Here is a 55,725-nt window from a genome sequence, read left to right on the forward strand (position 1 = left end):
ATCGCAGGTCTGGGCATCTGCCAAATGCCGATCTCGCTGGTGCGCCCGCACATCCAGTCGGGCAGGCTGCAGCTCGTCCTGGAAGAGTGCACGGCCTATTGCATCGAAATCTTCGCGCTCTGGCCGCGCACGCGCCACTTGCGCCCGAAGGTGCGCTACGTGGTGGACGAGTTGGTGCGGCTTTCCGCTGTCGGCACCTTCGACTAAAAGGTCACGCAATGCGCGCTGCCGCTACCATCGATACCTGTAATCAGGTCCGGCGGCTTGAGTCATTCACTGCGAAAGTTGACCCGAGAGCCAGGCGCAGCGAGGCAAGCGGGCTCTCAAATAAATCTAGCTCTGTCATCCCGCAGCGAACGCCATCCCGGCGTTCTGCGGCGCACGGGTTGAAGTGCTGCCTGCCTAGTGGGTCTGGGCATCCCAGAACCCCATGAGCTGCGTAATGGCAGCGTCCATCGCCTTGAAGCTCATGCCATCCCTGGCGAGTGTGGATAGCCCAAGCAGGAAGCTGTCGAACACGCATGTGAGTGCAGCGGGGTCGGCATCCGGCCCGAGTTCTCGGTTGGCGATGGCGCGTTCCACGCAGGCGCGGATGCCGGCGCGTGTGCGGGCACGCGAGCGCGTCAGTGGGGTGCAGAGCGCAGAGAGTTCCGGTGATGGTGCACTCATCACTCCCAACGTGACCATGCAGCCCTTTGGGTGGCCGCGCTCGCATTGCATCTTGGCTGAGCGGCGCAGTGCAAGCTCCACCGCCTGCTTTGGACCGAGCGAGGTGTCCCACAAGCAGTGGGTCACCTTCGCGTAGCTCGCCAGGTAGCGTTCCATGCATTCCTTGAAGAGTGCCTCCTTGGAGCCGAACGCTGCGTAGAAGCTGGGCGCGGTGATGCCGCCGCCAATCGCCGCCTTGAGTTGGCTCAACGAGGTGGATTCGTAGCCCTGTTCCCAGAACAGGTGAAGCGCTTGCTCAACCGCGGTGTCGCGGTCGAAGCTGCGTGGCCTTCCCATCTGTGCCATTGCACTCTCCGATACCTACATACAGACTAGTCGATACATATGTTGTTGACAATGTGGTCGCTTCGTAATATACATACCGAACGATACATATATGTTTCTTTCGATAGCAGGCATGGACAGGCTGTTCGGTAGATGGCCTGTTTCTTTTGGCTTATATATGTACTGATCGATACGGATCGGTGTGATCTGACCCGAAACTTATCTCAACCAAGGACAGCATGTGACCTCTCCAAACACATCAACGGCCAGTGCAATCCCCGCGCCGTTACCCATCGCCGCCCTGTTGGCGCTGGCGATGACCGGTTTCATCTGCATCGTGACCGAAACCCTTCCTGCAGGACTGTTGCCGCATATGTCCGCAGGCCTTGGCATTACTCCCGCCCTGGCTGGGCAAACGGTGACTGCTTATGCGTTGGGTTCGGTGGTGGCTGCAATCCCGCTGACCATTGCGACCCAGCAGTGGAGGCGACGTAACGTGCTGCTGCTCACCATTGTCGGCTTCCTGGTGTTCAACTCCATCACTGCACTCTCAACCAACTACAGCCTGACCTTGGTGGCGCGTTTGTTTGCTGGCGCAGCCGCAGGCCTGGCTTGGAGCCTGCTGGCCGGTTACGCCCGGCGCATGGTGCAGCCGGAACAGCAGGGCAGGGCCATGGCGATTGCGATGGTGGGCACACCGATTGCGCTCTCCCTGGGCGTGCCGCTGGGCACCTGGATGGGCGGCATGCTGGGCTGGCGGAGTGCGTTTGCCGCGATGTCGGCTCTGACAGTCGTTTTGATCGTCTGGGTGCTGGTGAAGGTGCCCGATTATCCCGGCCAATCGGCAGCGCAGCGTGTGCCGCTGCGCAAGGTGCTTGGCACTCCTGGCGTGCGTCCCGTGCTCGCCACCGTGATGGCGTGGATGTTGGCCCATAACATCCTCTACACCTATGTGGCGCCATTCGCCGCACACGCTGGGCTGGGCCATCGTGTGGACGTGCTGCTGTTGGTCTTCGGCGCAGCCGCACTGATTGGTATCGGCGTGGCAGCAAAGCTGGTGGAGCATCACCTGCGTCGCACCGTATTGATCTCGCTGGCGACGTTCTTCGCACTCTCTGTGGTGCTGGCGCTACTGCAGGACATGCAGCCCGTCGTTTACGTGTGTGTGGCAGTGTGGGGTCTGACGTTCGGTGGAGCCGCGACGCTGCTGCAGACTGCACTTGCCGATAGCGCAGGAGAAGGGGCCGATGTTGCGCTGTCGCTAAATGTCGTTGCCTGGAACAGTGTCATCGCCGGTGGTGGTGTGGTCGGCGGCGTGCTGCTGGACCAATGGGGCGCGCAGACCTTTCCGGCGGCCATGGCCTTGTTGCTGGCGGTTGGATTTTGCATTGCATGGCGCGCTCGAAGTCACGGGTTTGCTGCGGGCACACGCGCGCCAGTCGTCGGCCATTAGCCTGTTAGCCGTGGCAGTAAATGACGGGTCAGCGACATTGCCGACAGCAGGTTGTGGCCGAAGAATCAGCGAACATCTCCTCTGCGGCATCGCCATGGCTCCCCTTACGTTTCACCGCGTTATCCGTCGCGCTACCTGGGCCGCGTGCATGATCCTTGCCGGGTGTGCCGAGCCGGCGGCGCGGTCTGCACTGCCGGCGCGCGGCGCCCCGGATATCGCTGCAACGGCACAGGCGACGCTGCCGCCCTACCGTGCTCGCACGGCGCGCGCCCGCCCGGTGATTGCGGTGGTGGGAAACAATGCCGGCGTGGAAGTCAGCGACTTTCTGGTGCCGTTCGCGATTCTCTCGCGTGCCGGCACCATGGACGTCGTCGCTGTCACCCTCGATGAGGGGCCACTGGCAACTTTCACCGACCTTGGCAGCCCCGGCTTCAAGATCGCGACAGACACAACCGTGGCCCAGTTCGACGCCGCGCAGCCCGAAGGCGCCGACTACGTCATCGTGGCCGCTCAGGCTTCCGAACCGCGACTGCTTGCATGGTTGAAACAGCAATCTGCGCACGGCGCGACCATCGTCACCATCTGCAACGGGGCACTCATCGCCGCACAGATGGGCGTGTTCGATGGTCGCCGCGCCACCGCGCATTGGTCGACCAGTGCCAGCCGCGCCGAGACATTTCCCGCCATCCTCTGGACGCCGAATCGGCGTTATGTCGCGGATGTAACGTGGATCTCTACCGCGGGCGTGAGCGCCGCGATCCCGGCATCGATCGCGTTGGTTGAGGCCATCAGCGGGCATGCCAAGGCGCAGAAACTGGCATCGACGCTCGGTGCAAAGGATTGGTCGCCGAAGCACGACAGTGATGCCTTCCGTCCCCGCCTTGGCACAACCGCGTGGCCGCTGGCGCAGGTGCTGTATACCAACCGATGGCTGCACAGTGGCTAGCAGATCGATGTGCTGGGCGCACCCGGGATGGATGAGGCGACACTTGCGCTGACCGTGGATGCGTACTCCACCACGGGGAGAAGCCGCGCGTCCGTCGTCTCTACCACTGGCGCATCCTTTGTCACGCGGCATGGACTTGTCATCGTGCCCGATCGACAGCGCGAGCCGGGCAGCACGGTCCCACTCGTCGCCCCGGCCGACCCGATGCCGGTGCCAGCTTTGAATGGTGCGCTCGATGGCATCATGCAACGCTATGGTCGAGCAACTGCCAAGGGCGTTGCGCTGGCATTTGAATATCCCGACTATCCGCGCTGAATGCGCAAGGCCTCCATGTCCGACTCATCTCCTTCGCGTCACGTTGTGCTGCTTGCGCACGAAGACATGAATGTCCTTGACCTCACCGGGCCAGTGCAGGCACTGCACACCGCAAATCAATGCGCGCCCCTGGCTGGGGGCAGTTCGCGCTACCAGATCACCGTCGCGTCCGAGAGCGGTGGCCTGGTGACGACCAGCTCCGGTCTGCAGGTGATGTCGGTGGCGATTGCCTCGCTGGACGATGTCGCCATCGATACGCTGATGGCGCCAGGTGGTTGCCGCGGTGCGGTTTACGCCGTCTCGCCTGGATTGGTTGAGTGGGTGGCCGCGCGCGGCGCCAGCGTTCGCAGGCTCTGCTCGATCTGCACCGGTGCGTTTCTGCTTGCTGCCGCAGGGCACCTGGATGGTCGGCGTGCAGCGACGCATTGGGGTTGGGCCGACCGGCTCTCCAGCTTGCACCCCGGCGTACGTGTGGATGCAGACAAGATCTTCGTGCGCGATGGACATGTGTGGTCATCGGCCGGCGTCACGGCAGGCATCGACCTGACGCTTGCGCTGATCGAGGACGATCATGGCCACCGGCTTGCGATCGATGTGGCACGTCAGCTGGTGGTGTTCGTCAAGCGCTCGGGCGGGCAGTCGCAGTTCAGCGCACCGTTGTCGGCGCAGACCAGCGCGGGCGGCGATTTTGCGGAACTGCACGGTTGGATGGCCGCCAACCTGCATGAGGATCTGCGGGTGGAAACGCTTGCCGGCCGCATGAAGATGTCGCCGCGCACGTTCGCACGCGTCTACCGCAGCACATGCGGTGTCACCCCAGCCAAGGCGGTGGAAACGCTACGCGTGGAAGCGGCGCGCCGCCTGCTGGAATCCGGAAACGCGCCGATCAAGCGCATTGCGGCGCTGACCGGTTTATCGGACGAACAGACGCTGCGTCGCACCTTCCTGCGTGTCTTGGGCGTAGCCCCGGGCGACTACCGGGATCGCTTCCAGGGCACCGCAGCGGACGAGCGTTTCGCCATCGCCTGATGCATTCATCGTTGCGAGTACGCGATGCGAGAACGTCGGGAAGAGCCTCGGCCACGACGCTCCCAACGCACGGCTACTTCAAACAAAGCGGTAGGTTATTTGATGGTATCGGTCGCTTCGGTACGCGCAGGAGCCACTGACGGACGCGATTCGAAAAGCCTGGTTCCAATGCGCCGCAACAGCGTGTTACCGGGCAGCTCGATGACGCGATACATCAGCCATGCCAGCAAGAAAACCACCAAGGTGATCAGCGCGGCCATGGCCGGGGTATGCGCGTGGTCGCCCAGCAATTTCATGGCGACATAGATCACCGGAATGTTCAGCAGATATATTGAAAAGCTGAACTCGCCACACATCATGATGGGCCGGTGGCCGAACAGCAGCTTGCTCAGCGGTGTATCGAAGGAGAACATGAAAACGAAGATGCCCGAGAACAACGCACCTTCCAGATAGTTGTAGAACTCGCGCTTGCTGCCGAATTCCACCGGCAGGATGCGTGCGATGACCAGGCCGATAACGATCAGCGTCAGGCCTTGCAGCAACGCAAGCGTGCGCATGCCCTTGTCGGACCAGGCTTGATTGCGGAACAACCCGAACAGCACGCCCGAGAAGAAGTACTGCATCTTTGAGCCGACAAAGGTACCGGGCAGTTGGTCGCGGTAGGAGATCAGCAGAAAAATCGCGGTCAGCACGATTGCAAGCACGGAGGCGTTGCCTTGGTTTCTGAATTTCCACAGTGCGAACCACAGGCCCACGAAGACCGCGTAGAACTGCACCTCCGGCGGAATGCTCCACAGCGCGGACACGTTGCCGGAGAACAACAGGTGACGCAGCAGGTTCTGATGGGTGATCGCGTAGACGAACGATGGGTCGATCAGGTTGTAGATCAGATAGGAGCCGATCACGACAAACAGATAGGCCGGGGCGATCCGCGAAAAACGCGAGATGCCGTAGCGCACCACGGAGGCGTAGTCGAATTGCTTGTGGCCGTAGAGAAAGGCCATCAGGAACCCGCTCAGGGTGAAAAACACCATGACGCCCACTTCGCCCGGATACAGATGGCTACGCGAGAAGAATCCGTCTTCCGCGAGATGCGAATAGACCACCAGCAAAGCGGCCAGTCCGCGAATTCCGGTGAGCGCATCGATGCGCTGTGCGGAGCTCATCGATCGTTCCTGCTGATCGGGAGTTGCGGAAAACAGGGGTTTGCGTGGGGCATGGATGGTTTGTCTTTGGCGGCCGGGGGACCTTCCCGCGTGAGTGCGCCTATGTGACAAATTGGTTGCATTCAGCTGTTGGCGTTATGAATGCCGATTCAGTTGCGTGAAAGCAAAGTCGGTGGGGCGATCGGTCGCGCATTTCATCTCAGAGAGAACCGAAATTGTGTGGCAATATATGTTTCGTATATGATTCGTATATCGTTACTTTCGGAGTAGTCATGGGCATCGTCAACATCGACGACGAGCTTCACGATCAGTTGCGCCGCGCGTGCACGGTGACCAGCCGCTCGATCAATGCGCAGGCCAATTTCTGGATCAAGGTCGGCATGTTGTGCGAGATGAATCCGGAGGCGTCGTTTCAGCAGATCGTGGCGCAGGAGCTGCGTGCGGCGGGGGTGCGGCCGCAGGCCTTGAAGCCAGCACGGGCATGATCAAGTCGCCGGACGAAGTTGCCTTGATGGCTGCCTCCGGTCAGCTGCTGGCGCAGGTGTTTCATGCGCTGGATCAGCTGCCGCTCGAAGGCCGCAGCACGCTGGAACTCAACGACTTTGTCGAGCGGATGATTGTCGATGAGTTGGATGCGCGACCGGCCAGCAAGGGCCAGTACGATTTTCCATTCGTGCTCAACGCCTCGATCGACGATGTGGTCTGCCACGGTGTGCCATCGGCCGATGATGTGCTGCGCAATGGGCAGATCGTCAACCTGGATATCACGCTGGAGAAAAACGGGTTCATTGCCGATTCCAGCACCACGTACCTTGTTGGCGAGGTGGCGTACCCGGCGCGGCGGTTGGTGCAAACCACGTATCAGGCGATGTGGAAAGGGATCGCGGCGGTGCGCCCTGGTGCGCGATTAGGCGACATCGGCCATGCAATTGCGCGGCATGCGCGCGAGCACGGCTATAGCGTGGTGAAGGAATATTGCGGGCACGGCATCGGGCGTGAGATGCATGAAGACCCGCAGATTCTGCATTACGGCCACGCCGGCACCGGGATGGAGCTGCAGGAAGGCATGGTGTTCACCATCGAGCCGATGATCAATCAGGGCAGGGCGGCGATTCGCGCCGAGCCGGATCAATGGCCGGTGCATACGCGCGATGGCAAGTTATCCGCACAGTTCGAGCACACCGTGGCGGTGACGCGTACCGGCGTGCGTGTGCTGACGCTGCGCCCTGGAGAAAAGCCGCTGTGTGTGGTCGATTGATGTCTGGCCTTGCGACCGCAGGGGCAGCAGGCGGGTCTGTGTCTTACACGAGACCCATTAGTTCCGTGGAGTGCGCGGTCGCACAATAAGTGGGGTCGTGTTGGTGCTCAGCAGCATCTGTACCGCCGCTTCCACATTGCCGAACCGGCTGCGTTGTAAAAGGTAGACGAGTGCGAGAAGTCCAAGGAACATCAATGCAGCGCCCGGTTTGATCGCCAGCGCTGGAACAAGAATGACGGCGATCATGTACAGCACGGCCCAGTTGCAGAAGCCGGTAATGACGATTTCACGTCGCCTGCGGTCGATCGCGATGTGCCCCCGCATCACCAACGGGTAGACAGGACCGACGAACACCAGAAACGTCTCACGAAATGCGTAGGCGTGTTCGGAGAGCGGATGGAACCTGAGGTCTGGCCAACGTGTCTGTTCAACCGCGTTTTCGACCTGCGCTAATGAAAAACAGGCCAGCTGGGTGCTGGTCACCTGAATCCGCCGTTTGAACACGGGCAATCCCCATCTGAAATACGGCCGATTCCAGGCGATCTGCAGAATGCCCTCGATCACTAACAGCACAAGCAACAGCTTGAACATCGGGCATCCATTGTCGAGTGTTGAATCGACTGTAGCAACTCGGCATGCGGGCTGCGCAGCCTGTCTTGTTCTGCAGTGCTTCAACGCGTTAGCATCGACATTCGTCCAGAGCGATCTCCTCCGACACCATGACGCCACCCTGACCTGACGCATCACGCGCTCGCAGTCTCTGCGAAGGTCCAGGTGTTCGACGTTCATGTATTCGCGCCGTGTGTTTGCCGGTGCGCGGAGTCGTTTCAATGTCCAGATATCTCTCGTTGCGCCAGCAATGGTTCGGCAATGTGCGTGGCGATGTGCTCGCCGGCATCGTGGTCGCGCTTGCGCTGATTCCCGAAGCCATCGCGTTTTCGATCATTGCCGGTGTCGACCCCAAGGTGGGGCTCTACGCTGCGTTCTGTATTGCGGTGGTGACCTCTATTGCCGGCGGTCGCCCCGGCATGATTTCTGCTGCGACCGGTGCAATGGCGTTGTTGATGGTGGAGTTGGTCAAGGATCACGGGGTGCAGTATCTGTTGGCGGCTACCGTCCTGGCGGGTGTGCTGCAGCTGATCGCGGCGGCGTTTCGGCTTGGCGCATTGATGCGCTTTGTGTCGCGCTCGGTGATCACCGGCTTCGTCAATGCGCTGGCAATCCTGATCTTTCTTGCGCAGTTGCCGGAGCTGATCGGCATGCCATGGCCGGTCTATGCGGTGTGTGCAGCAGGCTTGGCTATCATCTATCTGCTTCCGCGCCTCACCACGGCGATTCCCTCGCCGCTGGTTGCCATCGTGGTGCTCACCGTGGCATGTGCGTACTGGCAGATCGACATCCGCAGCGTGGGCGATATGGGTCATCTGCCCGACAGTTTGCCCGTGTTTCTGCTGCCGGATGTGCCGCTGCGCTGGGAGACGGTGCGCATCCTGCTGCCGGTGTCGACGACGCTGGCGGTGGTGGGATTGCTGGAGTCGTTGATGACCGCGCAGATCGTCGAAGACATGACCGATACGCCCTCGCAACGCAACCGCGAATGCGCCGGCCAGGGGCTGGCGAACATGCTGGCCGGATGCTTCGGCGGCATGGCCGGTTGCGCGATGATCGGGCAATCGGTGATCAACGTGCGCTCGGGCGGGCGTGGGCGCCTGTCGTGCATGGTGGCCGGCGTGGTGCTGTTGCTGATGGTGGTCTACGGCGCCAACTGGGTGCGGCAGATTCCGATGGCGGCGCTGGTGGCGGTGATGATCATGGTCAGCATCGGCACCTTCAGCTGGGAATCGCTACGCGATCTGCGCACGCACCCCAAAAGTTCTTCGGTGGTGATGCTCGGCACCGTCGTGGTCACGGTATGGACGCACGACCTGGCCAAAGGCGTGTTTGCGGGGGTGTTGCTGTCGGCGTTGTTCTTCGCGCGCAAGGTCGGGCGCATGTTGCAGGTGCAGGAGATCGATCGCGACGACGGTGTGCGGGTCTATGCCGTGCGCGGGCAGGTGTTCTTTGCCTCGGCCGGGCAGTTTGCCGCCAGCTTCGATGTGCTGCGCACGCCGCCCAAGGTGTTGATCGACCTCACCCACGCGCACTTCTGGGATGTCAGCGCGGTGGCAGCGCTGGATCGGGTGGTGCTCAAGCTGCGCGCGCACGGCGCTACAGTCGACATCGTCGGCTTGAATCAGGCCAGCGACACGCTGATCGAGCGCTTAGGAACCCACCGGCGCGCTGGCGCGCGCTTGCGGGTGGGTCACTGAGGTCTGTCGTTCATGCGCTGCGGTGGCGGCGCCCAGCGCAGTTGTAGCAGACGCATGCTCACCGAGCAGCGCGCTGAGGCGGCGGTGGCACTCCCGGAAGGCGAGCGCAGAGGCCGGCATGTCGCAGGCGTCGAACGTTTGCGCCTCGGCCTTCCAGGATGCGAGCAGGTCGTGCAGATCGTGGATCAGGCTCGGCATGGTGTTTCCTTTGTAGGCGTGATGGTAGCTACGGACGGAAGCGCGGGCCGGATGCAGTGCCGGCGAGACAGCCTCATGCGTCACCGGATGACGTGGCTGCGACGAGCGGTCCGGCCGGTGCGCAGGACACACGTGCGCGTCACATGGCCGGGAGGAGGGTGGCTTTGCGGTCCTTTGCCGCTGGAGCTGATCATGAGCAGTTACGAAAACGGCGTAGACGACCCGACCACACCGCCTAACGGCGTCAAGGCACCCGGCAAGGATCATGCAGCGATCCAGGACGGGCCGGCGCAGGACAGCGAGATCGACGACGACGATGCCATCGAAGACGAAGTGGATGCCGAGGTGGATCTGGACGATGACGACAAAGACGAAGAGGATGAGCAGTAGCCGCTCTGAATAAACGTGAGCACTGGTGCGTTGCTGAGGTCAAGAAGATGCCGCGCGCCTTGCGGCATCTTCTGGCTGTGGTCGCATTGGCTGCTTAAACTGGATGGCCCTCGATCACGTTGACGTCCATGGATCATTTGCCGCCACTGCCTTCCCTTGCGCTCGGGCAGTACCGCCACTTCAAGGGTGGCCGTTACGAGGTGCTGGGTGTCGTGCGCAGTAGCGAAACGCTTGAGCCGCTGGTGCTCTACCGCCCGTTGGACAGCGACATCGGCATGTGGGTGCGGCCCTATGCGATGTTTGTCGAGCAGGTCGAGGTGGAGGGAATTGAACGGCCGCGGTTTGAGTTTGTGGAGTAACGGTTGCCTGCAACTTACTACGCTACGAGTCGATCTGTCGTCGTTTATGGCAATGGTGTGAAGCCAATCAAAAAGCCCGGGCATGCCCGGGCTTTTCTACATCGCGTCCTTGACCGGTGATCAGCTCAGGTCGCAATTGCTCGGCTGCGGCCAGGTGGTGGCAGGCAGCATGGCCTTGACGGCGGCCGGAGCGGTGATGCCGATGGCGCTGGCGCCGTACAGGTCTTCCAGTTCGTCGATGCTGACGATGTAGCTATCGAGCGAACCGAGCGTGGCGCTGTTGGGAATCAGCCAGCTGATCGCGCGCGTGCCGCCGCCCGGGTTGGCGGTGATGATCGTCTTCCAGAAGAAATCCGGGGTGCGGATGCCGTGGCTGCTCAGGAAATAATCGTTGGTGGTGTCGCTGTAGATCACCCCGCCGTAGACCTGCACGCTGGCGATGTCGCGGTAACACTCGGCCACGTTTTCGGCACGCACCCAGATGCCCTGATTGAAGCTGGCTACCTGCGGCACGATGTTGGACATCAGGTTGGCGCGACGGATGTAGGTCGCGTTGTAGTCCATGTGGTTGGAGGTCACCAGGTGGCCGCGATCGTAGCCGGTGCGCACGCTGGCGTAGGAGGCAGTGGAGGTCTGGCCGGCGCAGCCGCTGGGCAGTTCGGTATCCAGATTGAAGCTGGACGGACGCGCCGCCGAGCCGGTATCGGCCTGCAGGACGTATTCGTAACGCAGCGCGGTGTGGTTGGTGCAGTCGTAGCTCAGGGTGTAACCGCCCTTGTTGAGGGTGACGACCTGTGCATTTGCGGTGGCACTGAAGGCGGTGAGAAGCAGAACGGCGAAGAAGGTCCTGAAGCGCATGGGAGTGAATCTCCTTGGAATCATTCGGACGCACGAAGCCACCGCCGGCTGCCGGTGAGCAGATCGACGTTCAGCGGAACGCGCGCTGGAAGGGGGACAGGTTGGCTCGGTGGTTAGCGAGCGCAACAGCTATCTCACGCAAATGTTTCTTGTTGGTGACGTAGGCGTGAGGAATGTGCACTCGCACCACTTTTTTCTATAAAAGTGTGATGTTTATCAGGATTTTTCGTGCATACGGCACGCAGGCGATAAGTGATTGGTTATGCCCGGACCGGGCAGATGCGCGTCTGAACCACGCATTTGCAGCGGTGCGCAAGCAGCAATGCGCTGTGGGTAATGTCGGAGGACCACTGACGTGAAGGTCAGGAAGTACGCCAGCTTCGGCTGGCCCTGTCGGCAACGCAGGGGCACTCCTCGATGGGAAGGGGGCGGCTCGCCGGGCAACATTGCCGGATCACCGCATCGCCTCAGCTTTGCATTCGCATGATCCCAAAACGAAAAACCCCTCGTCTGCAGTGCGTGCAGAGAGGGGTGTCGAGCGTGTGGCGAGGCGTTCGGGTCGATCGATCGAGGCGACCCGCTATGCGACGTGTCGTACCAGCTGCTGTTCGGTGGCAGGCGCCAGTTGGAACTGCGAGACCAATTGCGTGAGCGTGCTGGATTGCTTCTCCATCGCCCGTGCCGCGGCCATGGCTTCTTCCACCAATGCCGCATTCTGCTGCGTGGTCTCGTCCATCTGGATGACGGTCTGGTTGACCTGTTCGATGCCGGCCGATTGCTCGCTGGAAGCCGCGGTGATCTCGCCCATGATGTCGGTGACGCGATTCACGCTGGCAACGATCTCGGTCATGGTGGTGCCGGCCTTGCGCACCAGTGCCGAGCCTTCGGCCACCTTGCCCACCGATGCATCGATGAGCCCCTTGATCTCCTTGGCCGCCCCGGACGAGCGCTGTGCCAAGGTGCGCACCTCGCTTGCCACCACGGCAAAACCGCGGCCCTGCTCGCCGGCGCGCGCCGCTTCCACCGCCGCGTTCAAGGCCAGGATATTGGTCTGGAAGGCGATGCCGTCGATGACGCTGATGATCTCGGCGATCTTCTTGGACGAGGTTTCGATACCCGACATGGTGCCGACCACCAGGCTGACCACCTCGCCACCTTGCGAGGCCACACCGGCAGCGCTGCGTGCAAGCGCGTTGGCTTGACGGGCGTGTTCGGCGTTCTGCTTGACGGTGGCGGTGAGTTCTTCCATCGAGGCAGCGGTTTCTTCCAGGTTGGCGGCCTGCAACTCGGTGCGCCGCGACAGATCCTGATTGCCGGCGGCAATTTCGCCGGCAGCGGTGTCGATCTCCGAGGACGAATGCTGGATGCGCCCGACGATATCGGTCAGGCGATCCACCGTGGTGTTGGCATCGTCGCGCATGCGTGCAAAGACGCCGGAAGAGGTGCCGTGCATGCGTGTGGTCAGATCGCCGCTGGCAATGGCCTGCAACACCTGCGACACCTCGCCAAGACTCTTGTCCGAGGTGCTCATCAAGTGATTGAGATCCACCACGATCTGGCGGAAATCATGTTCGAACGCGGTCTCGTCGCCACGTGCGCTGAAGTCGCCCGCCGCCGCAGCCGCGGCCAATCGCTTGATCTCGCCGTTGATGGACAACAGGCTGGCCCGCACATCGTTGATCGATTGGCTGATCACCGCTTTTTCGCCCGGCAACGGTGCCAGCTGCTGCGACAGATCGCCTGCGGCATAGCGTTCGGTCAACGCGACGATCTGCATGGTCACTGCGAGATGGCTGGATACCAGCGTGTTGCTGGCGCGCACCATGCTGCCGAATTCGCCGGGAAATTCCTGCTCGGCAATACGGTGACTGACCATGCCGGCCTCGTGCTTGTCGCCCATCTCCGTCTGCGCCTGGATCACGCGACGCAGCTGACGCTGCATGCTGTCCATCGCCTGCAGCAGTTGGCCGACTTCGTCGTTGCGGTCGATCGAGATGGTGTTCTCCAACTTGCCCGATGACACCGCATGCGCGATGCCTATGGCGCGATTGAGCGGCTGGGTGATGGCGCGCGCCACGATCCAGCCAAAACCAATACACACCACCGCGCCGACCAGGCCCAGGATCAGGCCACCCATGCTTGCGGTGACCGAACTGTCCAGCGCTTCCTGCACGGTGCCGCGGAAGCGTGCATCGGCGCGCTTCTGCATGGCGGTCAGGGTGGTGCGATAGGTCTCCAGTGCCGGCGCCATCGCGCTCATCTGCTGCGCATCGGGTTCGCGCTGCTCCACGAACGCCGCAGCCACGCCATGCGCCAGGCTGTAGTACTGATCAAACTCCTTGCCCAGGCGTGCCAGCTCTTTCGCATTGGCCGGGTCGGCCTTTTGCAATTTTACGTACGAGCTGTGGATCTCGTCGGCCACCGGCTTGGTGGCCGCCAACATATCGGCATCGCCCGCAGCGGCGGCGCCATTGAGCCCGTTGATGAGCTTGTCCAGCGCTGCCACGTTGCGCGTCATCGCATCGAGCATGGGGAAATGCACGTCGCGCACCGCTTCCAGGCGGTCGTTGTTGCGGTGAAACACCAGCGTACTGAAGGCCACATAGCTCGATAGGCAAATGATCGCCACCGCTGCCGGCATCAGGATTTTCCAGAACAACGGTAGCGACAGAATACGTCTCATGACTTGAGTCTCGAGCAGGTAGCGGGTCACGGCTTCAGGACGACCTTGACGCTGGCGTCCACTGCACTGGCACTGATGTAACCGATGGCGCCGGGTGTGGCCGCAACGGCCTTCTTGACCGCGTCATCGCCGCTGACACGCTTGGGACGCTGCGCCTTGCCGGTGAACATCAGCTGCGACCAATACGACTTCAGCTGCGCCGAATCGCGCGCGGCCACTTTCTTGTAGAACTCATCGCGGGTGGCGACGCCTTCTTCCTGGTCGATCGGCACAGCCGCGCCGCCGCCGGGCAGGCTGTTGGACTTGGCCAGGAAGATCTGCGACACCTGCGCGGCGCTGAGGCTGTCCGGGCCGCCCTTGGCCGACATCACCACCACCACATCGGCATTGGCACAGAACGCGGTCAGCGACAACGCGGCAAGCAGGGAGACTGCAAAACACTTGGAAATGGTCATGGGGGCTCTCTTAGAACACGAAGTCGACAGACGCCGACAGCAGGTTGTAGCTGCCGCCCGGACGGAAGCCCGGCTGGATGTTGTTCAACGACCCGAACGAGCCCGCGTTGTTGTTGATGTGGCTGGCCTGCAGCTTGAAGGCGACGCTCTCACGCGCGTCCCAACGCAGCGCAGCGGTGAAGCTGTGACGACCGCTTTCGGCCTGCGCCAGGGCGCGTGTCATCACACCGACCGGATCCTGGCCGGGGGCGATGGTCGGACCCTTGCGATCGACATTGGCATAGGTGAGCGACGGCGTCAGCGTGCCGAAACGCCCGCCCACACTGAGATAGCCGGAGGTGGTCTTGCCGTTGAGCGAAGGCGAGTAATCGGCGCGAATCACTTCGCTGCGCAGGAACCAGTTGCCCGGATCGTAGGCGTAGCCAACGCTGGCAAAGCTGCCGTCAACGCCGTAGGTGGTCAGGCGATCGGCCAGCGCAGGATTGATGCGCTGATAGGCCGAGAACAGGCGGTCTAGCTGCGGGGTGTCGAAATCGGTGGTGCCCACGATGTAGGCGGCGCGGAACGTCGACGCACCCGATTCCAGGCCCAGTGCCAGGCCGCGCATGGCGTACACATCGGCCTTCTTCGAATTGATGCGGCCGTAAAAGCCCTGCACGCTGACCACGCTTTCGCCCGCATTGATGGTGTACACGCCTTCGACGCCGTCCATCGGCAGCAGGTAGTTGTAGACCTCGTATGGCGGACGCACCCACGGCGTGGCGTAGCCGACGCGCTGGTACTCCGAGAGCATGTACAGCGGCGCAGTGATGCGGCCCAGGCGGGCGGCGAACTGCGGGCCGAACTGATACTTCACATGCGCCAGCGTGACCTTCGGATCGTAATCGCCACGCTCGGCGTACTCGCTGGTCACCTGCAATACGCCGGTGAACTTGTCGGTGAAGTTGGCATTGACCTGGCCGGCGATGCGCGAGTCCGGACGGGCCGAGGTGGAGTGACTCGCGCCTGCGCCTTCTTCGGTCTGGATGTCGGGCGTGAAGTCGGCCTGATCTTCGGTCGAATGCACCACGCCCAGCGTGCCGAAGCCGCTGAAGGAAAACATCGCGTCCTGCTGCGCATAGGCGCAGGTCGACGAAACCAGGGCAATGGCGCCACTGAGAAGCTTGACGGTCAATTTCATTGAAATCTCGGCTGTGTGTGATGGACGCAGCGCCATGGCGGCGCGCGGGCAGAACGGTGATGGGCGTCGCAACACCCTGGATTGCGGTAGCGGCCGTCTGCATCGTTGCTTTAGCGAGATTTTTACAATTCAAATTGACTGGTTAAGATTTCGAGGGCGGTAGAAATTGACGATAGTGATGCTCTATCGAGACGCCTGATTCACGGGTTTGAAACAGCTTGCGTCAGTCTCTACGGACATAATCGTCCGCAGTTGTGGCCTGTCGGTTGCCGGCGCGATAAGTGATGGCGTGAGAACGCCAAGGCCGTCTTTTATGCAGTCGAATTGGACAGTGCTGCTGTTGCCTTGAGCGCGCGCGATAACAAAATCGCCACGCACTGGCAAGCCAGGCGTGGCGATCTTTTGAGTTACTTCGATCGACCGTGCTAGTGACTGATCGCTAGTGGGGATTTCGCCATCAAAGACTTTTCAGCAGCACGCAGGAGCAACGAAGTAACCACCGACGAGTTACTGAAACCGGTTACTGCTGCTGTGCCGGCAGTTTGACCACCACCTTGATCTCGAACCGAAAACCAGCCAGCCAGGTCACGCCCACTGCGGTGACGGTGGGGTAGGGCGCCGGGCCCCAATAGCTCACCCACTTTTCCCACATGGCCTCAAAGACCACCTCCGGGTTGACCATGAACAAGGTGACGTCGACGACGTCCTGCGAGGTGCAACCGGCCGCTGCGAGGATGGCATCGAGATTGTCGAAGGCGCGGGCGATCTCTGCGGCCAGCTCCGGTTCCGGAGAGCCGTCTTCGCGGCTGCCGACCTGGCCGGCGACAAACAGCAAGCCCTCGGCGCGCACCGCCGGGGAATAGCGATGGCGCTCATACAGGGCGTGGCGCCCCTGCGGAAAAACAACGTCACGTGTTGCCATGGGGATCTCCATCAAGCGTCTAGTCGGAACAGACAGCCACGGTAGGCGCTTGCGCGCCTGCGATAAATCGGCAACCCCGGCCAACACTATTTGTAGAATCCAAACAATCTTTGGGTTGGGAGCGGCGATGGATCGGTTCGACGCGATGCAGGCGTTTGCGCGTGTGGTTGAGACCGGCAGCTTTACCAAGGCAGCCGAGACCTTGCACATGAGCCGGGCCAGCGTGACCCAGTTGGTGCAGCAGCTGGAGGCACGCCTGCGCGTGACCTTGCTCAACCGCACCACGCGCCGGGTGCATGTCACCGCCGATGGCGCGGCGTACTACGAGCGTGTGCTGCGGCTGCTGGCAGACATGGACGATGCGGAGACTAGCCTGTCCGATGCATCGGCGCTGCCGCGCGGGCGCTTGCGCGTGGATGTGCCCAGCCCATTGGCGCGCCTGATCCTGATGCCGGCGCTGCCGACATTTCATGCGCGCTATCCGGATATCCAGCTGGATATGGGCGTGAGCGACCGCCGCGTGGATCTGATTGGCGAGAACGTGGATTGCGTGGTGCGCGGCGGCATCATCACCGATCAATCGTTGATTGCGCGCCGTGTGGGCGACCTGCAGGCGGGTGTGTATGCGGCGCCGACGTATCTGCAGCGGCTGGGCACGCCGGCGCACCCGCAGGCGCTGGAAAACACCCAGCATCGCTGTGTCGGTTTCATGCGTTGGAGCAACAACAAGACCGTGCCCTATGTCATGCAGCGCGGCAATGAAGCGGTGAATCTGCAGGGGCGTTACGTGGTGGCATCCGACGATGGCAACGCCTATCTGGCCGCAGGCCTGGCCGGCATGGGCGTGCTGTGGTTGCCGGTGTACATGGCCAAGGCGCATGTCGCCAGTGGCGAGCTGGTGCAACTGTTCGACGACTGGTCACTGGAGCCGATGCCACTGTCGATCGCGTTCCCGCCCAACCGGCATGTCAGCGCCAAGCTGCGGGTGTTTATCGATTGGGTGATTGCGTTGATGGCCGAGCATGCACCGGTGGGGGCGCCTGCACTGCGGTAACGGGGTGATGCGACAGAAACGCGCACTGCATTGCCGATCCCACACGATGGAATCGGCAATACCGATGAATCATTCTGCCAGCTGACGCCGCACCGGATAACGCCAGCCGTTGATCGCTGCATACGGCGAGCGTGCATAGATCCATTGCAAGCGCGCATCGCCATCGGCGCGGAATGCGGCATCGTCGGCGAGCTTGCGTTCGAACGCATCGCGAAGAGCCGCATTGCTGCGCAACACGCGCTCGGTGAAGTCCACCAGCTCGGTGCCGTACAAGCCACTGTCGGGGCTGCCGGCATTGCGAAAACGTCCGCTGGCCAGCAGCGAATCGCTGCTCTGCGGCTCCAGCAACGCGGCGGCCAGCATGCGCATCGGTTGATCGGCAGGCACGCGGATGCTGCCGGCGGCGAAGGTTTCGTGCATGTGGTCGGTGTGCGGCGTCTGGGTGCCGGCTTCCTTCACCACGCGGATTTGCTGCACGTTGATCTGGCGCGGTTGCTGCAAGCGTTCGAATGTAATGCGGTGTGCTTTGAGCAGTTCGACCACATCGTCGTTGCCGGGCGGAATCCACCAAGCGAGCGGGTAGCGCACCGCCTGGGTCTGGCGATAGCCGATCACCGGCATGGTCCAGGTTTCGTCGCGGCCTTCCCAACGCAGCTCCTGCCGGCCGGACACCGGCGAAAGCGCGCGGGTGTAGGTCACCCCCTTGAACGACACCTGGGCGATCGGCTGTTGCAGGCGTTCCCAGGCAACCATCAATTCCTGCGGGCGTGCGGCACGATCGGCGCGCTTGGCTGCATCGATTTTTTTTGCATCGCGGCCGACCACGCGCAGCGCTTCTTCCAGCAACACGTAGTCGCCGAGCACGCGCTGCCGGTACGACTTCAAACGATGGTTCTCCACCAGCACGGTGGGGATGCCGGCAAAATCGCCATACCCGGTGGAATAACGCGGGCCTTCCGGTGCGTAGCGCAGACCCGAGCGCGGTTCGTCTTCGTCGATCAGGCTCGGGTAGATGGCCGGCTCGTGACCCTGGCTGCGCAGCGCGGTGTTCATTGCCGGCGTGAAGCGCTGCTGCAACCAATCGGCGGTCGCGCGCGAGCGTGCGTAGGTGCCCCAACCGGCGAAGGTAAAGGTGATGTCGTACTGATGATCCAGCCCGCCGCTGACATGCAGGTCGATGTAGAGCGCCGGATCCAGGCGATGCAGCAACGCGACCATCGCGCGCGTTTCCGGCGCTTCCAGGTTGAGGTAATCGCGGTTGAGGTTGATGCCGCGTGTGGTGGTGTTCCAGCCCATCTGTTGCGGGCCGCGCAATGCCGCGCCAATCAGTGGACCGCGTTGTTCGTGGCCGTCGGCATTGAGGATCGGCACGAATACGAAATCGACCTGGTCGAGCAGGTGGTCCTTGCCGCGCTGGGCGATATCGCGCAGCAACATCAAGCCTGCGTCCTTGCCGTCGATTTCGCCGGCATGGATGGCCGCCTGCGCCAGCACCACCGGCTTGCCGGGTGCGCCCTTGTGCGCGCGTACCAGCAACAGATCGCGGCCCTCGCTGCTCTTGCCGAATACTTCCAGCGACAGCAGCGGCGAGGCGGCCACCAGACGTTCCAGCCACGCGCGCGTTTCGTCATAGCTGGGCGTGCTGGCGAAATCGTTGCGCTCCACCGGCGTGCTCCACGGATCGCCCGGCTTGACGATCAATGCCTCGCTCGCGCCATGCCAGGCGCGCAGCGGCGGCAGCGGCGCGCTGGTGTCGATGGTCTGCGCGTCGGCGTGTGCGGCAGCGAATAGCGTCGCCGCGAGCAAACTGGCGCAGGCGTGCAGGGAAGTGCGGGCTGCGTCGGCGGTGGCAGCGTTGGCAGGCGCGTGCTGATTGCGTGGAGGGGCAGGTGAGCCGTGCGGGCAGGAGGGACGCGTATCGGAGGTCATGTGGGGCGTAGGGGTCTCGATCGAAGGGGAAGAGCGCGGCGCTGCGCAGGCGCTTGCATCTAATGTGATAACATATCATTTCAACAGGCGAGCTTCCTTATCATGCCCTTCAGCGCTACACCGACCCCCGCGATTTCCGTCAGCAACCTCCACGTGGCCTACCGCGGCCGCGCCGTGTTGCAGGGGCTGAATCTGCAGGTCGCGCCGGGCAGTGTCTACGCCTTATTGGGCGGCAACGGCGCCGGTAAATCCTCCACGCTTTCCACCCTGCTCGGTTTCGTCAAACCCAGCTCCGGCAGCTTGCTGGTGGATGGCATCGACCCGGTCGCCAACCCCGGCGCCGCGCGTGCGCGGCTGGCCTATCTGCCCGAAAACGTCGCGCTCTACGAGCATCTGAGCGCAATCGAAAATGCCGATTACCTGCTCGCGCTCGCCGGCCAACGCCGCAGCCAGGCCGAGATCGGCCAGGCGTTCGCCGCTGCCGGTCTGCAACGCGAAGCCTGGAGCCAGCGGTTGGCGGGGTTTTCCAAAGGCATGCGCCAGAAAGTGGCGATCGCGGTCGCCACCTTGCGCCAGGTGCCGGTGCTGCTGCTGGACGAGCCCACCTCCGGCCTGGATCCGCGCGCCATCGCCGATTTCAACCGCCTGGTCAGCAGCGTGCGCGAGCGCGGCGGTGCGGTGCTGATGGTCACCCACGACCTGCTTGGTGCGGTGGATGTGGCCGACCGGATCGGGTTTCTGGAAAACGGACGTATTGCCGATGAAATCGGCGCAGGTGACAGCGGCTTCGATGTGCGCACCTTGCATGCACGCTTCGCGCGCCCGCAGGATCAGGCTGCATGAGCGTTACCGCATGAGTCCTGTGCTGTTGGTCGCGCGCGAAGAACTGCGCTTCATGGCGCGCAACCGTTCCGCCGCCATCGGTGTGGTGTTGCTGATGTTGCTCACGCTGGTGGCGGCGTTGACCGCCGCGCATCATCAGCGCGAGGTCGCCGAGTTCCGCGCGCGTCAGCAACTGGCCGCGCAGCAGGCCTTCGAGGCGCAGCCGGACCGCCATCCGCATCGGGTGGTGCATTACGGTCACTTCATCTATCGCCCGCTGCCGGCTTTGGCCGCGTTCGATGCGGGCGTGGATGCGTTTACCGGCAACAGCATGTTTCTGGAAGGCCATCGCCAGAACACCGCCAATTTCGGTGACGTGCGTCAGAGCTCGCTGCTGGTGCGTTTCGGTCAATTGACGCCTGCCTTTGTGCTGCAGGTCTTGGCGCCGCTGATGCTGGTGTTTCTGGGCTATGGCGCAGTGGCGCGCGAGCAGGAAACCGGCACGCTGCGTGCGTTGTTGTTGCAGGGCGCGACGCGCCGGCAATTGTTCGGCGGCAAATATCTCGCGCTCGCGGCGGTGGCCGCTGCGTGCTTGTTGCCGGCCTTGGTCGGGCTGGTGCCCATCGCGTTGTTGCCGGGCCAGGCGCTGCGGGTCGCACTGCTGGTGCTGGCGTATGCGGTCTATCTGCTGGTGTGGTGCGCGCTGGTGGTGTCGGTGTCGATGCTGTGCCGGCGCGGCCGCGATGCGTTGCTGGTATCGCTGGCGGTGTGGGTGTGGCTGGCCTTGCTGGTGCCGCGCGTGGCACCGGATGTGGCTAGTGCCGCGTATCGATTGCCCACGCGGCTGGAAACCGATGTGGCGATCCAGCGCGATCTGCGCACGCTCGGCGACAGCCACAATCCCGACGACCCGCACTTTGCGCAGTTCAAGCAGCAGACCCTGACACGCTACGGCGTACAGCGCGTGGAAGACCTGCCGGTGAACTACAAGGGCCTGCTCGCGCTGGAAGGCGAGCGGCTCACCTCCAGCCTGTTCGAACGGTATGCCGCACGCGATTCGGCCATCCAGCAGGAACAGAATCTGCTGGTGCGCACGTTCGCCCTGCTGAGCCCAACGGTTGCCCTGCGCGACCTCTCGATGACACTGGCGGAAACCGATCTGCGCGCACATGAGCGCTTTCTTGCCCAGGCCGAACGTTATCGTTACACGCTGGTGCAGCAGCTCAATCAATTGCAGGCCGATTCCGTGAGCATGGCCGACGACACCGCCCAGGATGCCGGCGCCGACCAGCGCAAGCGCATCTCCTCCGCGCATTGGCATGAGATTCCGGTGTTCGCCTTCCAGCCGCCGGCCACCACAGAGGTGCTGAGGGCTGCAGGCGCTGCGCTCGGCCTGGTCGGCGCCTGGCTGCTGGCTGCGCTGTGCATGCTGATCGCAGCGGGCCGGCGTGTGGGAGTGGCGCGCTGATGGTGCTGTGGAAGTACGAACTTCTGCTGTTGCTGCGTGCACGTGCCGCGGTGGCCGGATTGCTGTTGCTTGCCCTGTTGACGGTGTGCAGCCTGATCTCCGGCCAGCACGTCATCGCTGCGCAGCGCGACAACATCGCAGGCATCGCAGCGCTGCAGCAGGAAGACATCGCAGCGGTGGAAGACTATGTCGCGCGCACCAACGACGCTGGCAGCGCGGCTTACTACAGCTTCCACCCGACCTGGGATGTGCCCTCGCCATTGGCATTCGCCGCGGTGGGCATGCGCGATGTCTCGCCGTACATCCTGCGTGTCCGCGCGCTGGGGCTGGAAGCGCAGATCCACGATGGCGACAGCTACAACCCGGAGTTGGCATTGGCCGGGCGCTTCGACTATGCATTTGTGTTGGTGTTTTTGCTGCCGTTGTTCGTGATCGCGTTGCTGTTCGATCTGCGCTCGGGCGAACGCGAGGCCGGGCGCGCACGCATGCTGGCCGCGCTGCCGGGTGCCGGAGCCGCGTTGCTGGTACGGCGCGTGGTGGTGCGTGCCGCTGCGGTGCTGGTGTGCCTGAGCGTGCCGTTTGCCATTGCCGCGAGCCTCAATGCGGTGCCGCTGCTGCAACAACTCGCGGTGCTGGCACTGAGCTGTGCCTATCTGCTGTTCTGGGTGTTGCTGGCGGTGCTGGTCGGGCGCATCCACTGGCGCCCCGCCGCGCACGCCACCGCCTTGGCCAGCTGCTGGGTGGTGCTGGCACTGGTCGCACCGGCGCTGGCGCATGTGGCGATCAATCAGGCGGTGCCGGTCAACCAGGGTAGCGAGATCGCGCGGCTGCAGCGCGAGGCGGTCAACCACGCCTGGGATATTCCGCGCCAGGACACCATGCGCGCCTTCTACGCGCAGAACCCGCAGTGGGCAGATTCTGCGCCGTTGACCAGCGCGTTCCATTACAAGTGGTATTTCGCCTTTCACGAAAACGGCGATCAGCAGGTGGCGCCGCAGGTCGCGGCGTATCGGCAAGGCCTGCAACGACGCGAAGCGCTGGCGCAGCGTGTGGCCAGCGTATTGCCGCCGGTTGCATTGCAGGCGGCGTTGACGCGCCTGGCAGGTACCGATCTGCGTGCGCAATTGGCCTATCAAGATCGCATTCGCGCCTATCACCAGGCGTTGCGGACGTTCTACTACGGCTATCTGTTTCGCGACCGGCCATTTACGCGCGAGGACTTCGGGCGTGCGCCGCGTTTCGATGCAAGAGCCGATCCCGCGTCATAGCGGCAGTTGCGTTTCACCCATCACCTTTGGTTCTTTCACTTGCGACCCGGGCATTGCGTGCCTGGGTCCTTCAGGAGTCCTGCCCGATGTCCGTGTTCTCGTCGCGCCAACGCATGCCACACACCGTGCCGTTGCTCAGCATGCTGGCCTGCGCATGCGTCATTGCCTGCGCCGACGCCGACGCCGCCGAGCCACAGGCGCGCGATCTGGATGCGGTGCAGGTGCGCAGCCAGTACACGCCGTACCGCGCGTTGAGCGTCACTGGCGCCACCAAGACCGATGCGCCGCTGCGCGATCTGCCGATCAGTGCGCGCGTACTCGATCAGACCTTGCTGGAGGATGCCGGCGTCAACGACCTGGCCGGTGCGCTGGAGATGGCCAGCGGCATCACCAAGGCCAATAACCTGGGCGGTCTGTGGGATAGCTACTCGATGCGCGGTTTCACCGGCGACCCGAATTTCAGTTCGGATTACATGGTCAACGGCTTCAATGCCAGCCGCGGTTACAACGGCCTGCGCGATGCGGCCAACACGCAAAGCATCGAAGTGATCAAGGGCCCGGCCTCGGCGTTGTACGGGCGCGGCGAGCCGGGTGGGGCGGTCAATATCGTCACCAAAAAGCCCTTGTTCCAGCCGCGGCACAGTGTGGATCTGTCCGCAGGGCGCTTCGACAGTTATCGCGCTGCGGTCGACAGCACCGGCCGGCTGGGCGAGAACCTGGCTTATCGCCTGAATGCGATGCACAAGGATCAGCGCAGCTTCCGCGACACCGTCGATAGCGACAACACCTTGCTGGCGCCCTCGTTGTTATGGATGCCCACGCCCGATACCACGGTGTCCTACGAGCTTGAATTCGTGCGCATCCATGCGCCGTTCGATCGCGGCGTCACCGCCATCGATGGCGATGCCAATCGGCTGCCGGCGTCGCGTTTTCTGGGCGAGCCGCGCGATGGCGATATCGATCTGCATTCCACCGGTCACCAGGTGTTTGTGGTGCACGGCTTGAATCAGACCTGGTCGCTGCAGGGCGGGGCGACCTATCGCGACAGCGGCATGCGCGGTTTTTCCACCGAGCCGTGGACGCTGCAGGCCGACGATCGCACGCTGCGCCGCGAGCGTCGCTACCGCGATTACCAGGGCCGCGATATCGCCGGGCGTGCCGAACTGCTCGGCACCTTGCAGGCGGGCAGCGTCATCCACAACGTGTTGTTCGGTGTCGACGGCAATCGCTTCGACGACAGCCGTTTTCAGCAGCGTGCCCGCTCGGCGGCCACGCCGTACAGCATTGATGTGCTCGCACCGCAGTACGGCGTGGCCCAGCCGGGGCGGCTGGCCACGATCACCGATACCGAAGAGAGGCAACAGGTGTGGGGCGTGTATGCGCAGGACCAGATCGATCTTGGCGCGCGCTGGAAGGCCTTGCTCGGCCTGCGCTACGACCACTATCAGCAGGATCTCGACAACCAATTGCGCGGCACCACACAGCGCGCCTCCGATGGGGTGGTCAGCCCGCGTGCGGGCGTGATCTTCCATGTCGACGATGCATTGTCGCTGTATGCAAGTGTGGCGGCGGGCTTTCGCCCCAACAGTGGCGTGGGTGCGGACGGGCAGAGTTTTGCACCGGAGAAAAGCCGTTCGCTGGAAACCGGGCTGAAATACGTGCAGCCCGGCGATGGCCTGGAAGCCACGTTGGCCGCGTTCCGTATCGACAAGAAAAACGTGCTGAGCCTGGATCCGGCCGACACCAGTTTTTCGCTGCCGGTGGGCGAGATGCGCAGCCAGGGTGTGGAGCTGGATCTGCTCGGGCGGCTGACCCCGCGCCTGGCCGCGTCGGTGGGCCTGGCTTACACCGATTCGCAGGTGACGCGCAGCAGCGAGGCTGCCGCCGGTACCGGACTGGCCGAGGGACGACGTTTTCCGAATGTGCCGCGTTTCAGTGGCAATGCCTTCGTCAACTACGAGCAGCCGTTGACCGGCAAGCGCAGTGCGGCGGTGGGCGTGGGCGTCTCGCACACCGGCGAGCGGCTGGGGTCGGTGGATAGCAATACCGACTTCGTGCTGCCGGCCTACACCGTGTGGCGCCTGGTCGGTCACTACGATCTGAGCGAGCGGCTGCGCCTGTATGCCAAGGTCGAAAACCTGACCGACCGCCGCTACGCCGCGTTCTCCTACAGCGAGCAATGGGTGTATCCCGGCGCGCCGCGCAGCTGGACGGTGGGTGTGCGGTTGCGGTTCTGAGACGGACCGTGGGTTCGATCGGTTGCTCTTAGAGCGGCTAACAAAACGTAGCGAGCGGTCGTCAGTCGTCTTGTGAGTCGCTCTTAGCTGCGACGCGTGGACGGACGCTTGCTGCGCTTCTTGCCAGGCGCAGCGGGTGCGGCGTCATCGCTGGCCAACGCGCCGCCGCTGTGCAGTTGCTCCAGCCACGACAGCGCGTCTACATAGCCGAGGAAGTGCTGCAGATAACCGGGTGAGCATTCGCGCATCAGGCTGATGCAGCGATGCACCAGCACGCTGGAATTGAGGGGGCCGGCGTCCTTGGGTGCCTCCTGCAGCGATTGGCGTACCTGGCTGGCGGTGCGTACGGTGGTCCAGGTACGGCGGAAATCCTCCAGCGCCGGCAGCTCGGGAAACAGCGTGGTATCGAGTGTGGCGGTCTTTCTGCTGTCCACCTCCATCAACGCCGCATGGCCTGCCATCTGGTCGGCCAACGCGCCCAGCGCGCTGCGTTGCAACGGCTGCGCGGTATCGGTAGTTGCACGACGGCGCGCTGCTTTCTTGACTGCCGCCGCATACGCATCGATCAAGTTGCGCAGCTTTTCTTCCAGCACTTCGCGCACCGCATCGGCCTGCGTGCCGGCACGTGCGGCCAGTGTTTCCATCAGATGGAAACGCACCGGATCCAGCTGATCGGCACCTTGCTCGCGCCAGCGCTCCAGGCGCGCGTGTGCGGATGTCGCCTGCGTGCTCATCGCGTGGTTGCGGCCGGCATTGGCTGTGACGTGGCGGAAGCGCGCGAGGTGGAAGGACGCGCAATCGGTGCGATCTCCACACGCCGGTTCCTGGCGCGGCGCGTTTCATCGGCATTGGAATCCACCGGCTGTTGCGAGCCGAACGCCGCAGCGAACACTGACGAAGCCGGCACGCCTTCGGCGATCAGGGCACGGGTCACGGTGAGCGCGCGTTGCGCGGACAGTTCCCAGTTGTCGGCGTAGCGACGATTGCCACCCAGCACCGGGCGGTCGTCGGTAAAGCCGCTGACCATCAGGATCTCTTCGCGCGCCGCCAGGTACTCCGTCAATGGTGCGGCCAGCGTCTTCAGCACCTCGCGGCCTTCCGGCTGCAATTGGTCGGAATTGAAGGCGAACAACACATTGCCGCGGATGCCGATGCGGCCATCGACCAGGGTCACGCGGCCGGCCGCCAGCGGTGCGGCCAGGGCTTGTTCCAGCGTCTTGCGACGCTGCGCTTCGACCTGACGTTGCTTGACCTCTTCGTCCAGGCGGCTGGAGAGCTGCAATTGCACACCGATCACCCCGACCAGGATCAGCACGAACGCGCCCAGCAGCACCGACATCAGGTCGCCGAAGGCGGCCCAGATCGGTGTGCCCGATTCGCCGTCGATGTCGATCTCATCGCTCATGCCGTGGTGGCCTGGCTGCTATCGGCATCGCCTGTATCGCTGCGACCGCGATCGAGCTGACGCAGTTCTTCGATGATCTGCTTTTGCGAGAGCATGCTGAGGTCGACCACCTCGCGCGCCTGCGCCACGTAATAGGCCAGTTGATCGTCGCTGCGGGCGAGCGAGGCATCCAGTGCGCTGGCCACGTGTTGCAGGCGCTCGTTGAGCGCACTGGTGGAGCCGCTGAACAACTGCACCGCCATGCCGAAGGCCTCGCCCAGGCTGGCCACTTCCACCGCGCTGCCGCTGACATGCGCGGCCACTGCGCCGAGCTTACCGGTCTCGCTGCCGATCTGTTCGGTGAGCTGGGTGCCCACGCGTTGCAGCAGATCGGCCGAGGTGGTGACCAGCGCATCCACCGCTTCGCGTTGTTCGGTGGAGGCGTGATTGACCGCGTTGAGCAAGGTGTCCAGCGTGGCGAGCAGCTTGCTGCGTTCTTCCAGCATGGCGGTGTCGCGCACCATGCTCTCGGACAGGTTCTGGCGCAGCTCGGCCACCACGTCGGCGGCCGCCTTGGGTGCTTCCGAGGCGATCTGCATCAGGCGCGACACTTCGGCAATGGTGGCGCTGGCCTGGGCCTGCGCCTGCGTGGACAGCTCGCTGGCGGTGCTGGCCAGGGTGTCGCAGATCGCCTGCTGTTGCTGGGTCACGCGCTCGCCGGTGCGTTCCCACTGCGTGCTCAGGTCCGCGCTCATCGCGGCGAAGCGCTCGCTCCACAGCGCCAGGCGCTGAGTGTCGCGGGCTTCCAGTGCGGCCTGCAGGTCGGTATGCGATTGCTGCAAGGTGCCGACCAGGGCAGCGGCGTGCGTATCGAAGCTGGCGGTGGCAGCAGCGAGTGCATTCTGGTGCTGGCTTGCCAATGCCGCGCTGGCGTCTTGTTGCTGTGCCAGTGCGTCGGTCCATGCACTGGCGGTGTCGTTGCTGGACTGATCCATGCGCTTGGACACCGCATCGACCAAGGCGCTGGAACGCGCATCGAAGGTGCTGGCGAACTGCGTGAGCGTGGTCTGCAATTCCTGCGTGAGCGCGTGATTTGAACGTTGCTGTTCGGCCACTGCCGCAGTCCACGTGGCGGCTGCAGCGGCGGTGCTGGTTTCCAGGCCGCTGCTCAGGCCATCGAGTTGTTGCTGCACGGCCTGCTGCACGCCGTCCTGCAGCGCCGTGGTCTGCTGCGCAAGTTGCTCAAGCGTGGCGTGCAATTGCGTGCTCAACGCTGCGCTTGCGCGTTGCTGCTCGGCCAGCACTGCCGCCCAGTTGTCTGCAGTGGCGGCGTTGCTGCGTTCAAACCCGTCATTGAGTGCGCTCAATTGCTGCTGCACCGCCTGCGTCACGCCGTCCTGCACAGCGATGCTGCGCTGATCGATCTGTTCCAGCGTGTGCTGCAACTGCTCGGTGAGCGCTTGCTGCGCACGCTCCTGTGCGGCCAATGCGGTTTGCCAATGCTCGGCTGCGCTCTGCGCACCGGCCTGGAAGCCTGCGTTGATGCCGTGCAATTGCTGCTGCACGGCCGTGCCCACGCCCTCCTGCAATGCGGTGGTCTGCTGGGCGATCTGTTCCAGCGTGGTCTGCAGCTGCGCATTGAGCGCGTGCTGCGCGCGTTCCTGTGCGGCCAGGGCCGTGGTCCAGTGCTCGGCCGCTGCGCTGGCACTGTGCTGGAAGCCGCTGGTGATGCCATCCAGTTGCTGCTGTACGGCGTGCGTAACGCGCTCCTGCAGCGCGGCGGTGTCGCGCGCGATGCTGGCCATGGTGGCTTCCATCGCCGGCTGCAAGGCCATGCCTACTGCGCGTGCGCTCTCTGCCACGCCAGCCTGCAGCGATTGCTCCATCGCCGTGGCCAGGCGCGCATACGCCGCTTCGCTTCTGGCGTGGAACTCGGCCTGCTGTGCGGCCAGGCGTTCATCGGCGGCGATGCTTTGCTGTTCGATGGTGCTCATCAGCGTCTGCAGCCGATCGATCAGCGTCGGCATCAAGGCGCTTTGCTGCTGCTGCAGCTTGAACACTTCGCCACGCTGATGCGCGTCCGAATGCGGGTGCAGTTCGGATGCGATTTTCAGATCCAGTCGTTGCACGGCCTGCAGCCGCTCGCGCCGGCACAGTGCCGACAACAGCCCCAACATGGCCGAGGTCGCAACGCCGGCAATCGAGGTGCCGAACGCGAACGCCAGGCCTTCCACCGGTGCCGCCAGCGAGCCGCGAATGGCCTGCAGGTCGGTGGCGCTCTGCAATGCGAAGCCGGTGCCCTTGAGCGTGGCCATCATGCCGAGCAAGGTGCCGAGCATGCCCAGCAACACCAGCAGGCCGACCAGATACGGCGTCAGCACCGGTGCGGACAACGCCACGCGCTCGCCCTTGATGCGCAGGCGCACCGCATTGCGCAGGCTCGGGTGCAGACGCTCCAGCCACTCGCTCAATGCCGATGGCGCGGTGGTCAATGCGGCGACGGCATCATCCAGCGTGGCGCTGGCCTGGCGATAGCGGTACAGCTCCAGTGCGCCGGCCACATAACAGGCGCCGATCACCGCTGCGATGCAGGCGCCCAGCGGATTGGAGCCGAGATAGCCGATGCCGACCCAGCAAACCGCCAACAGGCCGACGAGAAACACACACAGGTGGACAAGAGTTCTGAACATGAGGTCCCAGTTAGCGGGTACGAAGCGCTGCAAGCAGGCCTTCGATCGGGTGAAAACGAACATCCAGCTCGGCGAGCAACACGCTCTGCATGTCTTTGCGAAATACATCCAGCCAGCCATCGGAGACGGCGCGTGAAGGGGGATCGCTATCGGCTGGCGAATGCGGTGTGAGCGCGGCATCGCGCAGACGTTCGAAATGCGCACCGAGCAGGCTCGGCACGGTGTTCAACAAGCTCTGCTCGCGCGGGCTCAGGGTGAGTTCCATTGCCGCATCCACTTCGGCCAGCCGCGCCATCTCGTTGGACACCAATGCCAGCATGTCGCGCAGACGGCCACGCAGATCGCCGGTGGCGGTGCGCATCGCGCGTTGCATGGCGAGGTAGTGCTGCCGGAAGGGTGCGTAGTCGGGCATTGGGGCAGGCGCCTCAAGATCGGCGGCGTTGCGCGCATCGGCACGCAGGCGCACGACCAGCGCATCCAGATCGGCCACGCTGCTGGTCGCCAACCCGGCGCGCACGCGTGCGCAGGCCTGGGCATCGGCAGGACGCGGCTCGGGGAGATCGTCGGTGTCGGGCAGCTTGCCATCCAGCGCCTTGGACACCGCCACCGCGCGCGTCCAGTCGATCCACTGGCTCAGCCGGTCGGCGAGCGCGTGGTTGGACTGGGCAACGTGGACGTCGCTGAGGCGAGCAAGCAGGCGAATGAACGCCGGGCCCGAGAGGGGCGCCCGTGGAGAAACTTTCGCCATTCTTCCGGTCAAAGACCGCGCATTTTACACGGGAATGTGCGCCATTCGGCGCTTTGCGCGGCAGTTGCGGGCCTGCCGGCAGGGCCGACCCTGGCGGCATTCAGCCGGCCTGGTGTGAGGGAGCGCAAGGGACTTCGGCGCGCACTGTTGCGTCAGACCGAGCGCGCAGCACCCAACGACAGGGCCGTCTGCGGCGGTATCCGGCTCGGCACGCTTTCGTGGCCACGCGCATCGAGCGAAACCACAGCTGCGGGCCAGATGCGCCTGGCCCGCAACACCCTCCCTCAACGCCGGGCGCGATGCACCAACGGAATCAGCACCACGCCCAGCAGCGCCGCCGCAGCGGCCACATAGCCGATGCTGCCCAGGCCCCAGGCCGGAATCACCAGCCCGCCGATGATCGCGCCGATGCCGATGCCTGCATTGGCCGCCGACACATTGGTGGTGCCGGCCAGCGCCTGCGAATGGGTCACCGAGTTCATCACCCGCACCTGGCTGATCGGAAACAGCGCGGTATAGGCAATGCCCCAGACCGCCAGGGTCAGAGAGAGCAGCACCCCGGTCTTGGCCACCGGTACGCACAACGCCATGCCAAGTGCGAGCAGCAGCAGGAACACCGCGGTGGCGCGCAGCGGCGAGCGATCCACCACCCGGCCGCCGAGCCAATTGCCGATCAGACCGATCGCGCCAAAGCCCATCAGCCACCAGCCCACATTCGCCGCCGGCACGCCCACGCTGCGTTCCAGCAGGTCGGCCAGATAGGTGTAGGCGGTGAACATGGCGGTGAAGACCACGACCGACAGCGCCACATTGGCCAGAAAAAAGCGCTCAGTGAAGATGCCGGCCTGCTGGCGCAGATTCACCCGTGCGCTGCGGGCCACCGTCGGCATCCACACCGCCAGCGCGGTGGCCATCGCCAGCGACAAGGCGGCCAGAATCCAGAACGCGCCGCGCCAGCCGATGCTGTTGGCCGCCACCGTGCCCAGCGGAATACCAAACAACAACGCCGCCGAAATGCCCAGATACACCCGCGATACCGCGCGCCCGGCGTGCCGCGGCCCGGCCAGTTGCCCGGCGGTCTCGCTGGCGGTGCCCCAGAACACCGGCAATGCCAGCGCCGGGATAAAACGCGCCAAGGCCAGCACCCAGATGTTGGGCGCCAGCGCGGCCACCGCGTTTGAGACCGCAAACACCAGCAGGATCGCGATAAACAGGCGCTTGCGATCCACATGCGACAGCCACGCGGTCAGCGGCGGGCCGAACAGCATCACGGTAAAGGCGAACAGCGTCACCAGCTGGCCGGCGGCGGAAATGGAAATTTCCATATCGCGCGCAAGGCCGGGCAGCAGCCCGACGATCAGGTACTCGGTGGTGACGATCACGAACGCGGCAAACGCCAGGATGAAGATCGCCAGCCCGCTGCGCGCGGTGGCCGGCGCATTGGTGGCAGAGGCGGTGGACGTGGTGGAACGGACAGCAGACATGGCATGCGCCGCAGTGTGGGCTGGCCATGATAAGAAAGAATCCAAGTCGTATATCGGGAGTATTTTCCGTACATTGCGGACTTCAGTTCTTCAATGTGCCGTCATGCATCCCTCCGAACGCGTCAAAGGCATCGACATCTTCGTCAGCGCCGCCGATGCCGGCAGCTTCACCGCCGCCGCCGAGCGGCTCAGCCTGACCAGCTCGGCAGTGGGCAAGGCCATCGCCCGCCTGGAAGCACGCCTGGGCGTGCGCCTGTTCGCGCGCACCACCCGGCGTCTGGCGCTGACCGATGCCGGCGCGGCGTTCTACCGGGTCTGCGTCAAGGTGCTCGACGAGCTGGAAGAGGCCGAGCACGTCCTGCGCGCCGAAGGCCAGGCGCCCACCGGCCGGCTGCGGCTGGACCTGCCGGTAAGCTTCGGCCGGCGCAAGGTGTTGCCGGTGTTGCTGCCGTTCTTTCAGCGCTATCCCGGCCTGCAGCCAAGCATTTCGTTCACCGATCGCTTCGTCGACATGGCCGAAGAAGGCATCGATATCGCAGTGCGCATCGGTGGGCCGGATCAGTGGCACAGCAGTCTGGGGCACCGTTACCTGGGCCATGAAAAACGCGTGTTCTGCGCCGCGCCGCAGTATCTGGCGCACCGTGGCACCCCCGACAGCATCGCTGCATTGCTGGCGCACGACGCGGTGCTGTACGGCAAGGCCGATGGGAGCAGTAGCCCGTGGTTGCTGCGGCATGGCGCAGGACCGGTGGAACAACGCGCGATGGACGCGCGGGTGGTGTTCGGCAATGCAGAAGCGCAGGTGGATGCGGTGGCGGCCGGGCTGGGCATCGCGCAACTGCCGACCTGGTTGATCGATCACCATCTGCAGCGCGGCAGCCTGGTCGCAGTGCTGCCGCAGTGCGATACCGAAGGCCTGCCGCTGCATCTGGTGTGGATGCGCGCGCGCCAGTTGTTGCCCAAGCTGAGCCGCTTGCTGGAATGTCTGCAGCAGGGATTGCAGGATGCGGCGTGATGGCCGTGCGTAGCGAAGCCTGAGGCGTGCGCTGCCTCGGGTTGTGCACCCTATGCATCCACTAGCGTTGGTTGCAATGCAATTCAAGGTGCGCGTTGGTAAGCGCGTCATTACACGCAGCAGCACGTTGCAGCACGCCAGATCGAACCACTCACGCCGGTGTGCGCGTGCTCTCTAACCAATTCAGCTTCAAATCCGCCGTCTTACGGTCGACCCTGTTTTGTAAGGTGAACGCGTGTAGGCTGCGGGCCGGGGACGACTCCCCAACGAGGTGACCGCAATGGATCGCTCCGACATGCAAGTGTCCGATCTCATGGTCCTGGAGTTGCAAGGGTTCCACGATGCCTATGGCAATGGACCGGACTTCTGGGACGCGTATCAGCGCATCATGACCAGTGCCGCGCAAGCCGGCGGCGACGTGATCGCGCTGGCCAACGAAATGGCGTCCCTGGCGCAGGGGCTTGGCGTGATCAAGCACGCGCAGTTGCTGTAATTGCCAATTGCGCTGCGGGCCGGCGGCGCCGGTCTGCCTGCCGGGCACCGGCCATTGTCGAGATGACGATGGCTGGCGCTGTTCTTCCAGCGGCTGCGGTGTGTGCACGCAGCGCGCTCTCCATCGCCCAACTCAGCAGCGACAGCCACACCGCAGGTGCGTTGCCACTGCGATGCGCCGCTTATTCGGCGTCGCTTGCTTCGGTTGTCGCTGTCTCTGTCGCTTCAGCTGCGTCGTTTTTCTTGACAGCCGGCTTTGCGGCGACGGCAGCAGCCGGTGCAGCGTCGGATTCGCCACGCTTCTTGTCACGACGCAGAGGCGTATCGCCCAGACGCTCGATCGCGCCACCGGACTGCTGAAACGCTTCCAGATCAGCAGCCAGGCGCTGTTCGGACAAGCGCGGCTTGCCTGGCTGATTGCTCACGGTCATCGACTGGCGGCGGGAATTATTCATCGCAAATCCTCATGCGTTGTAGAGCGTCAAGGGAATGCCCCGGCGGCGCTGATCGTCGTAGGTGGCACGCACGTCGCGGCAATACGGGCCGGACATGACGAAACGGCGGCAGATGGCCGGCCGTGTGTCGTAGATCGAGCAACACATGCGCGCCGCATCGATGGCCACGCACCAACCTTCCTCGTCACGCGCCATCACGTGCCAGCCTTGCGGCGTCACGGTGGTCAGATGGTTTGGAATGCGGTCGGTTGAGTCGACCATGACAGTGAGCCGGCAACAGACGGCGTCGCAGCGTTCGCAGAGATTCTTGATGGAGAAGGCCAGATAGTAGTGAAGGCGACACCGGGCTCCGGCCGCCTCTGCACCATACACCCTGGGCGTGCCGGGGTGTGAACCGTGCCCCCCGATTCGCTTTGCATGGCTTGGCGGTTACGCCGCGGCGCATGCGATGCAGGCGCGCCGCGCAGCGGGCTTGTGGAATGCGTTGCCTTTGTCGCCTCGATGCGAAGACCGCTTTCACCTGCATCATCGCTGCGTCGCCGTAGCGTGGCGCAGTCTGCATCCACCTAGCCAGGAAACTCTCGATGAGCACCTCGAATCAAACCGTGTCCACACCCGACCACAGCAGCGATCACGACGATCAGCGCAGCGAGAAAGAAAAGCAGGATGCGCTACAGGACGATGCGCTGGAAGAGACCTTTCCGGCCAGCGATCCGGTGTCGCCGTTCGTGCCGGCCAAACCGCTGGATTGATCTGCATCTCAAACGAGTGAGGTAGACAAGCGGCGCACGCATCGATTGCGCCGCTTGTGTTTGCCTGTTCGCCAATGGTTACGGCGTCAGCACGACTTTGCGGCAATCGTCCTGCTTCTTGTCGAACAATTCGTAGCCACGCGCTGCGTCGGCCAACGGCATGCGGTGCGAAATGATCGCGCTCGGCTTGAGATCGCCGTTGCCGATATGTTCCAGCAACTGCGGCATATGTTTTTGCACATGGGTCTGGCCCATCTTGAAGGTGAGCCCCTTGTCGAAGGCATCGCCGAACAGGAAAGCGTGGATGAAGCCGGCATACACGCCCGGCACGCTGACCACGCCGCAACGACGCGTCGCCGCGATGCATTGGCGGATCGCCACACCGCTGCTGCCTTCCAGCTTCAAGGTGGTCAGTGCGGTTTCCACCGCGCTGCCTTCGGCCTCGAAGCCCACCGCTTCGATACTGGCATCCACGCCGCGGCCATCGGTCTGCGAGACGATCACATCGGCCGGGTCGTCGATCTCGTCAAAGTTGATCGGGATGACGCCATACGCCTTGGAGGCGAAGTCGAGCCGATACGCGTGGCGGTCGACCATGAAGATACGTTCGGCGCCCAGCATGCGGCAGCACGCCGCAGCCATCAGGCCGACCGGGCCGGCGCCGAAGATGGCCACGGTGGAGCCTTGTTTGACGCCGGCATCGACCACGGCTTGATAACCGGTGGGCAAGATGTCGGACAGGAACAACACCTGCTCGTCATGCAGGACATCGGGCACCACCAGCGGGCCGACATTGGCCTTGGGCACACGCACGTATTCGGCCTGCCCGCCCGACAGACCACCGTAGAGATGGCTGAAGCCGAACAAGGCCGCCGGTGGGCGCATGTCCTTATGATTCAATGCCGCGCCCTTGCCGGTGTTGGTGGTTTCGCACGCGGAAAATTCCTGCAGCACGCAGTGGAAGCAGCGCCCGCAGGCGACCACGAACGGAATCACCACACGGTCGCCCGGTTTGACTGCAGTGACATCGGGGCCAACGTCTTCGACGATGCCCATGAATTCATGGCCGAGAATGTCGCCATGGCGCAGATCGGGAATCTTGCCGCGATACAGATGCAGGTCCGAGCCGCAGATGGCCGTTGCGGTGACGCGCAGGATCAGATCGTCGCGTTCGACAAGCACAGGATCCGGCACGGTTTCAACCCGTACATCGCGTGAGCCGTGATAGTTGAGGGCAAGCATTGAGATCTCCCGAAAAGGCCGTCGATGCGCGGCAACCCATGCAGTGTTCGTGCAGCATCGTTAAGCCCATCAGCACACAGCGTGCGCATGGTGTGGACGCGTCCGATTGGCGACGCCGCGTTGATGCGCAAGTCACGTCTGGATAACCCTCGCAATCGCACCCTGAGATCACTCGTCAAATCGCTTGCAGTCATTCCACACATCGCGATGCGAACCCGACAATCAATGATCGCCAAGCAACGATCACTCAGGAGGCAGTAATGGGACTTTTCAAGATGGTAACCGCCGGCGCCGTGGGCTATGTGGCATACAAGGCGTGGCAGCGTCGTCAGGGCCAATCGACCGATGCGGCAAGCGACACCAGCAGCGACCGCGACATTCAACAGACCACGTTGACCGGACCTGCCGGCAAGAGTGCGACACCACCGCATGGCGACCCACTGCGCACCGACGCCAACATCTCCACCGATCGCAAGCAGGCATTGGGCGCACTGGTCATTTTCAACGAGCAGGAGCGCACGCTGGCGCAACTGGCTGTAGTGAAAGGCATCGGCGGCGAATCGCTGCAGTTCGCACGCAAGATGGATGAAGCCCATAGCGCTGCGCTGACCGACCTCAGCCGTTTTGCGCCGGACCGCAATGGCACCCTGGCGCAAGCCGCATCCGCACGTGCGGACGGCACTCGCAAGCGTCTTGACGGGTTGAACGGCAAGGAATTCGAAACGCAGTACCTGCAGGCCAGCGTGACCAGCCATGAGCAGGCGCTGGCACTGCTGGATACGCAATTGAGCAGCGAGCCGGGGTCGAGCGATCTGGGCAAGGAACTGCAGCGTGCCCGCGAAACCATTGCCCAGCACCTTGAACATGCCAAGGCGCTGCGCACCAAGTCGACCCAGCCACATTGATCGATTGATTGCTGGTCGCTCTTGTAGCGGCCAACAAAACGACTGCGCTCATCGTCAGGTGGGCGCAGTTGTCTTTTCGTTTCCTGTTCGCAGATGAGTAGGTTGGAAGTGCGATGTCCTTATCGCTTGATTGGCTCTGCGGTGTCATGGGTGCCGGTACATAGCAGTCTTGTGTGCATGCATGGCGTGTTCCGATAATGGATGTGGCACTAGGCATCGACTATCGCCGTGCACGACGCCTGCCGGTTTTGCGCGAAGGCTTCGGTCTGCTGCGGGCGCTTGCACGCGTACCGGCGTGGGACACGCCGCAAGTACGTCCATGTAGGCTCTTACGCGGCATCCATGCCGCGTAAGGTCCCACGCCGGCACGCGTGCAAGCACCTTTCAGGTTTTGTCGGTGGCTGCGGAAAAGCGAAGATGTTGCTTGCCTCTCAGTAGCCTTAAAGGGTGGATGGCACCCCGCTAATTGACTATCGCCGCGCACGATGCTTGCCGGTTTGCGCGGACACTTCGGTTTGCTGCGGGCGCTTGCACGCGTACCGGCGTGGGACACGCCGCAAGTACGTCCATGTAGGCTCTTACGCGGCATCCATGCCGCGTAAGGTCCCACGCCGGTACGCGTGCAAGCACCTTCGGATGTTGTCGGTGCTGCAGAAAGAGCGACGATATTGCCTGCCGATCCGCAGTCGCGAAAGGTGGAAGCGCGGTGTCGTATCCGGGGGCGGGACCATGTGGCGGCATGGATGCCGCCACTGAGCCTCCACGGACGGATTCACGGCGTGTCCCGACACCGGATGCGGCGCCGCGCGCAGGCCGCATCATGCTTACGTTTCGTCAGGCGCTGCCTGCTCGAATCCAGCCGCCTGCCGCTGCCACAACCCATCGAAGACGCCGCCATGCCCGCGCAGCTGTGCAGGATTGCCGTCTTCGACCACGCGGCCTTCCTGCAGTACCACGATGCGATCGAAGCCGATCACCGTGGACAGGCGATGGGCTACCGCCAGTACGGTGCGGTCGCGCATCAGATGATCCAGCGCGGCCTGAATTTCCGCCTCCGATTCGGTGTCCAGTGCCGAGGTGGCTTCGTCCAGGATCAGGATCGGTGCGTCCTTGAGAAACGCACGCGCGATGCCCAGCCGCTGCCGCTGACCACCGGACAACATCACCCCGCGCTCGCCAACCTGGGTGTCGTAGCCTTGCGGCAGTTGCCGGATGAATCCATCGCAGAAGGCGTGCCGCGCTGCCTCCTGTACATCTGCATCGCTGGCGTCCGGCCGGCCATAGCGGATGTTGTCGGCAATGCTGCGGTTGAACAGCGCGGTTTCCTGCGGCACCACTGCGATCTTTTCGCGCAGGCTGTCCTGGCTCACACTGCGGATGTCCTGGCCGTCGATCAGCACGCGCCCGGATTCCACATCGTCCAGTCGCTGGATCAGCGCAATCAAGGTCGATTTGCCGGCGCCGGATGGCCCGACGATGCCTACCTTCTGGCCTGAGGAAATATGCAGATTCAAGTCGTGCAGCACCGCCGGGCGATCGGGATAGGCAAAGCGCACATGTTCGAAACGCACATCGCCTTCGGCCAGCGCCAATGGCGCATCCGCATCCACCAACGCATGCGGCTGCAGGATGATCTGCAAGGTATCGGCGATCGCGCCCAGCTGCTGGGTGGTATCTACCAGCGTCAGCGCCAGGTCGCGCGAGCCATGCAGGATGCGAAACGTCAGCGCGCTGACCAGCACCACATCGCCTGCGCTCACCGCGCCGGCACGCCACATGCCGATTGCCCAGATCAACATGCCGCCGGCCATTAACGACAGGCAGATGTCATGGATAACCCGGGCCTTTTCCACATACATCCAGCTGCGCCGGTGCGCGACGGCTTCATAGCCGATCTGTTCTGCCAGCCGGGCGCTTTCGCGATCGCGCGCGGCAAATGCCTTGATCGTCCATACATTCGAGACCGCATCCACCAACTCACCGCCCACGCGTGCGGCCTGCGCGGCAAAGCGCTGATGCTTGGCGCGGCCGCGGATGCCGAAGCTGGTGATGATGGCCGCCACAATCCCGATGAAGCCGACCAGCGTGGCCGCCATGCGCCAATCCACGGTCAGCAGCAACACGATGGCGCCGATGAAATCCACGATCGGCGGCACGATCTTCCACGCCAGCCCGCCGTAGATCTGCCCGGCCGCGCTGCCGAGCGCGGTGATGCGATTCCCCAGCGCACCGGCGAAATGCTCGCTGAAATAGCGCATGGGGTGCCCGGTGAGATGGCGGAACAGATCCACCCGGATATCCACCACGCTGGCAATAACAGTGCTGCAGCCCAACCAGCCGCCCAGGCGCCACAGCAGGTTTTCCACCGCAATCAGGCCGATGAAAACGCCCAGCGGCAACCACACATTGGCCTGGCTACGTTGATCGGTGGCCATCGCATCGACCAGCACCTTCATGCCGTACTGCACCGACACCGCGCAGCCGGCGGCGCCGATGATCAACAACAACAACCCACTGAAATGCCAGGGCCGCTGGCGCACGTAATGCCACAGAAAGCGTGCCGGCGTGTCCGGCAATAATTCCGGCTGGGCAGTGGGCGTTGTCACGTATCGATGTCGGCCAGTGCAAGCTGCGGCACTTGCAGGCCAAAGCGTTCGTGTTCGCGACGCAGTTGTCTGGCCAGTCCGGCATGCAACGGGCGTTCGCCCTGCTCATCGGCATAACCGAACAGGCCGGTGGGGCAATGGCGGTAGTTGTCCCAGCCCGGATAGTCCAGCACCGGGTAGAGGCAGATGCCTTCCATCGGCACGCCTTGCTGCATCGCCAGTGCCACTTCGCTGCCGACATGGTCAAGCCAGGGGCCGCGTTTGTCGGCTTCGGCGCCGGTTTCGGAGACGAACATCGGACGCCGATAGCGCTGCCAGAACTCGTCCATGATGGCCGAAAACGGGCGGTAATCCGTTGAGCTGCGCAGGATCGGTGTGCCGCCCAGATACCACTGATTGTCTGCGTAGTAGTTGAGGCCAATGATGTCCAGATGTTGCGGTGTGCCGCCCAATCCAGGCCATTGCTTGCCGCAGATCATGTCCCAGGCTTCGAACTGGGCCAGTCGCAGGCGTTCGGCTTCGCGGCGCGGGCCGGGGCGGTCGTTGGAGGGGATCACATGGATGGCCGGGTCTACCTGCACGAAGCGCGCGCGCGGTTCCACCTGGCGTACCGCATCGATCGCGGCGATGGTGGCGCGTACCAGCTGATGCTTGAGCTCGAAGCCGCGTCCGCGTGCTTTTGGATACATGCCTGAGTGGTCGCCGCCGTTCCAGGCCCAGAACGAGATCTCGTTGACCGGGGCATAGAACGGCACCGCGTCGGTTTCGTTCTTGACGCATTGCGCGGCCGCAGCGGCAAAGCGTGCAAAGCGATCGACAAACTTCGGCGACCAGATATCCACATCGTCCGGCCAGCCGTAATGGCACAGATCCCAGATCACCTGGGTGCCGGCGGCATTGGCCGCGTGCAGCATCGGCAAAAAGCTGGACCAATCGTAATGACCGGGGCGTTGTTCGATCAGGTGCCAGCGCAAGCCGTCGCGCACAGTACGCAAGCCGTGCGCCGAGACGGCACGGTAATCGTTGGCGGCCCAGCAGTCGTGCTTGGTGCCGGCGATCAGATCCAGCCGGCGGCCATCGCGGCGGCGATGGGTCGAACACTCGAACCCCGCCATGAAAAAACTGTAGAACACTGTGGGGGTATGCATCTGACATCCTGCTGCACGATCGGTTGCACGCTGGCAACCGACCATCGATGACTGCCCCGCAGCGCGAGCGCGGTGGGGCGGGGTGTTGCCGATCAGACAGCCAGTTCGGCGTGACGCTGGTGTTCTGCCTCTTCGATGCGCTTGAACAAGGCCAATGCCTGGCCGACCACTTGATCCATGTTGTAGTACTTGTAGGTGCCCAGCCGCCCAAGGAAGGTGACATTGGGCGTCTCTGCCGCCAGGCGCTCGTAGCGCCGGTACAGCGCGGCATTCTCCGCACGTGGAATCGGATAATACGGGTCGCCGTCGGCCGATGGGTACTCGTGGGTGAGGCTGGTCTTGGGATGTTGCTGGCCGGTCAGATGCTTGTACTCGGTGATGCGCGTGTAGGCCACATCTTCGGCCGGGTAGTTGACCGTGGCGACCGCCTGAAAGTGTTCCTGATCCACGGTGCTGTGTTCGAACTTGAGCGAGCGATACGGCAGCTTGCCGTAGCAATAGTCGAAGTATTCGTCCACCGGCCCGCTGTAGACCAGTTGGTCGTAGTCCAGCTCGTCGCGGATCTCGCGGTAGTCGGTATTGAGCATCACCTTGATGTTGGGGTGATCGAGCATGCGTTCGAACATGCGGGTGTAGCCGTGCAGCGGCATCTGCTGGAAGGTGTCGGTGAAGTAACGGTCGTCGTCATTGGTGCGGGTGGGCACGCGCGAGGTCACCGACTTGTCCAGCTGCGACGGATCCAGACCCCATTGCTTGCGCGTGTAGCCGCGGAAGAAGGTCTCGTACAATTCGCGGCCCACCTGATTGATCACCACGTCTTCGCTGGTCTGGATATCGGCCACCGATTCGGCGCGGCTGGCCAGAAATGCAGCGGCGTCTTGTTCGGTTGCGAGCTGCAAACCGTAGAGCCGGTTCAAGGTGGTCATGTTGATCGGGATCGGCACCTGCTGCTCGCCTACCTGCGCCAGCACACGATGCGCGTAAGGCCGCCACTGGGTGAAGTTGGACAGGTAATCCACGATGCGCTGCGCATTGGTGTGGAAGATGTGCGGGCCATAGCGATGGATCAGGACACCGGCGTCATCGTGGAAGTCATAGGCGTTACCGCCGATATGCGGGCGACGATCCACCACCAGCACGCGTTTGCCCAGGCCTGCGGCCAGGCGCTCGGCAAGCACGCTGCCGGCAAAGCCCGCACCGATGATCAGGTAATCGAATCCGCGCCGGGTACCGCCGAGGGTGCGGGTGCTCGCCAGCGGAACGGTGCCCGAAGGCGTCATTGCTTCCACGTGAGTTTCTCCTTCATCAAGTCATAGGTGTGGTCCCAGGACATATCGCCCAGCACTTGGTCAGCGGTTTCCAGCAGCTGCTCGCGGTCGGCGCCGTCGCGTAGCGCGGCTTCGCACGCGGCAACGAATGCATCGGGCGTGTTGGCAATGCGCACCACGCCGGTGTCGCCATAGGTGCGCACCACATCGTGGATGGGCGTGGAGACCACCGGGCAGCCGCCGGCCAGATATTCGGGCGTCTTGGTCGGGCTGATGAAGCGGGTGGAGGCATTCATGGCAAACGGCATCAACGCCACCTCCCAGCCGGACAGATAGCCGGGCAATTGGTCGTAGCTCTTGCCACCCAGGTAATGGATATTGTCGGCTTGCGGCAACTCGGCCGGGTCGATCTTGACCACCGGGCCGATCATCACCCACTGCCAGTACGGGCGTTGCGCGGCGATGCTGCGCAACAGCTCCACGTCGAAGCGTTCGTCGATCACGCCATAGAAACCCAGACGCGGATGCGCGATGCCGGCTTGATCGGCAGGCTCCTGCTGGGGCGCACGTGCCGCGGCGAAATGCGCCACCTCCACACTGCTGGGGAAGGCATGTGCGTTGGCATGCAGCGCGCGCTTTGCTTCCCAGATGCTGTAGCCACCGGTGAACACCACATCGGCGCGCTGCAGCAGTTCGCGTTCGCGTTGTACCAGTTCGGGCGGCGCACCGCGAAATGCCGACAGCTCGTCCATGCAGTCGTACACGATCACGCGCGGATGCAGATGCGCGCTGAAGCTCTGACTCATCGGCGTGTAGTACCACAGCACCAGATCGTCCACACCGAGCTCGGCCAGATAGCCATCCAGCAACTGGCGTTGGATCTGCACGGCCGCCTCGCCTTCGCAACCGGCCGGCAGCCGGGGCACCAGCACATGCAGGCCGCCTGCTTCGCCACGCACCTGCAGCCACGGCTCGGGTTCGTCGCAGGCGATGGGCTCCTCCCAGAACAGCAGATTGAAATCACGCGCAAAGCGCGACATCAGATGCTGTGGGCGCTGGTACACAAAGCTCCAGCGCAGATGCGACAAGCACAACAGCGTGGGTCGCGATGGGTCGAATTGCGGGGTGTTGTCGGATGCGACGGCGCGGCGGGTGTTGCCGATGTCGTAGTGAAACTGACCAGCCCAGCTCATGGAATGCCCTCAATCAAAAAGGAAAGGAATCAGCCCGCATCACACGCGCGAGAGACGGTCTGCAGGCAGCAGGGTGCGAGCCACCTCGTTGCGGCGGCGTCCCTCTGCCGTTGGCAACAAGCGACGTGACGGTGTGACCAGCTCGCGCGCGAGCTCGCGCTCGGGCACGGTGGTCGGGGTGCGCGGTCTGGTCAGGCGCGAGGTCGCATAGCCGTCCGGATGCAGTTGCTGCCAACGCCAGGTATCGCGACACATGCGGTCCAGGTCGTATTCGGCCTTCCAGCCCAATAGCCGATTGGCCAGCGTGGCGTTTGCGTAATACACCGCCACATCGCCATCGCGGCGCGGTGCGATGCTCAACGGGATGCGGCAGCCACTGGCACGCTCGAATGCGGCAGCCACCTCGCGCACGCTGTGGCCGCGGCCGCTGCCCAGGTTCACCACCAGTCCCTTGCGCTCGCGCTGCAGGTAGTCGATGGCATCCACATGCGCGCGCGCCAGATCCATCACGTGCAGATAATCGCGCACGCCGGTGCCGTCGGCAGTAGGGTAATCATCGCCGAACACCTGCAGCGCAGCGCGGCGGCCGACGGCCACCTGCGCGATATAGGGCATCAGATTGTTCGGCACGCCGCGCGGATCTTCGCCCAGATACCCGCTGGGATGCGCACCTACCGGGTTGAAGTAACGCAGCAGCGCGGCATTGAATTCGGGCCACGCGATGCTCAAATCACCGATCATTTCTTCCATCATCAGCTTGGTGCGGCCGTAGGGATTGATCGCCTTCAACGGCGCGCTTTCCTTGATTGGGCTGATGTTTTCATCGCCATACACGGTGGCCGAGGAGCTGAACGCCAGGTTGGACACCTCGGCAGTGCGCATCGCACGTAACAGCGCCAGCGTGCCGGTCACGTTGTTGTTGAAATACAGCAGCGGCTCGCGTACCGATTCGCCAACGGCCTTGAGTGCGGCAAAATGCAGCACGGCATCGATACGCTTGCTGCTCAGCAACTCAGCGAGCTCTGGTGCGCGCACATCCATGCGATGGAACTCCGGTCGAGCTCCCATCAGATACTGCAGATGGTCGAGCACGCGCTCGGATGAATTGCTCAAATTATCGACAATGCACACGTCGTGCCCACGTCGCGCCAGTTCCACACAGGTATGTGAGCCGATATAACCGGTGCCGCCGGTGACCAAAATTCTCATTGATTGCCTGCCTTGTGGAGGGCGCTGAGGCGCCGGCTTACCCAGGACGCGGATCACCACCGCGCACGTTTGCCTGCGTGTTGGGTGATGTCATCGCGCCGGCAGCGTGCTGATGTGCAGCTACGCATTGGGCGGCAGCCAGGTCTGGGCGAGCAGAGGGCTACATGCATCACTGTCCAACACGATCTACGGTAGGTGGCAGAACGTGAGAACAGGCGCAGGGGTAGGTGTGTGCCACGCGAGTGAGGCGTTGACTATTTACTCACCGGCGCTGTGTGTTTTTTAGTCGCGCACACTGATTGCCAGGAGTGGCTGGCAAAACTATTTCCCGACGATTTATTGCTGAGCTTGGGAGTTGGGTCTTCAGTGAAGAGCGGCTGATCTGCGGTTTGGCTGCAGGGTCCTTGCCCGCCTACCGTCGCGGGACAAGCCGCAAGTACGTCCGTGTAGGCTCTTACGCGGCATCCGTGCCGCGTAAGGTCCCGCGACGGTAGGCGGGCAAGGGCCAGTCAAGTTGATCGGTACGCATGTTTTTTAACAAAGCAGCCAGCGACCTGTCTGGTGCGATGTCTTCGCTGCGCTCTTGATGCTGTGAGTTTGCTGCAGGGTCCTTGCCCGCCCACCATCGCAGGACACGCCGCAAGTACGTCCATGTAGGCTCTTACGCGGCATCCATGCCGCGTAAGGTCCCGCGATGGTAGGCGGGCAAGGACCATCTAAGAGGGTCGGTGTGCATAGTTGCAAGCAGTGCATTACGTGCGTTGTTCGGATAACGGAGGCGCATTCGATCAGCTTCGCAACGCAAGGCTGTCAACAGACAGCTTTCAACAAAGCAACCTGCAAATTCCCTGGTGCGGTGTCCTTGCCGCTTGCGGGACCATGTGGCGGCATGGATGCCGCCACTGAGCCTCCATGGACGGATTCACGGCGTGTCCCGTGAGCGGCAAGGGCACCGCGCGATCGGCCAACCAAGCCTTTGATCGAATCTAAAATGCACATGCGCACGCTGCTGCACACAAAAAAAACCCGCGTTGCTGCGAGAGCAACGCGGGTTTGGCGACAACGTGGAGCGGGTTACAGAGTGACGGCCCCACCGGCAATGGTCAGCAACGTGCCGGAGGTGTAGCTGGCAGTGTCGGCCGCGAGCATCACGTAGGCCGATGCCAGCTCGACCGGCTGGCCGGGCCGCCCCATCGGAGTTTGGCTGCCGAAGTTTTCCACCGACTCTTCGTCCATGCCTGCCGGAATGAACGGTGTCCAGATCGGGCCGGGCAGCACCGCATTGACGCGGATGTGCTTGTCGGCCAGCACGCCGGCCAGGCCAATGGTGAGATTGGCCAACGCGCCCTTGGTGGCGGCATAGGGAAGAATATTTGGCGTGGGTTTCTTGGACTGCACCGAGGCGGTATTGATGATGGAGCCACCGTCCTTCATCAACGGTACCGACAGCTGCACCAGATGAAACACCGCATGCACATTGGTGTCGAAGGTCTTGCGCCATTCGTCCAGCGTAATGTCTTCGAAATTCTGGAAATATTTCTGGTAGCCGGCGTTGTTGACCAGAATGTCCAGTCCGCCGAAGGCGCTGTTGACCTGTTCGATCAATGCTGCGGCCTGGCGCGGGTCGCTGATATCGCAACCGACCAGTAGCGCCTTGACGCCGGCCTTCTCGATCAGCGCACCGATTCTGGCCGCGTCCTCCTGCTCATCGGGCAGATACGCGATGGCCACGTCGGCGCCTTCACGTGCGTAGGCAATCGCCACGGCAGCACCAATGCCACTGTCGCCACCGGTGATCAGCGCGCGCTTGCCTGTCAGCTGCCCATGACCGACGTAGCTGTCTTCGCCATGGTCCGGGCGTGGATCCATCTTCTCGGTCCGGCCGGGGAAGCCCTGCTGCTGCGGCTTGAACGGCGGGCGTGGGTAATTGGGGACGGGCATGTGGGGTCTCCTGACGGTGTGGATCACTACAACGTGAGTGTCAGTGTGGTCATGCAGACGTAAACGTCCGGGCTAGACGATGTCGCCGGCATGTGTGCTGCGCGCGGCGCGTTCACGTTGTCAGCAAGCACGCCAGCCGACCTCACGGCGGGCAGTGCGCGCAGACTTCATGCGCTTTTGCCGATCACGCTCGATACTGCGCGCATCGTCAGGAGTTACGCATGTTCTTTCGTCGCAATGGGTTGTCGTTGTGTCTGCTTGCGCTGACGCTGCTCTTCATCGGTTGCCAGATCTATGCCGGCCTGCATTCCTATAACGCGGAGTTGACGGAGCAGGGCCAGCCAACGCTGCTGCTGGCCGCGTATCTGCACAGTCCGCATTTCGTCTCGGCCCTGTTCGAGAACTGGGAGAGCGAGTTTCTGCAGATGGGCATGTATGTGCTGCTGACCGTCAAGCTGCGCCAGGTGGGCTCGGCCGAGTCGCGTCCGCTCGATCCTGCTGAAGAAAGCGCCGAGATCAAGCCGGGCCAGACGCCGTGGCCGGTGCGTGCCGGTGGGCTGTGGCTGCGCGTGTATGAGCACTCGTTGGCGCTGGCATTTGGCGCGCTGTTCCTGATGAGTTTTGTCCTGCATCTGCTTGGCAGCTGGCGGCTTGCGTTGCTGGAGCGCACACAAAAAGGGTTGCCGCCGATCAGCATCCTCGACCATTTCACCGATGCCGGGTTCTGGTTCGAATCGATGCAGAACTGGCAGAGCGAATTCCTGGCGGTGTTCGCGCTGGTGGTGTTGACTATCTGGCTACGGCAGAAGGATTCGCCGCAGTCCAAACCGGTGGCGGCACCGCATTCGCAAACCGGTGGCTGAGCATGTTCGGATCACGCGTACTTGGCGTGCTCGGCGGGGCCATCTGCGCAATCACTTCACACGGTGACGCAGGTTTGTTCACCAGCTTGCAATGTCCGCCTGCCTAGCGTGGTGGCACGATAACCAGGCAGGAGAACCGCGATGGCTAGCGAACCGAAGAAGCCGTGGGGTCCGGACGATGATCAGAGCAAGCCGTTCACGCCGCAAGAGCAGCGCAACGAGAATGCCGAACGAAAAGTGCACGACATGCCCGACGAAGACCGCGACGTCAACAAAGCGGATCCGGAGCAGGACTACGAACGCCCGGATGGGTCGGAAAACCGCTGAGTCCTCCGCGATGCGATACCGATGAAGGCGCCCGCAGTTGCGGGCGCTTTTAGTTTCAACAGCCGCACAGGACGCGGGGTTGAGCGATCTGTACACACGCTCTCCACGATGAGTGCGTAGGCTGTGGATAGCACATCGAACCCGACCGGCCCTGCTGGAACGGTTCGCCCAACGCCTCGCATGGCGCTGGCCCAGGTCAGCGCCAGCTGACGCCTAGATTGCGATGTAACAGCGCAAGCGAGCTGATCCAGTGGCTCATCGATGATGGCATCCGCCTCGGACTGGCGTGGCAGCCGTCGCAAAACCTTGCACGTCGTGGCGTTTTGGCACTCGCGCTGCGGCGACCGAGCCCAACCGTGACGCTTGGCACTGGCGTAACCAGGATTTGCCATGCGTACTTCGGTCAAGATCGGCGCGGCGGGCTCGACATTGGGGAAAGAGCTACGCTCATCCCTGATGGCGATGACACCGGTGTGCCACTCGACGTGGTGAGCGGCGCTTTTTCGCGCCGTCGTCACAATTCTCAACTGAACATGTATCAGCACTTTGCGGACAGAAGCGCCCATGGACCGTCTTTCCTGCGCCATCATCGACGACGACGTGGAGTTCTGCGATCAGGTGGTGGAGTTAGCCACCGATAGCGGCTTCCGGGCCAAGGGCATGCACACCCTTGGCGAAGCCAGCCGTTGGCTGGACAGCAATTTCCCCGACCTGTTGGTCGTGGACGTTGGACTGCCCGACGGCAGCGGTTTCGATCTCATCGAACGGCTCGACCCGGATCACACGCCACAGATCGTGGTGGTGTCGGGCGATTACGCCTATGAGACCCAGGGCCGCGCACAGCAGTTCGGGGTCAGCGAGTTCCTGACCAAGCCATTCGCGCCGGAACGCCTGGAGCGTGTGCTCGGCGGTCTTCGTGAAGCGCAGCAGGGCAACCTGGGCATCGTCGGCAACAGCGACAGCATCGTGCTGTTGCGCAAGGACATCGTGCGCGTGGCACCAACCGACTTGAACGTGCTGGTGACCGGCGAGACCGGTACCGGCAAGGATCTGGTCGCGCGCGCCATCCATCGTGTCTCCGGTCGTCGCGGCCGCTTTGTGCCGGTCAACTGCGGCGCAATACCAGAAGAACTGCTGGCAAGTCAGCTGTTCGGTCACGAGCGCGGCAGCTTCACCGGCGCCGATCGTCGCCATGCCGGATTTCTGGAGCAGGCTGCCGACGGCACGCTGTTTCTGGATGAAATCGGCGAAATGCCCAAGCGTCTGCAGGTCTATCTGCTGCGGGCGATCGAATCGCGCAGCTTCATGCGCGTGGGCGGCAACGAAGAGATCCCGCTCGATGCGCGCGTGGTCGCTGCCACCCACCAGCATGTGCAGCGCGAGCAAGCGGTGCTGCGCGAGGATCTGTTCTACCGGCTCAACGAATATCCGATCCAGGTACCGCCGCTGCGCGAGCGGCGGGGAGATGCGCGGCTGTTGGGCTTGCGTGTGATCGACGAACTCAATGTCAAATACGGCACGCGCAAGTTGCCGACCAAGTCATTGCTGCGCTATCTGGCATACCACACCTGGCCGGGCAACGTGCGCGAGCTGCGCTCGTTCATCCGCTATCTGTATCTACGCTCCGATGGCGACCTGTTGAGTGCGCCGGATGTGGAGCAGACCGTGCCGCAGGCCGACGAGGACGGATTGTTGATTCCCGCAGGCTGGACCATGCGGCAGGCCGAAGACGCGATGATCGAAGCAGCATTGGCACGCACCCGCTTCAATAAGAAGGCCGCCGCACGCGAGTTGGGCATCAGTGTGCGGACCTTGCACAACCGGCTCAGCGACAAGGACGCGTAGTGGCCGATGCATCCGATGGACAGCGGCGTGAGCTGCTGCACCAATTGCGCAACCGCCTCAACGTGATGGGATTTGCGCTGTATGCGTTGCGCAACGAGGCCTCCAAGCCACTGGAGACCTTGCGCAGCGCACATCAGTCAGCGGTGGAGCTGCTCAATCAGCTCGGCGAAGAAGAGCGCGCCCGGCAGCAGATAAAAGACACCCAGGCCGACACTTCCGATCGGTGACGGGTTGTCGGTGAGATCCGATCAGATGATGATCAATAATGCTCGGCCGGTTGAGCCTGGTCGCTCAGCAGCGTGGTGATCGCGCGCGGGTTGTACGGCTTCATGCAGTACGACAGATGCGCAAAGCGCACTGGCAGCGTGTAGCGGTCATAGCCGGAACAGAACGAGAACGGGACCCCGCGCTCCAGCAATGCATCGGCCACCGGAAACACCGGCTGGCCGCGCACATTGACGTCGAGCAACGCACCGTCTATCTCCTCGCCCGAGGTCACCAGCGAAAGCGCGTCGGACACAGTGCCCACCGGTCCGACCACACGGACACCGGCTTCGATCAGCAAGTCGTTGAGCGATTGGGCGAGTAGATAATCGTCCTCGACCACAAGGATGCGGCGGCCGTGTAGCGTTGTGTTGGACATAAAAACTCCGGAACTAAAGTGCGGTCTGACGCCGCACGCCGGCATCGTGCGCGCACCCGGCGTTAATAACGCGCGTAAGCAGGCGCTTCAAAGAGCGATCTCTTCAACTTCAGGAAGTAAGTACGCGTGCGTGGATGTCTACATGTAGATCTGCATGCACATGCACCGGTCACGGAAAATATTGCGCAACAGCGCACATCTTGCGACCTGTTCGATCGTCGCTAAAAAGAAGATGTAGCCGAAGTCACGGAAATCCTTGCAACACCGGTGTCCGCGTCAGTCGAAGACTTGGCGCGCATTGTGCGTACCGACCCCGAGTCCTTGGGACGTACACGGTGGAGTCGTCATGATTACGCGCATTCTTCAGTTGTCCGCCCGCGTGGCGAGCAACGCATGGGTCGAGGTCGGGGTGGGCGCCGATGCGGACATTCTGATCGCCGATCGGGGCGGCAAACGCGAAGAACGTGCCACCTTTGGTCGACGCGCTCCCGGACAGCAGCGCTCGATCCACACGCAGGAGCCGAGCTGGCTGGGCGGCGTGGATCTGGCGATCTGGGAAACCCAGCGCTGTGCGATTCCGTTATGCGGATTCGTCTGCACGGCCTCTGCAGATGGCAGTACGGCCGCCACCTGGTTGAGTCAGGACAGTGGCGCGGTGTATGCAGCGGGCCTGCGCAACGTGATGGATATCGGCGGCCGCCTGCAAATGGGGTTCTCCTTGCTGGTGGCCGCGTCGGCCAGCATGCCCACGCATCGTCCGCTCTGCATCGATGGCGATGTCAAACAATGGCTGCATGTCGGCGGCAAAGTGGCCATGCTGCATCTCACGCCTTGGCAGTTGGGTCGCTATACGACTGCAGCCGGCGTACGGCCGGACTGGACCAGCGAGGAACACTCGGCGCAGATCGCGCGCGTTTAGGTGGGGAATGTCAGGCAGCAAATATAAAGGGGCCCCTGGGGGCCCCTCGTCGTTCTGGTCGTGCGATGTTGTGTCAGCTGCAGAAGGCAGCATGGTCATGCGTCATGCATTTCGCATGCATCGCACGCGGCTAGGGCATCAAGCCTTCGACCGGTTCGGCTTGGAACCGGTCTTGGTGGCCTTGAGAGGTGATTGAACGGTGTGGATGCGTCGGGGGCAGAGCGGTTGATCTGCGGGTTTGCTGCAGGGCCCTTGCCCGCCCACCATCGCGGGACACGCTGCAAGTACGTCCTTGTAAGCTCTTACGCGGCATCCATGCCGCGTAAGGTCCCGCGACGGTGGGCGGGCAAGGACCAGTCGAGATGGTCGGTGTGGATGTTTTCAAGCAGCCTCCGAACTGTCTGGCTTGGTGCAGCTTATGCCGTCGTTGCAATGATCTGTCGTCGCACTAAAAAGCCCGGGTCGCGAACGCCCCGGGCTAATGCTGGGTGCGCTGGCACTCAGCAGGTTCAGCGCTGGATGTCGCCGGTGGTGGAGCCGGCACCCGGGCCTGCGCCCAGGTCGGCACCGGTCACGCGGTCGAGCTCCGGATTGGAGAGCAGACGCAACGACATCGCGTCCAGTGCGTCGGTCTGGGTCGCGTCCAACGCAACCGTGGCCGAGCCATCACCGCCATCGACTGCAGTCTGCAGTTCGCGGTCTGCAACCACGTCCCATTGCTCGCCGGCATTCCACGGACCCACCATGTCGCCTTCGCCCTGCGACATGTTGTAGTAGGTGTCGGTGAAGCGCGGGTCACCCGGCAGCTTGCCCGGCGGGAAGTTCGGCTCGATCGAGTACAGCGCTTTCTCGAACGACTTCTGATGCGCCACCTCGCGTGTCATCAAAAAGCGCAGCGCATCCACGATGCCCGGATCGTCGGTGACAGTGATCAGACGCTCGTACACCAGCTTGGCGCGTGCTTCGGCGGCGATGTTGGAACGCAGGTCGGAGGTCGGGCAACCGATCGAGTCCACATACGCCGACGTCCACGGCACACCGCTGGAATTGACCAGCGCAGGGCCGCCACCGTACAAGATCTGCTGGGTGTGGCTGGTGCTGTTCTGGGTCATGGAGCGCATCTCCATGGCCTCTTCCATGCCTTCGGACAACACCGCCTTCGGTCCCTTGTTGAGCATGGCGATGATCGAGCCGATGATCTCCAGGTGGCTCAGTTCTTCGGTGGCGATATCGAACAGCAAATCCTTGCGGCCCGGATCGTCTTCGCCCAATGCCTGGGTGAAGTACTGCATCGCAGCGGCGAGTTCGCCCTGCGGTCCGCCAAACTGCTCGAGCATCAACGTGGCCAGATCCGGATTCGGTTCGGCAACGCGGACGGTATACATCAACCGCTTGTTATGCATAAACATGTGTCGTGCTCCATGGCTGGCACCCGGGATGACTGCCACTCGGTAAGCGGACAGAAGACGCGGGGCTCTGGCTTTCGGGGGTGATGCCCGCAGACGCGGGCAGACGCAGTGCGGCAGTGCCGCACTGCGCGATGCATCAGGCCGCTTTACTGGTCTTGGATGCTTTTTGGTTGCCACCTTGCTCTGCAAGCAGGGTCAGCTTTTCATCGGTGGCTTTTTCTTCTTCCAGGGTTGCAAGCAGCAACGTGATCGCATCGGAGTAACCGAGCTGCTTGGCGATGGCCGCGATGGTGCCGTACGAGGCGATCTCGTAATGCTCCACCTTCTGCGCGCCACCGATCAGTGCCGCATCGCGCACCGGGCCGGCTTCGATCTCTTCGATCACCTCACGGCCTTCTTCGACCAGGCCTTCCATCGCTGCACACTTGATGCGCTTGAGCTTGATGCCGAGCAGTTCGACGATCTGGTCGATCCGCTCGATCTGGCCCTGGGTTTCTTCCAGATGCACCTTGAATGCCTCAACCAGCTTGGGCTCGGTCGCCGCACGTGCCAGGCGCGGCAGCGATTTGGTCAGCTGTTTTTCTGCGCTGTAGATGTCCGACAGTTCGTGGATGAAAAGCTCTTCAATTGTCTTGATCGCCATGGGCGGCTCCTTCGAGTGGATAGGTGGGTCAACAGTGCGGTGCACCGTGTGCGCGTCATGCCTTCAACTGCCTGCGAGCCAGCGGCTCCGTCACGTCGGCATCGCATTGCACGGGCGTGACGCACGCCAGTGCTGCAAGGTCGCGGTGACCGGATTTCAAGCTGTCTCGCATGGGTCGCTAAGCTAGTCACCGACGTGTTAGCGGGATCGGTGGATGCGGTGATCCCGATGCGATGGCGGCCTGTGCCGTAGCCCGTGCAGGGAGGCTGCAAAAGAGCGTCGTGCAGCCACCGCGATGCGCTACAACGGTGGTCCACCACTGCGCGAGACGTTGGCATGACGCCATTGGATAAGAGCGGCTAAAAAAACGTAGCGAGCAGCCGTCAGGCGGGTGCGGACGGCGCGCAGGAACCGGAGTGTACGAGTGATACATGAGGATTCCGAGCACCGGCCGCGCCCGCCTGACGGCTGCGCAGTAGTTTTGTTCGCCGCTCTAAACCGCTACGCCGAGAACTGCACATCGGCGCGTCGACCTACACCTTGATCATCGACCCGCAGGGTTTGAAGCTGGTCGAAAAGGGAAAGCGCAAAGGCGTGGTGTTGCGTTGGGATGAACTGGTCAGCGGGGATGCCGCACTGGCCCGCGCATTGCAGGCCTCACTCAGCGACGCGTGAGTTCTGGCGCTCGCGCAACAGCTCACGCCGAGTGGAACAGACGCGCCAATTCGCGCACCGCCGCTGCAGAGGCTGCGTGATCCGGTGTGGCATCGGCATTGTTGAAATCGTTCGCGCCTTGCGCTTGCACCAGCAGCCCGTCGCGGCGTGGCACGACATTGAGATTGTGACCACGCCAGACCAGCCCGTAGGTGACGTCCGGTTGCGGAATCAGGCGCGCGGTCTGCCCACGCACCGGGATGACGCTGTCGTCGCCAAGCAACGCACGCGCACCGTAGCCGGTGGCATTGACCAGGATCTTCTCGCGCAGATCGCCGAACTGGCGCGGGTGTTCGAAGCTGCGGGTATACAGCTCGCCGCCGGCCTGCAGAAAGTCGTCCATCAATAATCGCGCATAGGCGCTGAGGTTGAAGGTCAGCTGGCTATAGCGGCGCACGAACGGCACCGGGAACGGATGACTGCCGGGAGCGACCGGTTGCGAGCGCGGGCCGAGGTCATGGATCAATTCGCGCTCCAGCGGCGGATAGTCCGGCTCGTGCGCTTCGGCCGATGGAAGCGGTTGGTCGAACGGCACATCCGATAACGCGTAACCATCGCGCCATTCGATCGGCTCGCCCGGCAAGCCGAGCAAGGTCTGGTAGCGGCGAAACGAGATGCGCGCCATCTCTTCCCAACGTGTCTTGAAGTCGGCCGTGGCGTGCTCGCTGGTGCACACGCGCGAGTCCGGCGACCACACGCCCGTTGCGTAGAACGAACGCACATCCGGCAGGCGCTCGCGTGCATAGATGCGCACGCGCAAGCCGGCGCGTTGTGCCACCAGCGCGGTGGTCAGCCCGATCGCGCCGCAGCCGATTACCGCCAGCTCACGCGCATTGGCATCGGCCGCACGCACCAGCCGCAGCGCGTGTTCGGCCGCACCCCACGACAACGACCACCCGCTGCCGCCATGCCCGTAGTTGTGCACCACCGTCTTGCGACCGATGCGCTCGACCTCGATCCGCGGCCCCTGCGCACGGAACGGCCGCGTGCAACCGTTGATGGCAATGATGCGATCGACCGAAGCGTGGATCGGCGCCAGCGGCGGCGATGCGGCGAACTGGCTCGGCAGCGCGCCAGGCGCCGCAGCCGGCAGCGGCGAAGAAGGTGCTGCACTGGCAGGGCCGGTCGCGGCCCAGCTAGTGGTGGAAGCGGCCGCAAGCGTAAGGCCGGCGCTCTGCAAAAAATGACGACGGTGCATGCGACTCCCAAGTGTGTGGTGGATGGCAAGGCGATAGAGGGCAACGCGGCTTGCGCATGGAGCAACATGCCCGGCGCGGCATCTGCACACGCCAGGCCTCTTTCATGCACGGCAGCCGGCATCTTCAAGACTCAGGGCGCAACGCCGCAGACGCCGAGCATACCGCGCACCTGCATGCCTGCCACTGCCGGGAAGGCCGGGTTTCGTGCCGCGATCCAGGCAATTGAGGCGCCGCTGGCGGCCATTCGTCGCTTTGGGCTTTCGACTGCGCGCTTGCCGGCTATGCTCGCCGCGTCCCAACCCAACGAGTCGCCCCCGTGTCTGCCAGCGTCTTTCTGATCGTGCGTATCGTGTTCGCCTGGGCTGCCGCGTTGGTGGTGGCCGGGATCATGTGGGCGCAGCTGTTCGGTTCCACCGGCGCGTTCTTCGGGCTGATCTGCGTGGTGCTACTGACGCTGGCCTTGATGAGTGCGGTCACGCATGTGCGGCGGGTGCGGCTGATCGCCGGTCGTCTGGATCACGACACCTTGTCCACCCGCCAACGGCGCCAGATCGAAGTGCCACTGGACGTGCAGGCCAGCTTCGCCGTCGTCGAAGAAGCGGTGCGCGCACTGCCGCGCGTGCAGGACATCGAATGCGCACCGGGCAGCCTGCTGATCCGCGCCAAGGTGCGCCGTATCGATCCCTATGAAGGACGTCAGCCCTCGCGCTGGAACCTGTTCGCGCGCTTTGCGATCAAGCGCAATCAGGTGCTGGTGACGATCACGCCGGGGCAGGGCACCAGCAGCGTCACCGTGTTGTGCGAGCCCGATGCCGGTGCCTGGGTGGATTTGTTCGCAGTGGACGAGGGCAGCAATTTCGAGAACGCCGAGGCGATCAATCGTGCGGTGGTACGCCGGGTTGGCGAGCAGCGTCGCGACGAGCAGGCCGCGGCCGAGCAATCGGTGATGGAGAAGGAACTGGCCGTGGCACGGCTGAATCTGCTGCACGCCCAGGTCGAGCCGCACTTTCTCTACAACACGCTGGCCAGCGCGCAGGTGCTGGCCCGCACCGACCCGCCGCGCGCCGAGATCATGATCGGGCATCTGATCCAGTACCTGCGCAGCTCGTTGCCCAGTGCCGATGGTGCCATCTCCAGCCTGGGCGAAGAACTCGAACGTACCCAGGCCTATCTGGAAATCCTGCGCATCCGCATGGGCACGCGGCTGGCCTTGCAGGTGGAAGTGCCGTACGAGCTGCGCGCGCTGCAGCTGCCCTCGATGATGTTGCAGACGCTGGTGGAAAACGCGATCAAGCACGGCCTGGAACCCAAGCCCGGCGGCGGCACGGTGTGGATCCTG

54 protein-coding genes and 1 other RNA gene (1 of these 55 only partly in view) are annotated in these 55,725 nt (G+C 63.2%); 26 read left to right on the forward strand and 29 right to left on the reverse strand.

Translation table 11 applies throughout. From position 1 onward, the window contains the following. Nucleotides 1-207, forward strand: a 207-nt coding sequence (locus AC1KVG_RS18845) for a LysR substrate-binding domain-containing protein (protein ID WP_481095391.1), incomplete at its 5' end; no start/stop codon positions are given. Nucleotides 208-402: 195 nt separating this feature from the next. Here the strand turns inward: AC1KVG_RS18845 and AC1KVG_RS18850 are convergent. Further along, complete coding sequence (locus AC1KVG_RS18850; protein WP_481095392.1) at nucleotides 403-1,014, reverse strand: TetR/AcrR family transcriptional regulator; 612 nt, start codon at nucleotides 1,012-1,014, stop codon at nucleotides 403-405. A 220-nt stretch (nucleotides 1,015-1,234) separates the two neighbouring features. On the opposite strand from AC1KVG_RS18850, the gene AC1KVG_RS18855 reads away from it, so the two are divergent. The 4 genes from AC1KVG_RS18855 to AC1KVG_RS18870 are packed head-to-tail and all read left to right on the forward strand — an operon-like array spanning nucleotide 1,235 to nucleotide 4,736. Further along, entirely contained in the window at nucleotides 1,235-2,446 is a 1,212-nt protein-coding gene (locus AC1KVG_RS18855) for an MFS transporter (RefSeq protein WP_481095393.1), read from the forward strand. Next, nucleotides 2,382-3,392, forward strand: coding sequence for a DJ-1/PfpI family protein (locus AC1KVG_RS18860; protein ID WP_481095394.1), 1,011 nt, complete (start codon nucleotides 2,382-2,384; stop codon nucleotides 3,390-3,392). The genes AC1KVG_RS18855 and AC1KVG_RS18860 overlap by 65 nt, the downstream gene beginning before the upstream one ends. A gap of 27 nt (nucleotides 3,393-3,419) precedes the next feature. After that, a complete protein-coding gene (locus tag AC1KVG_RS18865; protein ID WP_481095395.1) occupies nucleotides 3,420-3,707 on the forward strand; it encodes a hypothetical protein in 288 nt (95 codons plus the stop codon). A 15-nt stretch (nucleotides 3,708-3,722) separates the two neighbouring features. Then, nucleotides 3,723-4,736, forward strand: a complete 1,014-nt coding sequence (locus AC1KVG_RS18870; protein ID WP_481095396.1) for a GlxA family transcriptional regulator — start codon at nucleotides 3,723-3,725, stop codon at nucleotides 4,734-4,736. 95 nt (nucleotides 4,737-4,831) lie between these two features. Here AC1KVG_RS18870 and AC1KVG_RS18875 read toward each other — a convergent pair whose 3' ends face one another. Then, a complete protein-coding gene (locus AC1KVG_RS18875; protein WP_481095397.1) occupies nucleotides 4,832-5,902 on the reverse strand; it encodes an acyltransferase family protein in 1,071 nt (356 codons plus the stop codon). A 272-nt stretch (nucleotides 5,903-6,174) separates the two neighbouring features. Between AC1KVG_RS18875 and AC1KVG_RS18880 the strand changes: the two genes are divergently transcribed. Together AC1KVG_RS18880 and map are read left to right on the forward strand one after the other, a co-directional pair. Further along, nucleotides 6,175-6,387 (forward strand): ParD-like family protein, encoded by a 213-nt coding sequence (locus tag AC1KVG_RS18880; protein WP_023905360.1) that lies wholly within the window; start codon nucleotides 6,175-6,177, stop codon nucleotides 6,385-6,387. Continuing rightward, on the forward strand, nucleotides 6,384-7,160 hold the full coding sequence (gene map / locus AC1KVG_RS18885) for a type I methionyl aminopeptidase (RefSeq protein WP_481095398.1): 777 nt from the start codon (nucleotides 6,384-6,386) through the stop codon (nucleotides 7,158-7,160). The genes AC1KVG_RS18880 and map overlap by 4 nt, the downstream gene beginning before the upstream one ends. Before the next feature lie 57 nt (nucleotides 7,161-7,217). Here the strand turns inward: map and AC1KVG_RS18890 are convergent, their stop codons facing one another. Further along, entirely contained in the window at nucleotides 7,218-7,751 is a 534-nt protein-coding gene (locus AC1KVG_RS18890; RefSeq protein WP_481095399.1) for a hypothetical protein, read from the reverse strand. Nucleotides 7,752-7,990: 239 nt separating this feature from the next. On the opposite strand from AC1KVG_RS18890, the gene AC1KVG_RS18895 reads away from it, so the two are divergent. Next, entirely contained in the window at nucleotides 7,991-9,469 is a 1,479-nt protein-coding gene (locus AC1KVG_RS18895) for a SulP family inorganic anion transporter (protein WP_481095400.1), read from the forward strand. Here AC1KVG_RS18895 and AC1KVG_RS18900 read toward each other — a convergent pair. Then, the gene (locus tag AC1KVG_RS18900; RefSeq protein WP_115039615.1) at nucleotides 9,422-9,667 is read right to left on the reverse strand and encodes a hypothetical protein; all 246 of its coding nucleotides are present in this window, start codon (nucleotides 9,665-9,667) and stop codon (nucleotides 9,422-9,424) included. The genes AC1KVG_RS18895 and AC1KVG_RS18900 overlap by 48 nt on opposite strands. A 192-nt stretch (nucleotides 9,668-9,859) precedes the next feature. On the opposite strand from AC1KVG_RS18900, the gene AC1KVG_RS18905 reads away from it, so the two are divergent. Continuing rightward, complete coding sequence (locus AC1KVG_RS18905; protein ID WP_043889902.1) at nucleotides 9,860-10,057, forward strand: hypothetical protein; 198 nt, start codon at nucleotides 9,860-9,862, stop codon at nucleotides 10,055-10,057. A gap of 128 nt (nucleotides 10,058-10,185) precedes the next feature. Next, nucleotides 10,186-10,416 carry a DUF1653 domain-containing protein gene (locus AC1KVG_RS18910; protein WP_481095401.1) on the forward strand — a complete coding sequence of 77 codons (231 nt, stop codon included), beginning with the start codon at nucleotides 10,186-10,188 and terminating at the stop codon, nucleotides 10,414-10,416. A 120-nt stretch (nucleotides 10,417-10,536) separates the two neighbouring features. Here AC1KVG_RS18910 and AC1KVG_RS18915 read toward each other — a convergent pair whose 3' ends face one another. The 5 genes from AC1KVG_RS18915 to AC1KVG_RS18935 form a co-directional block, all read right to left on the reverse strand. Then, the gene (locus AC1KVG_RS18915; RefSeq protein WP_074058545.1) at nucleotides 10,537-11,274 is read right to left on the reverse strand and encodes a DNA/RNA non-specific endonuclease; all 738 of its coding nucleotides are present in this window, start codon (nucleotides 11,272-11,274) and stop codon (nucleotides 10,537-10,539) included. Nucleotides 11,275-11,854: 580 nt separating this feature from the next. Continuing rightward, nucleotides 11,855-13,957 carry a methyl-accepting chemotaxis protein gene (locus tag AC1KVG_RS18920; RefSeq protein ID WP_481095402.1) on the reverse strand — a complete coding sequence of 701 codons (2,103 nt, stop codon included), beginning with the start codon at nucleotides 13,955-13,957 and terminating at the stop codon, nucleotides 11,855-11,857. Between the two features lie 26 nt (nucleotides 13,958-13,983). Beyond that, the gene (locus tag AC1KVG_RS18925; RefSeq protein ID WP_176340266.1) at nucleotides 13,984-14,412 is read right to left on the reverse strand and encodes a type 2 periplasmic-binding domain-containing protein; all 429 of its coding nucleotides are present in this window, start codon (nucleotides 14,410-14,412) and stop codon (nucleotides 13,984-13,986) included. Between the two features lie 10 nt (nucleotides 14,413-14,422). Next, a complete protein-coding gene (locus AC1KVG_RS18930) occupies nucleotides 14,423-15,592 on the reverse strand; it encodes a hypothetical protein (protein WP_481095403.1) in 1,170 nt (389 codons plus the stop codon). 520 nt (nucleotides 15,593-16,112) lie between these two features. Next, nucleotides 16,113-16,514, reverse strand: coding sequence for a Rid family hydrolase (locus AC1KVG_RS18935; protein WP_115039619.1), 402 nt, complete (start codon nucleotides 16,512-16,514; stop codon nucleotides 16,113-16,115). 127 nt (nucleotides 16,515-16,641) lie between these two features. On the opposite strand from AC1KVG_RS18935, the gene AC1KVG_RS18940 reads away from it, so the two are divergent. Beyond that, entirely contained in the window at nucleotides 16,642-17,568 is a 927-nt protein-coding gene (locus AC1KVG_RS18940) for a LysR family transcriptional regulator (RefSeq protein WP_481095404.1), read from the forward strand. Nucleotides 17,569-17,637: 69 nt separating this feature from the next. Here AC1KVG_RS18940 and AC1KVG_RS18945 read toward each other — a convergent pair whose 3' ends face one another. After that, entirely contained in the window at nucleotides 17,638-19,497 is a 1,860-nt protein-coding gene (locus AC1KVG_RS18945; RefSeq protein ID WP_481095405.1) for a M14 family metallopeptidase, read from the reverse strand. Between the two features lie 102 nt (nucleotides 19,498-19,599). Here AC1KVG_RS18945 and AC1KVG_RS18950 point away from each other — a divergent pair, with 102 nt between their 5' ends. The 4 genes from AC1KVG_RS18950 (at nucleotide 19,600) to AC1KVG_RS18965 (ending at nucleotide 25,292) form a co-directional block, all read left to right on the forward strand. Beyond that, nucleotides 19,600-20,340, forward strand: coding sequence for an ABC transporter ATP-binding protein (locus AC1KVG_RS18950; RefSeq protein WP_481095406.1), 741 nt, complete (start codon nucleotides 19,600-19,602; stop codon nucleotides 20,338-20,340). A 10-nt stretch (nucleotides 20,341-20,350) separates the two neighbouring features. Next, nucleotides 20,351-21,787 (forward strand): ABC transporter permease, encoded by a 1,437-nt coding sequence (locus AC1KVG_RS18955; protein WP_481095407.1) that lies wholly within the window; start codon nucleotides 20,351-20,353, stop codon nucleotides 21,785-21,787. Then, nucleotides 21,787-23,055, forward strand: coding sequence for a DUF3526 domain-containing protein (locus tag AC1KVG_RS18960; RefSeq protein ID WP_481095408.1), 1,269 nt, complete (start codon nucleotides 21,787-21,789; stop codon nucleotides 23,053-23,055). Before AC1KVG_RS18955 ends, AC1KVG_RS18960 begins: the two co-directional genes overlap by 1 nt. An 86-nt stretch (nucleotides 23,056-23,141) precedes the next feature. Continuing rightward, nucleotides 23,142-25,292, forward strand: a complete 2,151-nt coding sequence (locus tag AC1KVG_RS18965; RefSeq protein ID WP_481095409.1) for a TonB-dependent siderophore receptor — start codon at nucleotides 23,142-23,144, stop codon at nucleotides 25,290-25,292. A gap of 83 nt (nucleotides 25,293-25,375) precedes the next feature. On the opposite strand, the gene AC1KVG_RS18970 is transcribed toward AC1KVG_RS18965, so the two are convergent. The 5 genes from AC1KVG_RS18970 to AC1KVG_RS18990 form a co-directional block, all read right to left on the reverse strand. Continuing rightward, on the reverse strand, nucleotides 25,376-26,026 hold the full coding sequence (locus AC1KVG_RS18970) for a DUF2894 domain-containing protein (protein ID WP_481095410.1): 651 nt from the start codon (nucleotides 26,024-26,026) through the stop codon (nucleotides 25,376-25,378). Continuing rightward, the gene (locus AC1KVG_RS18975; protein WP_481095411.1) at nucleotides 26,023-26,697 is read right to left on the reverse strand and encodes an OmpA family protein; all 675 of its coding nucleotides are present in this window, start codon (nucleotides 26,695-26,697) and stop codon (nucleotides 26,023-26,025) included. The genes AC1KVG_RS18970 and AC1KVG_RS18975 overlap by 4 nt, the downstream gene beginning before the upstream one ends. Next, complete coding sequence (locus AC1KVG_RS18980; RefSeq protein ID WP_481095412.1) at nucleotides 26,694-29,366, reverse strand: DUF802 domain-containing protein; 2,673 nt, start codon at nucleotides 29,364-29,366, stop codon at nucleotides 26,694-26,696. The genes AC1KVG_RS18975 and AC1KVG_RS18980 overlap by 4 nt, the downstream gene beginning before the upstream one ends. A 10-nt stretch (nucleotides 29,367-29,376) precedes the next feature. Continuing rightward, a complete protein-coding gene (locus AC1KVG_RS18985) occupies nucleotides 29,377-30,114 on the reverse strand; it encodes a DUF3348 domain-containing protein (RefSeq protein WP_481095413.1) in 738 nt (245 codons plus the stop codon). A 284-nt stretch (nucleotides 30,115-30,398) separates the two neighbouring features. Continuing rightward, nucleotides 30,399-31,598: an MFS transporter gene (locus AC1KVG_RS18990; RefSeq protein WP_481095414.1), complete on the reverse strand. Its 1,200-nt coding sequence runs from the start codon at nucleotides 31,596-31,598 to the stop codon at nucleotides 30,399-30,401. Between the two features lie 103 nt (nucleotides 31,599-31,701). On the opposite strand from AC1KVG_RS18990, the gene AC1KVG_RS18995 reads away from it, so the two are divergent. Then, entirely contained in the window at nucleotides 31,702-32,613 is a 912-nt protein-coding gene (locus AC1KVG_RS18995; RefSeq protein WP_115039631.1) for a LysR family transcriptional regulator, read from the forward strand. 280 nt (nucleotides 32,614-32,893) lie between these two features. Then, a complete protein-coding gene (locus AC1KVG_RS19000; RefSeq protein WP_023905335.1) occupies nucleotides 32,894-33,106 on the forward strand; it encodes a hypothetical protein in 213 nt (70 codons plus the stop codon). 181 nt (nucleotides 33,107-33,287) lie between these two features. Here AC1KVG_RS19000 and AC1KVG_RS19005 read toward each other — a convergent pair whose 3' ends face one another. Further along, nucleotides 33,288-33,560: a hypothetical protein gene (locus AC1KVG_RS19005; protein ID WP_317062322.1), complete on the reverse strand. Its 273-nt coding sequence runs from the start codon at nucleotides 33,558-33,560 to the stop codon at nucleotides 33,288-33,290. A gap of 9 nt (nucleotides 33,561-33,569) precedes the next feature. After that, nucleotides 33,570-33,821, reverse strand: a complete 252-nt coding sequence (locus tag AC1KVG_RS19010; protein WP_006449501.1) for a YkgJ family cysteine cluster protein — start codon at nucleotides 33,819-33,821, stop codon at nucleotides 33,570-33,572. Between the two features lie 323 nt (nucleotides 33,822-34,144). Here AC1KVG_RS19010 and AC1KVG_RS19015 point away from each other — a divergent pair, with 323 nt between their 5' ends. Then, nucleotides 34,145-34,312 carry a hypothetical protein gene (locus tag AC1KVG_RS19015; protein ID WP_167387198.1) on the forward strand — a complete coding sequence of 56 codons (168 nt, stop codon included), beginning with the start codon at nucleotides 34,145-34,147 and terminating at the stop codon, nucleotides 34,310-34,312. Nucleotides 34,313-34,390: 78 nt separating this feature from the next. Here the strand turns inward: AC1KVG_RS19015 and AC1KVG_RS19020 are convergent, their stop codons facing one another. Beyond that, entirely contained in the window at nucleotides 34,391-35,554 is a 1,164-nt protein-coding gene (locus tag AC1KVG_RS19020; RefSeq protein ID WP_317063395.1) for a zinc-dependent alcohol dehydrogenase, read from the reverse strand. 260 nt (nucleotides 35,555-35,814) lie between these two features. On the opposite strand from AC1KVG_RS19020, the gene AC1KVG_RS19025 reads away from it, so the two are divergent. After that, entirely contained in the window at nucleotides 35,815-36,459 is a 645-nt protein-coding gene (locus AC1KVG_RS19025) for a DUF4142 domain-containing protein (RefSeq protein ID WP_481095415.1), read from the forward strand. A gap of 824 nt (nucleotides 36,460-37,283) precedes the next feature. Here AC1KVG_RS19025 and AC1KVG_RS19030 read toward each other — a convergent pair. From AC1KVG_RS19030 to AC1KVG_RS19055, 6 genes are all read right to left on the reverse strand, one after another. Further along, complete coding sequence (locus AC1KVG_RS19030; protein ID WP_481095437.1) at nucleotides 37,284-39,035, reverse strand: ABC transporter ATP-binding protein; 1,752 nt, start codon at nucleotides 39,033-39,035, stop codon at nucleotides 37,284-37,286. Nucleotides 39,036-39,061: 26 nt separating this feature from the next. Next, complete coding sequence (locus AC1KVG_RS19035) at nucleotides 39,062-40,213, reverse strand: glycoside hydrolase family 1 protein (protein ID WP_481095416.1); 1,152 nt, start codon at nucleotides 40,211-40,213, stop codon at nucleotides 39,062-39,064. A gap of 92 nt (nucleotides 40,214-40,305) precedes the next feature. Then, nucleotides 40,306-41,493: a UDP-galactopyranose mutase gene (gene glf / locus AC1KVG_RS19040; RefSeq protein ID WP_481095438.1), complete on the reverse strand. Its 1,188-nt coding sequence runs from the start codon at nucleotides 41,491-41,493 to the stop codon at nucleotides 40,306-40,308. Continuing rightward, nucleotides 41,490-42,674 carry a glycosyltransferase family 1 protein gene (locus AC1KVG_RS19045; protein WP_481095417.1) on the reverse strand — a complete coding sequence of 395 codons (1,185 nt, stop codon included), beginning with the start codon at nucleotides 42,672-42,674 and terminating at the stop codon, nucleotides 41,490-41,492. The genes glf and AC1KVG_RS19045 overlap by 4 nt, the downstream gene beginning before the upstream one ends. 39 nt (nucleotides 42,675-42,713) lie before the next feature. Next, a complete protein-coding gene (gene galE, locus AC1KVG_RS19050; RefSeq protein WP_481095418.1) occupies nucleotides 42,714-43,883 on the reverse strand; it encodes a UDP-glucose 4-epimerase GalE in 1,170 nt (389 codons plus the stop codon). 1,074 nt (nucleotides 43,884-44,957) lie between these two features. Then, a complete protein-coding gene (locus AC1KVG_RS19055) occupies nucleotides 44,958-45,824 on the reverse strand; it encodes a glucose 1-dehydrogenase (protein ID WP_481095419.1) in 867 nt (288 codons plus the stop codon). A gap of 221 nt (nucleotides 45,825-46,045) precedes the next feature. On the opposite strand from AC1KVG_RS19055, the gene AC1KVG_RS19060 reads away from it, so the two are divergent. The 4 genes from AC1KVG_RS19060 (at nucleotide 46,046) to AC1KVG_RS19075 (ending at nucleotide 49,086) form a co-directional block, all read left to right on the forward strand. Beyond that, complete coding sequence (locus AC1KVG_RS19060; RefSeq protein WP_481095420.1) at nucleotides 46,046-46,687, forward strand: DUF6766 family protein; 642 nt, start codon at nucleotides 46,046-46,048, stop codon at nucleotides 46,685-46,687. Nucleotides 46,688-46,828: 141 nt separating this feature from the next. After that, the gene (locus AC1KVG_RS19065; protein ID WP_481095421.1) at nucleotides 46,829-47,014 is read left to right on the forward strand and encodes a hypothetical protein; all 186 of its coding nucleotides are present in this window, start codon (nucleotides 46,829-46,831) and stop codon (nucleotides 47,012-47,014) included. Between the two features lie 564 nt (nucleotides 47,015-47,578). Continuing rightward, the gene (locus AC1KVG_RS19070; protein WP_481095422.1) at nucleotides 47,579-48,859 is read left to right on the forward strand and encodes a sigma-54-dependent transcriptional regulator; all 1,281 of its coding nucleotides are present in this window, start codon (nucleotides 47,579-47,581) and stop codon (nucleotides 48,857-48,859) included. Next, nucleotides 48,859-49,086 carry a hypothetical protein gene (locus AC1KVG_RS19075; protein ID WP_168957248.1) on the forward strand — a complete coding sequence of 76 codons (228 nt, stop codon included), beginning with the start codon at nucleotides 48,859-48,861 and terminating at the stop codon, nucleotides 49,084-49,086. The genes AC1KVG_RS19070 and AC1KVG_RS19075 overlap by 1 nt, the downstream gene beginning before the upstream one ends. A gap of 32 nt (nucleotides 49,087-49,118) precedes the next feature. Here AC1KVG_RS19075 and AC1KVG_RS19080 read toward each other — a convergent pair whose 3' ends face one another. Further along, nucleotides 49,119-49,502 carry a response regulator gene (locus AC1KVG_RS19080; protein WP_481095423.1) on the reverse strand — a complete coding sequence of 128 codons (384 nt, stop codon included), beginning with the start codon at nucleotides 49,500-49,502 and terminating at the stop codon, nucleotides 49,119-49,121. Between the two features lie 346 nt (nucleotides 49,503-49,848). Here AC1KVG_RS19080 and AC1KVG_RS19085 point away from each other — a divergent pair, with 346 nt between their 5' ends. Beyond that, nucleotides 49,849-50,421: a hypothetical protein gene (locus AC1KVG_RS19085; protein WP_481095424.1), complete on the forward strand. Its 573-nt coding sequence runs from the start codon at nucleotides 49,849-49,851 to the stop codon at nucleotides 50,419-50,421. Nucleotides 50,422-50,930: 509 nt separating this feature from the next. Here AC1KVG_RS19085 and AC1KVG_RS19090 read toward each other — a convergent pair. The 3 genes from AC1KVG_RS19090 to AC1KVG_RS19100 form a co-directional block, all read right to left on the reverse strand. Next, nucleotides 50,931-51,830, reverse strand: coding sequence for a manganese catalase family protein (locus AC1KVG_RS19090; protein ID WP_168957244.1), 900 nt, complete (start codon nucleotides 51,828-51,830; stop codon nucleotides 50,931-50,933). Nucleotides 51,831-51,966: 136 nt separating this feature from the next. Continuing rightward, a complete protein-coding gene (locus AC1KVG_RS19095; protein WP_074058568.1) occupies nucleotides 51,967-52,473 on the reverse strand; it encodes a YciE/YciF ferroxidase family protein in 507 nt (168 codons plus the stop codon). 357 nt (nucleotides 52,474-52,830) lie between these two features. Next, a non-coding RNA gene (locus AC1KVG_RS19100) (sX9 sRNA) lies at nucleotides 52,831-52,906 on the reverse strand. 35 nt (nucleotides 52,907-52,941) lie between these two features. On the opposite strand from AC1KVG_RS19100, the gene AC1KVG_RS19105 reads away from it, so the two are divergent. Beyond that, on the forward strand, nucleotides 52,942-53,148 hold the full coding sequence (locus AC1KVG_RS19105; protein ID WP_043907125.1) for a hypothetical protein: 207 nt from the start codon (nucleotides 52,942-52,944) through the stop codon (nucleotides 53,146-53,148). Between the two features lie 22 nt (nucleotides 53,149-53,170). Here the strand turns inward: AC1KVG_RS19105 and AC1KVG_RS19110 are convergent, their stop codons facing one another. Next, nucleotides 53,171-54,385 carry an FAD-dependent oxidoreductase gene (locus AC1KVG_RS19110; RefSeq protein WP_481095425.1) on the reverse strand — a complete coding sequence of 405 codons (1,215 nt, stop codon included), beginning with the start codon at nucleotides 54,383-54,385 and terminating at the stop codon, nucleotides 53,171-53,173. A 317-nt stretch (nucleotides 54,386-54,702) separates the two neighbouring features. Here AC1KVG_RS19110 and AC1KVG_RS19115 point away from each other — a divergent pair, with 317 nt between their 5' ends. Continuing rightward, a protein-coding gene (locus AC1KVG_RS19115; RefSeq protein WP_481095426.1) for a sensor histidine kinase crosses the window boundary here: on the forward strand, nucleotides 54,703-55,725 show its 5' portion. 273 nt of this gene lie beyond the right edge of the window; only the first 1,023 of its 1,296 coding nucleotides appear in the window; its start codon is at nucleotides 54,703-54,705; the stop codon falls past the right edge of the window.

Source organism: Xanthomonas sp. NCPPB 3959 (assembly GCF_056675575.1).

Bases quoted from the DNA above. Each gene is read 5' to 3' on its own strand.
- AC1KVG_RS19090 (WP_168957244.1), bottom strand. From the start codon at position 51,830: ATGTTTATGCATAACAAGCGGTTGATGTATACCGTCCGCGTTGCCGAA.
- AC1KVG_RS19110 (WP_481095425.1), bottom strand. From the start codon at position 54,385: ATGCACCGTCGTCATTTTTTGCAGAGCGCCGGCCTTACGCTTGCGGCC.
- AC1KVG_RS18990 (WP_481095414.1), bottom strand. From the start codon at position 31,598: ATGTCTGCTGTCCGTTCCACCACGTCCACCGCCTCTGCCACCAATGCG.
- AC1KVG_RS18900 (WP_115039615.1), bottom strand. From the start codon at position 9,667: ATGCCGAGCCTGATCCACGATCTGCACGACCTGCTCGCATCCTGGAAG.
- AC1KVG_RS18865 (WP_481095395.1), top strand. From the start codon at position 3,420: ATGGATGAGGCGACACTTGCGCTGACCGTGGATGCGTACTCCACCACG.
- AC1KVG_RS18890 (WP_481095399.1), bottom strand. From the start codon at position 7,751: ATGTTCAAGCTGTTGCTTGTGCTGTTAGTGATCGAGGGCATTCTGCAG.
- AC1KVG_RS18925 (WP_176340266.1), bottom strand. From the start codon at position 14,412: ATGACCATTTCCAAGTGTTTTGCAGTCTCCCTGCTTGCCGCGTTGTCG.
- AC1KVG_RS19055 (WP_481095419.1), bottom strand. From the start codon at position 45,824: ATGCCCGTCCCCAATTACCCACGCCCGCCGTTCAAGCCGCAGCAGCAG.
- AC1KVG_RS18920 (WP_481095402.1), bottom strand. From the start codon at position 13,957: ATGAGACGTATTCTGTCGCTACCGTTGTTCTGGAAAATCCTGATGCCG.
- AC1KVG_RS18950 (WP_481095406.1), top strand. From the start codon at position 19,600: ATGCCCTTCAGCGCTACACCGACCCCCGCGATTTCCGTCAGCAACCTC.
- AC1KVG_RS18910 (WP_481095401.1), top strand. From the start codon at position 10,186: ATGGATCATTTGCCGCCACTGCCTTCCCTTGCGCTCGGGCAGTACCGC.
- AC1KVG_RS19095 (WP_074058568.1), bottom strand. From the start codon at position 52,473: ATGGCGATCAAGACAATTGAAGAGCTTTTCATCCACGAACTGTCGGAC.
- AC1KVG_RS18930 (WP_481095403.1), bottom strand. From the start codon at position 15,592: ATGAAATTGACCGTCAAGCTTCTCAGTGGCGCCATTGCCCTGGTTTCG.
- AC1KVG_RS18850 (WP_481095392.1), bottom strand. From the start codon at position 1,014: ATGGCACAGATGGGAAGGCCACGCAGCTTCGACCGCGACACCGCGGTT.
- AC1KVG_RS18965 (WP_481095409.1), top strand. From the start codon at position 23,142: ATGTCCGTGTTCTCGTCGCGCCAACGCATGCCACACACCGTGCCGTTG.
- AC1KVG_RS19060 (WP_481095420.1), top strand. From the start codon at position 46,046: ATGTTCTTTCGTCGCAATGGGTTGTCGTTGTGTCTGCTTGCGCTGACG.
- AC1KVG_RS18985 (WP_481095413.1), bottom strand. From the start codon at position 30,114: ATGGCGAAAGTTTCTCCACGGGCGCCCCTCTCGGGCCCGGCGTTCATT.
- AC1KVG_RS19085 (WP_481095424.1), top strand. From the start codon at position 49,849: ATGATTACGCGCATTCTTCAGTTGTCCGCCCGCGTGGCGAGCAACGCA.
- AC1KVG_RS19065 (WP_481095421.1), top strand. From the start codon at position 46,829: ATGGCTAGCGAACCGAAGAAGCCGTGGGGTCCGGACGATGATCAGAGC.
- AC1KVG_RS18905 (WP_043889902.1), top strand. From the start codon at position 9,860: ATGAGCAGTTACGAAAACGGCGTAGACGACCCGACCACACCGCCTAAC.
- map (WP_481095398.1), top strand. From the start codon at position 6,384: ATGATCAAGTCGCCGGACGAAGTTGCCTTGATGGCTGCCTCCGGTCAG.
- galE (WP_481095418.1), bottom strand. From the start codon at position 43,883: ATGAGAATTTTGGTCACCGGCGGCACCGGTTATATCGGCTCACATACC.
- AC1KVG_RS18940 (WP_481095404.1), top strand. From the start codon at position 16,642: ATGGATCGGTTCGACGCGATGCAGGCGTTTGCGCGTGTGGTTGAGACC.
- AC1KVG_RS18980 (WP_481095412.1), bottom strand. From the start codon at position 29,366: ATGTTCAGAACTCTTGTCCACCTGTGTGTGTTTCTCGTCGGCCTGTTG.
- AC1KVG_RS18870 (WP_481095396.1), top strand. From the start codon at position 3,723: ATGTCCGACTCATCTCCTTCGCGTCACGTTGTGCTGCTTGCGCACGAA.
- AC1KVG_RS18995 (WP_115039631.1), top strand. From the start codon at position 31,702: ATGCATCCCTCCGAACGCGTCAAAGGCATCGACATCTTCGTCAGCGCC.
- AC1KVG_RS19020 (WP_317063395.1), bottom strand. From the start codon at position 35,554: ATGCTTGCCCTCAACTATCACGGCTCACGCGATGTACGGGTTGAAACC.
- AC1KVG_RS19080 (WP_481095423.1), bottom strand. From the start codon at position 49,502: ATGTCCAACACAACGCTACACGGCCGCCGCATCCTTGTGGTCGAGGAC.
- AC1KVG_RS18970 (WP_481095410.1), bottom strand. From the start codon at position 26,026: ATGAGCACGCAGGCGACATCCGCACACGCGCGCCTGGAGCGCTGGCGC.
- AC1KVG_RS18880 (WP_023905360.1), top strand. From the start codon at position 6,175: ATGGGCATCGTCAACATCGACGACGAGCTTCACGATCAGTTGCGCCGC.
- AC1KVG_RS18955 (WP_481095407.1), top strand. From the start codon at position 20,351: ATGAGTCCTGTGCTGTTGGTCGCGCGCGAAGAACTGCGCTTCATGGCG.
- AC1KVG_RS18945 (WP_481095405.1), bottom strand. From the start codon at position 19,497: ATGACCTCCGATACGCGTCCCTCCTGCCCGCACGGCTCACCTGCCCCT.
- AC1KVG_RS18875 (WP_481095397.1), bottom strand. From the start codon at position 5,902: ATGAGCTCCGCACAGCGCATCGATGCGCTCACCGGAATTCGCGGACTG.
- AC1KVG_RS19000 (WP_023905335.1), top strand. From the start codon at position 32,894: ATGGATCGCTCCGACATGCAAGTGTCCGATCTCATGGTCCTGGAGTTG.
- glf (WP_481095438.1), bottom strand. From the start codon at position 41,493: ATGACGCCTTCGGGCACCGTTCCGCTGGCGAGCACCCGCACCCTCGGC.
- AC1KVG_RS18960 (WP_481095408.1), top strand. From the start codon at position 21,787: ATGGTGCTGTGGAAGTACGAACTTCTGCTGTTGCTGCGTGCACGTGCC.
- AC1KVG_RS19005 (WP_317062322.1), bottom strand. From the start codon at position 33,560: ATGAATAATTCCCGCCGCCAGTCGATGACCGTGAGCAATCAGCCAGGC.
- AC1KVG_RS19045 (WP_481095417.1), bottom strand. From the start codon at position 42,674: ATGAGCTGGGCTGGTCAGTTTCACTACGACATCGGCAACACCCGCCGC.
- AC1KVG_RS19025 (WP_481095415.1), top strand. From the start codon at position 35,815: ATGGGACTTTTCAAGATGGTAACCGCCGGCGCCGTGGGCTATGTGGCA.
- AC1KVG_RS18895 (WP_481095400.1), top strand. From the start codon at position 7,991: ATGTCCAGATATCTCTCGTTGCGCCAGCAATGGTTCGGCAATGTGCGT.
- AC1KVG_RS19010 (WP_006449501.1), bottom strand. From the start codon at position 33,821: ATGGTCGACTCAACCGACCGCATTCCAAACCATCTGACCACCGTGACG.
- AC1KVG_RS19070 (WP_481095422.1), top strand. From the start codon at position 47,579: ATGGACCGTCTTTCCTGCGCCATCATCGACGACGACGTGGAGTTCTGC.
- AC1KVG_RS18975 (WP_481095411.1), bottom strand. From the start codon at position 26,697: ATGAGCGATGAGATCGACATCGACGGCGAATCGGGCACACCGATCTGG.
- AC1KVG_RS18915 (WP_074058545.1), bottom strand. From the start codon at position 11,274: ATGCGCTTCAGGACCTTCTTCGCCGTTCTGCTTCTCACCGCCTTCAGT.
- AC1KVG_RS19035 (WP_481095416.1), bottom strand. From the start codon at position 40,213: ATGCATACCCCCACAGTGTTCTACAGTTTTTTCATGGCGGGGTTCGAG.
- AC1KVG_RS19015 (WP_167387198.1), top strand. From the start codon at position 34,145: ATGAGCACCTCGAATCAAACCGTGTCCACACCCGACCACAGCAGCGAT.
- AC1KVG_RS18935 (WP_115039619.1), bottom strand. From the start codon at position 16,514: ATGGCAACACGTGACGTTGTTTTTCCGCAGGGGCGCCACGCCCTGTAT.